At 61.4% G+C, this 55,047-nt stretch carries 59 protein-coding genes and 1 pseudogene (2 of these 60 only partly in view); 38 read left to right on the top strand and 22 right to left on the bottom strand.

The features are described from left to right. Positions 1–705: the 5' portion of a transporter substrate-binding domain-containing protein gene (locus F3Y30_RS24215; RefSeq protein WP_203426833.1), read on the bottom strand. 144 nt of this gene lie to the left of the window's left edge; 705 of the gene's 849 nt are visible here — the first part of the coding sequence; it begins with the start codon at positions 703–705; its stop codon lies off the left edge, out of view. A 186-nt stretch (positions 706–891) separates the two neighbouring features. Between F3Y30_RS24215 and F3Y30_RS24210 the strand changes: the two genes are divergently transcribed. Next, positions 892–1,968: a D-TA family PLP-dependent enzyme gene (locus F3Y30_RS24210; RefSeq protein ID WP_203426832.1), complete on the top strand. Its 1,077-nt coding sequence runs from the start codon at positions 892–894 to the stop codon at positions 1,966–1,968. Positions 1,969–2,060: 92 nt separating this feature from the next. On the opposite strand, the gene F3Y30_RS24205 is transcribed toward F3Y30_RS24210, so the two are convergent. The 6 genes from F3Y30_RS24205 to F3Y30_RS24180 all read right to left on the bottom strand — a co-directional run bounded on the left by F3Y30_RS24205 (position 2,061) and on the right by F3Y30_RS24180 (position 7,084). Continuing rightward, on the bottom strand, positions 2,061–2,684 hold the full coding sequence (locus tag F3Y30_RS24205; protein WP_246753025.1) for a hypothetical protein: 624 nt from the start codon (positions 2,682–2,684) through the stop codon (positions 2,061–2,063). Beyond that, positions 2,681–3,538: an ABC transporter permease gene (locus tag F3Y30_RS24200; protein WP_203427627.1), complete on the bottom strand. Its 858-nt coding sequence runs from the start codon at positions 3,536–3,538 to the stop codon at positions 2,681–2,683. The genes F3Y30_RS24205 and F3Y30_RS24200 overlap by 4 nt, the downstream gene beginning before the upstream one ends. 5 nt (positions 3,539–3,543) lie before the next feature. Then, positions 3,544–4,347 carry an ATP-binding cassette domain-containing protein gene (locus F3Y30_RS24195; RefSeq protein WP_203426831.1) on the bottom strand — a complete coding sequence of 268 codons (804 nt, stop codon included), beginning with the start codon at positions 4,345–4,347 and terminating at the stop codon, positions 3,544–3,546. A 73-nt stretch (positions 4,348–4,420) separates the two neighbouring features. Next, positions 4,421–4,885 carry a hypothetical protein gene (locus F3Y30_RS24190; protein ID WP_203422993.1) on the bottom strand — a complete coding sequence of 155 codons (465 nt, stop codon included), beginning with the start codon at positions 4,883–4,885 and terminating at the stop codon, positions 4,421–4,423. A 31-nt stretch (positions 4,886–4,916) separates the two neighbouring features. Beyond that, positions 4,917–5,891 carry a YVTN family beta-propeller repeat protein gene (locus F3Y30_RS24185; protein WP_203422994.1) on the bottom strand — a complete coding sequence of 325 codons (975 nt, stop codon included), beginning with the start codon at positions 5,889–5,891 and terminating at the stop codon, positions 4,917–4,919. Positions 5,892–5,911: 20 nt separating this feature from the next. Continuing rightward, on the bottom strand, positions 5,912–7,084 hold the full coding sequence (locus tag F3Y30_RS24180) for an ABC transporter substrate-binding protein (protein ID WP_246753087.1): 1,173 nt from the start codon (positions 7,082–7,084) through the stop codon (positions 5,912–5,914). A 212-nt stretch (positions 7,085–7,296) separates the two neighbouring features. Here F3Y30_RS24180 and F3Y30_RS26545 point away from each other — a divergent pair, with 212 nt between their 5' ends. The 6 genes from F3Y30_RS26545 to F3Y30_RS24155 are packed head-to-tail and all read left to right on the top strand — an operon-like array spanning position 7,297 to position 11,610. Continuing rightward, positions 7,297–7,437 carry a (5-formylfuran-3-yl)methyl phosphate synthase gene (locus tag F3Y30_RS26545; protein ID WP_246753024.1) on the top strand — a complete coding sequence of 47 codons (141 nt, stop codon included), beginning with the start codon at positions 7,297–7,299 and terminating at the stop codon, positions 7,435–7,437. After that, positions 7,431–8,468, top strand: a complete 1,038-nt coding sequence (locus F3Y30_RS24175) for a (5-formylfuran-3-yl)methyl phosphate synthase (protein ID WP_246753023.1) — start codon at positions 7,431–7,433, stop codon at positions 8,466–8,468. Before F3Y30_RS26545 ends, F3Y30_RS24175 begins: the two co-directional genes overlap by 7 nt. Positions 8,469–8,518: 50 nt before the next feature. Beyond that, positions 8,519–9,109 carry a dihydroneopterin aldolase gene (locus F3Y30_RS24170; protein WP_203426829.1) on the top strand — a complete coding sequence of 197 codons (591 nt, stop codon included), beginning with the start codon at positions 8,519–8,521 and terminating at the stop codon, positions 9,107–9,109. Beyond that, positions 9,106–9,657 carry a flavoprotein gene (locus tag F3Y30_RS24165; protein ID WP_203426828.1) on the top strand — a complete coding sequence of 184 codons (552 nt, stop codon included), beginning with the start codon at positions 9,106–9,108 and terminating at the stop codon, positions 9,655–9,657. The genes F3Y30_RS24170 and F3Y30_RS24165 overlap by 4 nt, the downstream gene beginning before the upstream one ends. After that, positions 9,650–11,050, top strand: a complete 1,401-nt coding sequence (locus tag F3Y30_RS24160; protein ID WP_203426827.1) for a DUF6513 domain-containing protein — start codon at positions 9,650–9,652, stop codon at positions 11,048–11,050. Before F3Y30_RS24165 ends, F3Y30_RS24160 begins: the two co-directional genes overlap by 8 nt. Then, on the top strand, positions 11,047–11,610 hold the full coding sequence (locus F3Y30_RS24155) for a DUF447 domain-containing protein (RefSeq protein WP_203426826.1): 564 nt from the start codon (positions 11,047–11,049) through the stop codon (positions 11,608–11,610). The genes F3Y30_RS24160 and F3Y30_RS24155 overlap by 4 nt, the downstream gene beginning before the upstream one ends. A gap of 32 nt (positions 11,611–11,642) precedes the next feature. Here the strand turns inward: F3Y30_RS24155 and F3Y30_RS24150 are convergent, their stop codons facing one another. Continuing rightward, complete coding sequence (locus F3Y30_RS24150) at positions 11,643–12,722, bottom strand: hydantoinase/oxoprolinase family protein (protein ID WP_203426825.1); 1,080 nt, start codon at positions 12,720–12,722, stop codon at positions 11,643–11,645. Between the two features lie 32 nt (positions 12,723–12,754). On the opposite strand from F3Y30_RS24150, the gene F3Y30_RS24145 reads away from it, so the two are divergent. Continuing rightward, positions 12,755–13,468, top strand: a complete 714-nt coding sequence (locus F3Y30_RS24145) for a HisA/HisF-related TIM barrel protein (protein WP_246753022.1) — start codon at positions 12,755–12,757, stop codon at positions 13,466–13,468. A 221-nt stretch (positions 13,469–13,689) separates the two neighbouring features. Here F3Y30_RS24145 and fae read toward each other — a convergent pair whose 3' ends face one another. The 5 genes and pseudogenes from fae to F3Y30_RS24120 all read right to left on the bottom strand — a co-directional run bounded on the left by fae (position 13,690) and on the right by F3Y30_RS24120 (position 17,939). Next, positions 13,690–14,196 (bottom strand): formaldehyde-activating enzyme, encoded by a 507-nt coding sequence (gene fae / locus F3Y30_RS24140; RefSeq protein WP_203426824.1) that lies wholly within the window; start codon positions 14,194–14,196, stop codon positions 13,690–13,692. 161 nt (positions 14,197–14,357) lie between these two features. Next, positions 14,358–15,218, bottom strand: coding sequence for a triphosphoribosyl-dephospho-CoA synthase (locus tag F3Y30_RS24135; RefSeq protein ID WP_203426823.1), 861 nt, complete (start codon positions 15,216–15,218; stop codon positions 14,358–14,360). Beyond that, positions 15,218–16,147: a RimK family alpha-L-glutamate ligase gene (locus F3Y30_RS24130; RefSeq protein WP_246753021.1), complete on the bottom strand. Its 930-nt coding sequence runs from the start codon at positions 16,145–16,147 to the stop codon at positions 15,218–15,220. The genes F3Y30_RS24135 and F3Y30_RS24130 overlap by 1 nt, the downstream gene beginning before the upstream one ends. Further along, positions 16,140–17,097, bottom strand: a pseudogene (gene mch, locus F3Y30_RS24125) (methenyltetrahydromethanopterin cyclohydrolase). The gene F3Y30_RS24130 and the pseudogene mch overlap by 8 nt, the downstream one beginning before the upstream one ends. Then, positions 17,094–17,939 carry an ATP-grasp domain-containing protein gene (locus F3Y30_RS24120; protein ID WP_246753020.1) on the bottom strand — a complete coding sequence of 282 codons (846 nt, stop codon included), beginning with the start codon at positions 17,937–17,939 and terminating at the stop codon, positions 17,094–17,096. Before F3Y30_RS24120 ends, mch begins: the two are co-directional and overlap by 4 nt. 57 nt (positions 17,940–17,996) lie before the next feature. Here F3Y30_RS24120 and F3Y30_RS26540 point away from each other — a divergent pair, with 57 nt between their 5' ends. Next, on the top strand, positions 17,997–18,173 hold the full coding sequence (locus F3Y30_RS26540; protein WP_246753019.1) for a hypothetical protein: 177 nt from the start codon (positions 17,997–17,999) through the stop codon (positions 18,171–18,173). A gap of 25 nt (positions 18,174–18,198) precedes the next feature. On the opposite strand, the gene F3Y30_RS24115 is transcribed toward F3Y30_RS26540, so the two are convergent. Continuing rightward, positions 18,199–19,095, bottom strand: a complete 897-nt coding sequence (locus tag F3Y30_RS24115; protein ID WP_203426822.1) for an NAD(P)-dependent methylenetetrahydromethanopterin dehydrogenase — start codon at positions 19,093–19,095, stop codon at positions 18,199–18,201. A gap of 17 nt (positions 19,096–19,112) precedes the next feature. Beyond that, positions 19,113–20,021: a beta-ribofuranosylaminobenzene 5'-phosphate synthase family protein gene (locus tag F3Y30_RS24110; RefSeq protein WP_348649874.1), complete on the bottom strand. Its 909-nt coding sequence runs from the start codon at positions 20,019–20,021 to the stop codon at positions 19,113–19,115. Positions 20,022–20,197: 176 nt separating this feature from the next. On the opposite strand from F3Y30_RS24110, the gene F3Y30_RS24105 reads away from it, so the two are divergent. The 5 genes from F3Y30_RS24105 to F3Y30_RS24090 all read left to right on the top strand — a co-directional run bounded on the left by F3Y30_RS24105 (position 20,198) and on the right by F3Y30_RS24090 (position 25,118). Continuing rightward, positions 20,198–20,593 (top strand): 4a-hydroxytetrahydrobiopterin dehydratase, encoded by a 396-nt coding sequence (locus F3Y30_RS24105; protein ID WP_203426820.1) that lies wholly within the window; start codon positions 20,198–20,200, stop codon positions 20,591–20,593. 251 nt (positions 20,594–20,844) lie between these two features. Beyond that, positions 20,845–21,786: a tungsten formylmethanofuran dehydrogenase gene (locus F3Y30_RS26535; protein WP_246753018.1), complete on the top strand. Its 942-nt coding sequence runs from the start codon at positions 20,845–20,847 to the stop codon at positions 21,784–21,786. Beyond that, positions 21,764–23,410 carry a formylmethanofuran dehydrogenase subunit A gene (locus F3Y30_RS24100; protein WP_246753017.1) on the top strand — a complete coding sequence of 549 codons (1,647 nt, stop codon included), beginning with the start codon at positions 21,764–21,766 and terminating at the stop codon, positions 23,408–23,410. The genes F3Y30_RS26535 and F3Y30_RS24100 overlap by 23 nt, the downstream gene beginning before the upstream one ends. Continuing rightward, a complete protein-coding gene (gene fhcD / locus F3Y30_RS24095) occupies positions 23,398–24,306 on the top strand; it encodes a formylmethanofuran--tetrahydromethanopterin N-formyltransferase (RefSeq protein WP_203426819.1) in 909 nt (302 codons plus the stop codon). Before F3Y30_RS24100 ends, fhcD begins: the two co-directional genes overlap by 13 nt. Continuing rightward, on the top strand, positions 24,303–25,118 hold the full coding sequence (locus F3Y30_RS24090; protein WP_203426818.1) for a formylmethanofuran dehydrogenase subunit C: 816 nt from the start codon (positions 24,303–24,305) through the stop codon (positions 25,116–25,118). Before fhcD ends, F3Y30_RS24090 begins: the two co-directional genes overlap by 4 nt. Before the next feature lie 25 nt (positions 25,119–25,143). Here the strand turns inward: F3Y30_RS24090 and F3Y30_RS24085 are convergent, their stop codons facing one another. Next, positions 25,144–26,088 (bottom strand): LysR family transcriptional regulator, encoded by a 945-nt coding sequence (locus tag F3Y30_RS24085; protein WP_203426817.1) that lies wholly within the window; start codon positions 26,086–26,088, stop codon positions 25,144–25,146. Positions 26,089–26,210: 122 nt separating this feature from the next. On the opposite strand from F3Y30_RS24085, the gene F3Y30_RS24080 reads away from it, so the two are divergent. The 8 genes from F3Y30_RS24080 (at position 26,211) to rpe (ending at position 34,865) form a co-directional block, all read left to right on the top strand. Continuing rightward, positions 26,211–27,260 (top strand): class 1 fructose-bisphosphatase, encoded by a 1,050-nt coding sequence (locus F3Y30_RS24080; protein WP_203426816.1) that lies wholly within the window; start codon positions 26,211–26,213, stop codon positions 27,258–27,260. Positions 27,261–27,276: 16 nt separating this feature from the next. Then, entirely contained in the window at positions 27,277–28,149 is an 873-nt protein-coding gene (locus F3Y30_RS24075) for a phosphoribulokinase (RefSeq protein ID WP_203426815.1), read from the top strand. Between the two features lie 11 nt (positions 28,150–28,160). Beyond that, positions 28,161–30,173 carry a transketolase gene (tkt, locus tag F3Y30_RS24070; protein WP_203426814.1) on the top strand — a complete coding sequence of 671 codons (2,013 nt, stop codon included), beginning with the start codon at positions 28,161–28,163 and terminating at the stop codon, positions 30,171–30,173. Between the two features lie 69 nt (positions 30,174–30,242). Next, positions 30,243–31,322: a class II fructose-bisphosphate aldolase gene (gene fba, locus F3Y30_RS24065; RefSeq protein WP_203426813.1), complete on the top strand. Its 1,080-nt coding sequence runs from the start codon at positions 30,243–30,245 to the stop codon at positions 31,320–31,322. 32 nt (positions 31,323–31,354) lie between these two features. Continuing rightward, on the top strand, positions 31,355–32,815 hold the full coding sequence (locus tag F3Y30_RS24060; protein WP_203426812.1) for a form I ribulose bisphosphate carboxylase large subunit: 1,461 nt from the start codon (positions 31,355–31,357) through the stop codon (positions 32,813–32,815). Between the two features lie 10 nt (positions 32,816–32,825). Beyond that, positions 32,826–33,245: a ribulose bisphosphate carboxylase small subunit gene (locus F3Y30_RS24055; RefSeq protein ID WP_203426811.1), complete on the top strand. Its 420-nt coding sequence runs from the start codon at positions 32,826–32,828 to the stop codon at positions 33,243–33,245. Beyond that, positions 33,238–34,179, top strand: a complete 942-nt coding sequence (gene cbbX / locus F3Y30_RS24050; RefSeq protein ID WP_203426810.1) for a CbbX protein — start codon at positions 33,238–33,240, stop codon at positions 34,177–34,179. The genes F3Y30_RS24055 and cbbX overlap by 8 nt, the downstream gene beginning before the upstream one ends. After that, positions 34,176–34,865 (top strand): ribulose-phosphate 3-epimerase, encoded by a 690-nt coding sequence (gene rpe / locus F3Y30_RS24045; protein WP_203426809.1) that lies wholly within the window; start codon positions 34,176–34,178, stop codon positions 34,863–34,865. The genes cbbX and rpe overlap by 4 nt, the downstream gene beginning before the upstream one ends. A 158-nt stretch (positions 34,866–35,023) precedes the next feature. Here rpe and F3Y30_RS24040 read toward each other — a convergent pair whose 3' ends face one another. Beyond that, entirely contained in the window at positions 35,024–35,416 is a 393-nt protein-coding gene (locus tag F3Y30_RS24040; protein ID WP_203426808.1) for a cytochrome c family protein, read from the bottom strand. A gap of 624 nt (positions 35,417–36,040) precedes the next feature. Between F3Y30_RS24040 and F3Y30_RS24035 the strand changes: the two genes are divergently transcribed. The 5 genes from F3Y30_RS24035 (at position 36,041) to F3Y30_RS24015 (ending at position 40,516) form a co-directional block, all read left to right on the top strand. Further along, the gene (locus F3Y30_RS24035; protein WP_348649873.1) at positions 36,041–37,033 is read left to right on the top strand and encodes an ABC transporter substrate-binding protein; all 993 of its coding nucleotides are present in this window, start codon (positions 36,041–36,043) and stop codon (positions 37,031–37,033) included. Between the two features lie 84 nt (positions 37,034–37,117). Then, the gene (locus F3Y30_RS24030) at positions 37,118–37,852 is read left to right on the top strand and encodes an ABC transporter permease (RefSeq protein WP_203426807.1); all 735 of its coding nucleotides are present in this window, start codon (positions 37,118–37,120) and stop codon (positions 37,850–37,852) included. Beyond that, positions 37,812–38,561 carry an ATP-binding cassette domain-containing protein gene (locus F3Y30_RS24025; protein WP_203426806.1) on the top strand — a complete coding sequence of 250 codons (750 nt, stop codon included), beginning with the start codon at positions 37,812–37,814 and terminating at the stop codon, positions 38,559–38,561. The genes F3Y30_RS24030 and F3Y30_RS24025 overlap by 41 nt, the downstream gene beginning before the upstream one ends. A gap of 12 nt (positions 38,562–38,573) precedes the next feature. Further along, entirely contained in the window at positions 38,574–39,539 is a 966-nt protein-coding gene (locus F3Y30_RS24020; RefSeq protein ID WP_203426805.1) for a quinoprotein relay system zinc metallohydrolase 2, read from the top strand. Between the two features lie 113 nt (positions 39,540–39,652). After that, positions 39,653–40,516 (top strand): quinoprotein dehydrogenase-associated SoxYZ-like carrier, encoded by an 864-nt coding sequence (locus F3Y30_RS24015; RefSeq protein WP_203426804.1) that lies wholly within the window; start codon positions 39,653–39,655, stop codon positions 40,514–40,516. A gap of 106 nt (positions 40,517–40,622) precedes the next feature. On the opposite strand, the gene F3Y30_RS24010 is transcribed toward F3Y30_RS24015, so the two are convergent. Beyond that, on the bottom strand, positions 40,623–40,934 hold the full coding sequence (locus F3Y30_RS24010) for a hypothetical protein (RefSeq protein WP_246753086.1): 312 nt from the start codon (positions 40,932–40,934) through the stop codon (positions 40,623–40,625). 434 nt (positions 40,935–41,368) lie between these two features. Between F3Y30_RS24010 and F3Y30_RS24005 the strand changes: the two genes are divergently transcribed. The 8 genes from F3Y30_RS24005 to pqqE all read left to right on the top strand — a co-directional run bounded on the left by F3Y30_RS24005 (position 41,369) and on the right by pqqE (position 48,734). Beyond that, entirely contained in the window at positions 41,369–43,273 is a 1,905-nt protein-coding gene (locus F3Y30_RS24005) for a methanol/ethanol family PQQ-dependent dehydrogenase (RefSeq protein ID WP_203426802.1), read from the top strand. 155 nt (positions 43,274–43,428) lie between these two features. Then, positions 43,429–43,953, top strand: a complete 525-nt coding sequence (locus F3Y30_RS24000; RefSeq protein WP_203426801.1) for a c-type cytochrome, methanol metabolism-related — start codon at positions 43,429–43,431, stop codon at positions 43,951–43,953. Position 43,954: 1 nt separating this feature from the next. Next, positions 43,955–44,818 (top strand): substrate-binding domain-containing protein, encoded by an 864-nt coding sequence (locus F3Y30_RS23995; protein WP_203426800.1) that lies wholly within the window; start codon positions 43,955–43,957, stop codon positions 44,816–44,818. 39 nt (positions 44,819–44,857) lie between these two features. Continuing rightward, positions 44,858–45,415, top strand: a complete 558-nt coding sequence (locus F3Y30_RS23990; protein WP_203426799.1) for a PQQ-dependent catabolism-associated CXXCW motif protein — start codon at positions 44,858–44,860, stop codon at positions 45,413–45,415. Positions 45,416–45,650: 235 nt separating this feature from the next. Then, the gene (gene pqqB / locus F3Y30_RS23985; protein WP_203426798.1) at positions 45,651–46,589 is read left to right on the top strand and encodes a pyrroloquinoline quinone biosynthesis protein PqqB; all 939 of its coding nucleotides are present in this window, start codon (positions 45,651–45,653) and stop codon (positions 46,587–46,589) included. Next, positions 46,586–47,341: a pyrroloquinoline-quinone synthase PqqC gene (pqqC, locus tag F3Y30_RS23980; RefSeq protein WP_203426797.1), complete on the top strand. Its 756-nt coding sequence runs from the start codon at positions 46,586–46,588 to the stop codon at positions 47,339–47,341. Before pqqB ends, pqqC begins: the two co-directional genes overlap by 4 nt. Continuing rightward, positions 47,341–47,637, top strand: coding sequence for a pyrroloquinoline quinone biosynthesis peptide chaperone PqqD (pqqD, locus tag F3Y30_RS23975; RefSeq protein WP_203426796.1), 297 nt, complete (start codon positions 47,341–47,343; stop codon positions 47,635–47,637). Before pqqC ends, pqqD begins: the two co-directional genes overlap by 1 nt. Next, complete coding sequence (pqqE, locus tag F3Y30_RS23970; RefSeq protein ID WP_203426795.1) at positions 47,634–48,734, top strand: pyrroloquinoline quinone biosynthesis protein PqqE; 1,101 nt, start codon at positions 47,634–47,636, stop codon at positions 48,732–48,734. Before pqqD ends, pqqE begins: the two co-directional genes overlap by 4 nt. A gap of 287 nt (positions 48,735–49,021) precedes the next feature. Here pqqE and F3Y30_RS23965 read toward each other — a convergent pair whose 3' ends face one another. The 3 genes from F3Y30_RS23965 to F3Y30_RS23955 are packed head-to-tail and all read right to left on the bottom strand — an operon-like array spanning position 49,022 to position 50,668. Continuing rightward, positions 49,022–49,435 (bottom strand): DUF2177 family protein, encoded by a 414-nt coding sequence (locus tag F3Y30_RS23965; protein ID WP_203426794.1) that lies wholly within the window; start codon positions 49,433–49,435, stop codon positions 49,022–49,024. A 37-nt stretch (positions 49,436–49,472) separates the two neighbouring features. Continuing rightward, the gene (locus tag F3Y30_RS23960) at positions 49,473–50,138 is read right to left on the bottom strand and encodes a ChrR family anti-sigma-E factor (RefSeq protein WP_203426793.1); all 666 of its coding nucleotides are present in this window, start codon (positions 50,136–50,138) and stop codon (positions 49,473–49,475) included. After that, positions 50,135–50,668, bottom strand: a complete 534-nt coding sequence (locus F3Y30_RS23955; protein ID WP_246753085.1) for a sigma-70 family RNA polymerase sigma factor — start codon at positions 50,666–50,668, stop codon at positions 50,135–50,137. Before F3Y30_RS23955 ends, F3Y30_RS23960 begins: the two co-directional genes overlap by 4 nt. A gap of 264 nt (positions 50,669–50,932) precedes the next feature. Between F3Y30_RS23955 and F3Y30_RS23950 the strand changes: the two genes are divergently transcribed. The 3 genes from F3Y30_RS23950 to F3Y30_RS23940 are packed head-to-tail and all read left to right on the top strand — an operon-like array spanning position 50,933 to position 54,301. Continuing rightward, the gene (locus F3Y30_RS23950) at positions 50,933–52,291 is read left to right on the top strand and encodes an FAD-dependent oxidoreductase (RefSeq protein ID WP_203426791.1); all 1,359 of its coding nucleotides are present in this window, start codon (positions 50,933–50,935) and stop codon (positions 52,289–52,291) included. After that, on the top strand, positions 52,288–53,097 hold the full coding sequence (locus F3Y30_RS23945; RefSeq protein ID WP_203426790.1) for a DUF1365 family protein: 810 nt from the start codon (positions 52,288–52,290) through the stop codon (positions 53,095–53,097). The genes F3Y30_RS23950 and F3Y30_RS23945 overlap by 4 nt, the downstream gene beginning before the upstream one ends. Next, positions 53,084–54,301 carry a cyclopropane-fatty-acyl-phospholipid synthase family protein gene (locus F3Y30_RS23940; RefSeq protein ID WP_203426789.1) on the top strand — a complete coding sequence of 406 codons (1,218 nt, stop codon included), beginning with the start codon at positions 53,084–53,086 and terminating at the stop codon, positions 54,299–54,301. The genes F3Y30_RS23945 and F3Y30_RS23940 overlap by 14 nt, the downstream gene beginning before the upstream one ends. Before the next feature lie 31 nt (positions 54,302–54,332). On the opposite strand, the gene F3Y30_RS23935 is transcribed toward F3Y30_RS23940, so the two are convergent. Further along, a protein-coding gene (locus tag F3Y30_RS23935; protein ID WP_246753015.1) for an SDR family NAD(P)-dependent oxidoreductase crosses the window boundary here: on the bottom strand, positions 54,333–55,047 show its 3' portion. Its footprint extends 74 nt past the window's final position; only the last 715 of its 789 coding nucleotides appear in the window; its start codon lies off the right edge, out of view — the gene reads right to left on this strand; the stop codon is at positions 54,333–54,335.

The raw sequence follows: 55,047 nt of genomic DNA, 5'->3' as shown, positions 1-55,047 counted from the left end.
GTCGCCGCGCTTGACACCGCAGGCATAGGTCTGCGGGTTCCAGCCGTATCCGGCATCCTTGTAGCGGCCGGGGTTCTGGGTCATGTACCAGGCGAGCGACGACTGGTCGGTCGCGGCCGCATCGGCGCGGCCGGATTCGAGCGCCTGATAGATCAGGTCCACGGATTCATACTGATCCACCGTCGCCTCGGGCAGGGCGGCGTGCACCATATCCTCGGCATAGACGTTCTGGAGCACCGATACGGTCACCGAAGAGCCTGCCGCCTTCAACGCTTCGTAGTCGGCATACTTGCCGTCCCCCTTCAGCATAAGGCCGACGCCTTCTCGGTAATAGGGAATGGTGAAGGCGATCTGTTGCGCCCGCTCGCCGGTCACCGTCATGAACTGGCAGGTGAGGTCCACCTTGTCGGTGGTGATGTTCGGAATGCGGGCATCGGACGACTGGTTGACGTACTCGATTTTGTCGGGGTCGCCGAAGAGCGCCTTGGCGACGATGCGGCCCATGTCGACGTCAAAACCCTGGAGCTTGTCTTCAGCGCTCTTGAAGTGCCACGGCGCATTGGTGCTGCCGGTGCCGAGGACGAGGTGGCCACGGGCGAGGACCTCGTCGAGCTTGCTCGTAGCCTGCTGTGCTGCTGCGGGAATTGCGGAAAGAAGGAAGGCGGTTGCCAGCGAAAGAGCGCCGGCGCGGAGCGAAGTGATCATGGTGTTCCCCTGTGAACGGTCATCTTCAATGTCCAGTATTGCGGACATGTGTCTGTTTTACTGGATTGACGTATTGAGCTCCACCATGCATAGATTGTCAAGGGCAAGAGGCGAGGGATTCTGCGCACCCGCATGCGGAGCTGTTTCACTTGCCCGAAATCGCGCCAGCAGCACTCCGGAGATTCCATGAGCAAGATCGCCCCGACACTTGAGAGCCTTAGTACCCCGGTAGTGCTGGTCGATCTCGAGGTCGCCCGCCGGAACATCGACCGCTTTCAGGCCTATGCGGATACACACGGACTGAAGCTCCGGCCCCACATCAAGACCCACAAGCTGCCGGCCATCGCCGAGATGCAACTGAGGGCAGGGGCCGTGGGCGTGACTTGCCAGAAGGTGTCCGAGGCGGAGGCGATGGTTGCCGGCAGCCCTGACATCCGCGATGTTCTCATCACCTACAACATCCTCGGCGCGGAAAAGCTGAAGCGTTTGACCGGGCTTGCGCGCAAGGTGGCGCTCAGCGTCGTTGCCGACAGCCAAACGGTGGTTCAAGGGCTGTCGGCCGCCTTTGCCTCCGAACCGACGCCGCTCCGGGTTCTGGTCGAGTGCAACACAGGGGCAGACCGTTGCGGCGTCCCGACGCCCGAAAGTGCAGCGGCGCTCGCGAAATCGATCGCCGGAGCCCCCGGCCTCGTCTTCGGCGGCCTGATGACCTACCCGCCGGCAAACGGCGAGCGGGCGGTGGAAGCGTATATGTCCAAAGCGAAGAGCCTTATCGAGGCGGCTGACATTGCTGTTCCCGTCATCACTTCCGGCGGAACGCCTTCGATGATGCACGCCGCCGAAGCGCCGACAACGACGGAATACAGGCCCGGGACCTATGTCTACAACGATCGCTCCCTTGTCGCGCGCGGGGTGTGCGGCTGGGAGGATTGTGCGCTCACGGTACTGGCGACGGTCGTCTCGGTGCCGGCACCCAATCGCGCCATCATTGATGCCGGGAGCAAGACGCTGACGTCGGATCTCCTCGGATTGTCCGGCTTCGGGCACATCCTCGGCAGGCCCGACATTGCCATCGATCAGCTATCGGAAGAGCATGGCCGGCTGGTCTGCGACGGCCCGATCGGGTTGTCTGTCGGCGACAGGCTGCGCATCGTTCCGAACCATGCCTGCGTGGTCACCAACATGGTCGACACGATCCAGATCCTGGAAGGTGGATGCCCCTCCGAAGTCTGGCCCGTGGCGGCACGCGGCCGCATCGTCTGATCCCAAACGTGGCAGAGTCCAGCTGATCCGCAGTTCGGGGGGATGAGATACAATGGGGCGATCGAAGCCGCGCCGCGCCCGCCCGGCGAGGTCTATTCCTTGACCATCAGGTCGCCGATGATCTTAGAGAGACCGTAGAGGCGTTGCTCGATGATCGTCGGCACCTCGCAGACATAGGTCAGGGACTGCACGCGCTCCTCGAAGATGCGGGTTTCCCAGGACAGCTGCTGGGTACCCTTATCGATCTCAGCCGGATTGGAATCGGGTGCCGCTCGCATCTTGTCTAACCCTGCCGCCTTGGCGCGCAGATCGCTGGCAAGGTCCCTTTGCTTCTGGGCGTAGCGCGAAATGCCGGAGATAACATGCTCGCGCTCCGCGTTGAGCTTGTTGAAAACATCCATGAACAGCTGCGCGAGTTTCGCGTTGACCTGATCGCGCGGAAGGCTGGCGACATAGTCGGAAACCTGTCGCTTTGCTTCCTCCATCGGGTTGCGACGCTGAACCAGCAGGGTTGTGAGGTCCGAGATCTGCGCGTCCCGTGGCCAACCTCCCGCGGGCTCGACAATCTCGGGGCCGGTCCACACCTGCCCTATCGAAAGCTCGGGGACTTTTCGCTGGATGCAAGGCCATTCGGGGTCATGCGATACCGCGCCGTATCCCGCTTGCGGCATGGAGAGGGCACCCACCAGGGCGGTCACTAGAAGATATCGATTCAATTACCGGCTCCCGTTTCCTGTTTGCGGATGATGAGACCACGCGACGGATCATAGGCGACGATGGCGGCCCCCAGGAAAAGCAGAGTGACGGACACCACCACGGCAAGTGAAAGCCATTCGATCTCCCCGTAGAAAGCGAAGCGGACGAGCTCCACGGCATAGGTGAACGGGTTCAGACGACAGATGTCGTAAAGCAGGGGGCTCGATTGCTGGATGCGCCAGAGCGGATAGAGCGCCGACGAGGCGAAGTACATCGGGAAAATGACGAAGTTCATGATCCCGGCAAAATTCTCCAATTGCCGGATCAGCGACGACAGCAGCATTCCCAGAGCCCCGAGCATCATCCCGGACAGGAACAATGCGGGCAGGATCAGGAAATAGCCGGCAAACGGCGCCTTGACGCTCCAGAACCAGGCGACGAACAGGAAGGCGTAGACCTGGACGATCGACACGGAGACGCCGGCAAGCAGCTTGCAGACGAGCAGGTACCAGCGCGGGAAGGGACTGACGAGAAGGGTGCGCATGCTGCCCATCTCCCGGTCGTACACCATCGAAAGCGACGACTGCATCCCGCTGAAGAGAAGGATCATCCCGCATAGGCCGGGCGTGATGTAGACCTCGTAGAGGACGTAGGTCTTGTAGGGCGGGATGATCGAGACGCCGAGCACCTGCCGGAAGCCAGCGGCAAAGACGAAGAGCCACAACAAGGGGCGTACCAACGAGGAGATGAAACGCTCCTTCTGGCTGAAATAGCGAAGCCCCTCGCGGACCAGAATTCCCTTCAGGCAGACGAGATATTGGAAGAGGCTGAACCCCGTCCATCGCTCCCGCGCAAGCCCGATGTCGCCGGTCATGTCGCTCATGCTTTTCCTCCCGCCGAACGGATGTCGGCGATCCCGGTCAGTTTCGAGAATGCCTGGTTGATGTTCTCGCTGCCAGTGCGCAACAGGATTTCGCCGACCTGACCATTCGCCACGAGCCGGCCCTTGTCCAGGACGACGACCTGGTCGGCATGGCTCACTTCGTCGATGAGGTGCGTTGCCCAGAGAACGCTTACGCCGGCCTCTTGCACGAGCTTCCGAATGTCTTCGAGGATGGTCGCACGCGAGCGGATGTCGAGCCCTACGGTCGCCTCGTCGAGAAGCAGCAGCGAAGGGCGATGCAGCAGGGCGCGGATGATTTCGACGCGCCGCACCTGCCCTCCCGAAAGACCGCGAACCTTGTCGTTGAGGCGGTCGGCAAGATCAATGGAGCGCAGTAGCGCGTCCATCCTTACACGGGCCTCCTTCGCGCCAATGCCGTGTAGGGCCGCGTGATAGACGAGGTTCTGCCGCACGGTCAGGTCGAGATCCAGCGTGCGTGCCTGGAAGACGATACCGAGATGCCGCAGCGCATGACCGGACTGGCGGATGATGTCCTGGCCAAAGATCCGGATGCTCCCGGTTCTGGCGGAAAACAGGTGACTGATGAGGGAAAACAGCGTGGACTTGCCCGCGCCGTTCAATCCAAGAAGCACGGCGAAGCATCCCGGCGCGATGGAAAAAGACACGTCGTCGAGCGCCCTGCGGTCACCGTAGCTGTAGCTTACCTTCTCGATCTCGAGCGCAGGAACGACTGCAGCTTCCTGGCTCTGGGGAATGGTGGGACGGATAGGCTCAAGCATTATCGGATGCCTTTCGCTGACGAGGGCATCGCCCACGCCAGCATACCAGTTGCAAAACGGCGAAGGTCGATGGCTACTTGATGATGATCTTCCCCGTCATGCCCTTGTCCGCGAGATCGGGAACCGACCATGTATACTCGCCGGGCCGCACAGCTGTGAACTGGACGCTGATCGTCCCTTCCGAATCGAACTCGAGCCACGCGGGCGCGCCGTTCATGTGCACCTCTAGATCGTTGATGACGATCTGGTTCATCCAGACATTGCGGAACAGATCGGTCTGGAACTTGTATTCGAGCCCCGCCGCCGAGGTTATCTTCCAGCGATACCCCTGACCGGAGACAAGTTCGAAATCCTTCTGGTTCACCGCGTAGCTGTCGTCCTTCGATCCGAGGATCAGCTCGGGAACGTTCTTGCTGGCTCGGGTGACGGCCGCCGGCTGTTCGTCGCCATCGTCGTCATCCTCCTGGGCAAAGGCGTAGGGTTGGATGCACAGAACACCAATCAGCGCGGCGAAAGCGAGTATTTTGGACTTCATCATTCTTCTCCTCCTCTAAGAACTTTGATGCAATTCAGTTCGGTGCCACGACCACTCCCCAGGGCATGGCGCCGACGGTGACGGATTTTATCGGCTCGTCCGTTGCCGTATCGATAAACGTGATGTCGTTCGAGAGCCCGTTGGTGCTGATGATATATTTGCCGTCCGGCGTGAACGCGAGCTGCCAGACCCTCTGGCCAACGAGGATGTATTTCTCGACTTCGTAGGTTTCGGTGTTGACCACTGCGACCCGGTTTGCCGGGCCAAGGGCGACATAGGCCTTCTTCCCGTCCGCCGAAATGCGCAGGCCCACCGGCTGGATCGCTTCCGACCGAATTCCCTGGATTTCGAAGGTGATCTTCTTCTTGACCTCGCGAGTGGCGTTATCGACAACGGAGACCGTCCCGCCGATTTCGGACGTTATCCACGCCTCGGATCCATCGGGCTTGAATTCGGCGAAGCGCGGGCGCGCATCGACCAGCACGTTGTTGACGATCTCATGGGTCGACGTGTCGATGAAATGGGCCATGTTGGTCGTTTCGGACGTGTTGACCATCGTCTTGCCGTCCGGGCTGATGCCCATGCCCTCCGGCTCCACGCCAACCGGTATCTCTGTGATAAGGCTGCCTTTCTCGACGTCGATCACCGTGACGAGATTGTCGTCCTCATTGGCGACGTAGAGTGTCTTGCCGTCCGGCGAAAGCACGAACAGCTCCGGATCCGGCCCGGAGGGCAGGGAGCCGATGATTTCATGTGTCGCGGTGTCGATAACCTCGACCGTGTCGTCATCGCTGGCGCAAACATACAGATGCTTCCCATCGTGAGAGATGGTGATGCCGCGCGGCCTCTGACCCACATTGATCGTCTTGACCACCTCCATGGTGGCTGAATCGACCACCGTAACCGTATTGTCCTTTTCGTTGGAAACATAGATCGCATTGGCCCAGGACGGCTGGGCATAGGCTAAGGCCGCCGCCGTGCCGAGGCATAATATCGGATACCTGCGCATTCTTCTCCTCCCTGCAATTTCTAGTTTAGCTTACAGGCCGTTTCCGGTTGGTCCACTCCCAAAGTGTCGAGTTCGGAAAATTCGTGAAGAAATCCCTCCTGCGGTGAGGTCGAGACCACTCCCCTGCCATCGCCAAGCAGGATCGGCTGGCGCAACTGCCAGTTCCACCGGCGGAATGTCACCTTCTGCCCCTTGAAGGCTGCAACGGAGAAGTTCTCGGCCTTGATGAACCCCTCGATTTGCTCCGGGGCATTGCTGTTCGTGCGCGTCACGGCTTCGCCGAGTATGCGTGCCGCGGTCCACGCCTGCATGTCCTTGGAGAGCATTCGCCGCCCGGTCGCTTTCTGGAAGCGATTCTGGATCTGCGATCCACCCCATTGTTCGCTTGCCGGATGCCAGGAGCCGGGAATCAGCCCGGCCGTTCCCGCGACTGGTCGCGGGGTCCATGTGCGAAAGGGGACATAACTCCCGAAGACTTCGCTCTCGTCAGCCACGATGACGACGTCGTGCTCGGGAAGACCCTGCGTGAAGACCGGCATCTGCTGCTGCACCTGGATAACGCCCGTATCGGTTCTGCGAGCCGAGCCGGTATCCTTGTAGAGGCGCTCCTCCACGATCGTTGCGCCAAAGCGGCTGGCGGAGCGGCGGATTGCATCGGCGAAAAGCTGGTCTCCCTCGTGCGAGCCATAGAGCAGGACCCATTTCGGCCACTGCTTCCAGACGAGATACTGGGCGAGACCGTCGGCAAGCATCGTGCGGGTCGGAGCGGTGTGGAACACGTTCGAGCGGCATTCCTCCTCGCGCAATATGTCGTCCGTTGCGCCGACATTGAACAACAGCACGCCGTTTTCCTTCGCCACGTCGGCGATTGAAAGCAGCTGTTTCGCTGCGATGTCCGTGAGAACAAACTTGTCGCCCCGTGCGAGCATTTCCTTGAAAACGGGCACGATGTCGGTCCCGGGTTTCACTTCCGTCACGTCGAGCTTGAAGGACTGCCCTAGGAACTTGCCGGTCGTGTTGTTGTCGTTGATCGCGACCGTCGCGCCGGCCACTCCCTCGTCGCGCGGCGGCACGTCCAGAACTGAAAGCGCAAGTTGCGGCTCGTAGGCGCGCAGATATCCGATCCGGATCTCTATTCCCGCCGGCTCGGCCGGCTTGTCTTGCGCAACCACTGGCGGCGCATTGACGATCATCGAAAAAAAGGCGAGAAAAAACGCTAGAGTATTCGGCACCGTACTCTTCATGACCATACCAAATCCCGCTCGCCGACCGTATTGGCTCGACGAGCTGTTCATGCATGAAAGGTGCCCGCAATGTTTGTACCCAATTCCGCCGCAATCTCAACCCTGCCTCTCAACTTTCGGTTTACGCTCACGGAAATTTGTGCCGCGAGGGGAGACGTCTGATGACGATGATGCTGGCGAGCGTTCGAGATTGCCGGGAAGCCGACATCGTGCTGCGGGCTGGAGTCGACGTCATCGATCTGAAAGAGCCCTCTCGGGAGCGCTGGGGGCCGTCGACACGCAAACGATCGTCGACGTGGTGAAGTTCGTATCCGGCAGAAGGTCGGTGAGCGCCGCCTGCGGTGATTTTCCCATGGAGAAGAGGGCAGTCGCGGAGAAGGTCCTGGAGATAGCGGCCACCGGGGTCGATTTCATCAAGATCGGATTTTTCCCGTCGGAGCAGGCGATTGCCTGCGCGGACGCGCTTTCCGACATTGCGCGCAGCAAGAAGCTGATCGCCGTACTCTTTGCCGATCACCGGTATGAAGGCGGAATGCTGGCCGCTTTGGGTGAGATCGGCTTTCACGGTGTCATGGTCGACACCGATGACAAGGCGAAGGGGCGGTTGCTTCACCACCTCCCTCCGGACCGCATCGCGGCATTTGTCGAGGACGCTCACCGGCACGGCATGATGGTTGGGCTTGCCGGCTCGCTCGAGGCGCCTGACATCCCGCGCTTGCTGCCCTACGGGCCCGATTTCATCGGCTTTCGCGGGGCCTTGTGCGGTGGGCAGTCCCGAAGCAGCGAGATCGACGCGGAGTCAGTAGCGAAGATTCGCGCGCTCATCCCCCAGGAGCAGCCGCCGGAGGCCGTGTCGCGGGTCGACTATCAACTTCTAGCGGCGCGCGGATACTTCCCTGATCCGGCCGATGCCGGACTGGGCACGGATCAGATCTTCGTCAGGGATTTCGTTCTTCCGGTCGAGATCGGCGCCTACAGCTTCGAGCATGGGAAGACGCAGAAGGTACGGTTCGACGTAACCGCCGACGTGCTGCGCGTCACCCGCAATCCCGAGGACATGCGTCATGTCGTGTCCTATGACCTCATCATGGACGGCATTCGCTCGATCGTGGGCCGTGGCCATGTCGAACTGGTCGAAACCCTGGTCGAGCAAATTGCAGCACTCGTTCTCGAAAGTCCGCGCGTCACCCGGGTTGTCGTACGGGCCGAGAAGCTGGAGCTTGGTCCGGGAGGTGTCGGCGTCCAGATCGAGCGAACGCAGGAAAGCATTCGGGCCTCGAAACCCTCGCCTGCCCATACCGAGGGATCGAGAGGAGGGCGGGGCGCGGCATGATGAGCCCTCTCGTCGTGAAGCTCGGGGGGAGCACGGCGGGACGGCCGGAAATGGATGCCTGGATAGAGGCCCTGGCTTCCGCGACATTTCCATTGGTCGTTGTGCCGGGAGGTGGTCCTTTCGCCGATCTCGTCCGTTTCACACAGAAGAGCATGCGATTTTCGGACGCGGCCGCGCACGAGATGGCGATCCTGGCCATGGAGCAGTTTGGAATCGCGATTGCCGAGCGGCATGAGCGCTTGTGTACCGCTCGTTCCCAAGCGGAGATTGAAAGCGCGCTCTCCAGAGGAAGGGTGCCGGTGTGGCTGCCGTCCGCAATGACCCGCGCAGCGCCGGAGATCGCACAATCCTGGGATGTCACGTCCGACTCGCTTGCCGCCTGGCTTGCTCGCCGGCTTGGCGCCGGAAATCTCCTCCTGATCAAACAGGTTGATGTCGATGGCGTCATGCCGAACCTTGAACAGCTGGTTGACAAAGGCATTGTCGATGCCATGCTGCCGCAACTTCTTGGGGAGGAGGTTGCATTGACTATAGCCGGGCCGGCAGCGCTGAAGGCGCTGCGCTCACAAGTGCCGATGACGGAGGTGCCGGGACGCCATATACTCCATCGCCAGATGGCCGAAGGAGAAATCGGTCGATGACAGTGCTTCGAACGCCCCGTTGGGCATGGGTCCTCACCGGATCCGGCCATTTCTTCGTGGAGAGTTTCGAGCTCATTCGCGAGCTCGATCATTGCGACATCTTCGTTTCAAAGGCAGCAGACGAAGTTCTGAGGATGTATCGTCTCAAGCTGGAGTTTCCCGAGACGATGCGCGTCCTGCGTGACAAGACGGCGAGCGCGGTCCCGGTCGGCGGCCTCTATCACGGTGACTATCATACGGTGGTGGTGGCGCCGGCGACGTCGAACACAGTGGCGAAGTGCGTTTGGGGAATCTCCGATACGCTTGCGACCAATGTCTTCGCACAGGCAGGAAAGTGTCGCGTCCCTTCAATCGTCTTTGCCTGCGATACGGCGCCTGAACTGGAGACCATGGCACCCGAAGGGATGGTCAAGGTCTATCCAAGGCCGATTGACCTCGAAAATACCGCACGGCTCAAGACGTTCGACTACACGACTGTCGTGGAATCCCTCGCCGAGCTGAAGGCGGCCATTGCCCTGCGGCGGGAGGCGATCGCCGAGGATGACTGAACATCTCGTCTTCCTCACCGGACATCTCGCAAAGGCCAGGCTTGAAGGGATCCTGGCCGGGCTGGGAAAGACGCCGTTCACCTGGGAGATCGTCGATATCGGCGTGAAGGTCGCCGCGCTGATGACCGAGGAGATCATCCTGCGACGTCTGCCGCGCACAGTGACGGCCGACCGCTTCGTTCTGCCCGGCCGCTACCGAGGCGATCTCCAGCGGCTGAGCGATACCTTCGCGGCACCCTTCGTGCGCGGGCCTGACGAGGTTGCCGACCTGCCCGCCTATCTGGGACGCGCCGGCAAACCCGTCGATCTCAGCCGGCACGACATGCGCATCTTCGCAGAGATCGTGGATGCTTCCGCGCTGCCGATCGAAAGTCTTCTGGTGCGCGCCCGCAGCCTTGCCGCCGCGGGTGCCGACGTGATCGACCTCGGCTGTCTTCCGGATACGCCCTTCGACCACCTGGCCGAAGCAGTACGGACGCTCAAGGCCGAGGGGCTTGCGGTGAGCGTCGATTCTGCCGACACCGGAGAACTGGAACGCGCGGCGGAGGCCGGGGCTGACTACTTGCTGAGCCTGAACGAGGACACGATCGGAATCGCTGCAGCCTACCGTGGCACTACGCCCATTCTCGTTCCGGCAATCCCCGGGGATCTCGAGTCTCTTGGTCGTGCGATCGATGCCGCCCGGGCCGCCGGAATAGCCTTCATCGCCGATCCGGTGCTCGATCCCATCCATTTCGGCTTTGCCGCGTCGCTGGGGCGCTTCATCGAGGCTCGCCGCCGATGGCCTGACGTAGAGATGATGATGGGTACCGGCAATCTCACCGAGCTGACTGACGCTGATTCAGCCGGCGTCACTGCGATCCTCTCGGGGCTCTGTTCGGAGCTGTCGATTGCCAACGTCCTGGTGGTCAACGTCTCCCCGCATACGGTGAGGACGGTTGAGGAGCATGACCGGGCGCGCAGGATCATGTTTGCCGCGAAACAGGACCGCTCCTTGCCCCGAGGCTACGATCCGGGCCTTCTGCAGATTCACGACCGCAAGCCGTTCGCCAGCAGCCTCGAGGATATCGGCGCACTGGCCGGCACAGTGCGCGATGCCAATTTCAGGATCATGACGGCCGAAGACGGGGTGCATGTCTTCAACGTCAAGGGTCATTGGACGCACTCGGATGCGTTCGAGCTGTTTCCGTTTCTCGGTGTCGAGGAGGATGGAGCGCATGCCTTCTATCTGGGCGCGGAACTGACGAAGGCTGAGATCGCCTGGAAACTCGGCAAGCGCTACGCTCAGGACGAGCCGCTCGCGTGGGGGGTGGCCGTGCCCGAGCCGGAAAAGGATCGCACGCGCCTTGCGGAAGCCGGGCACACGTTGCGGGCACGGAAGGACTCGGCATGAGCTACATCCGGGAAACGATCGTGACGACCATCGGCGCCGACGGGACCGTCCACATCGCGCCGCTCGGGATCATCTCCAAGGATGATGGCTGGATCATCGCCCCGTTCCGGCCGTCAAGGACCCTCGACAATCTCGCCGCCGTGCCCGTTGCCGTCGTCAACTACACCGACGACATGCGGATATTCGCCGGATGTCTGACGGGCCGCAAGGCGTGGCCCCTGGTGAAGGTGGACGGCTGTCCGGTGCCGCGGCTCGAGGCGGCTCTCAGCCATTCCGTCCTCGAGGTCGTGTCGGTCGAGGATGACGGCGTTCGTCCACGCCATTTCTGCAGGGTCGCCTCCGAAGGCTGTCACGCCCCGTTCCTCGGGCTCAACCGTGCCAAGGCTGCAGTACTCGAATTGGCAATTCTCGTCAGCCGGCTGCACATGCTGCCCAAGGAAAAAATCGACTCCGAGATCGCCTACCTGACCATCGCAATCGACAAGACCGCCGGCCCGAATGAACGTCAGGCGTGGGATTGGCTGATGGAACGTGTCCGTCAACATGCGGGGGAGACCTGACGGAGCTGGCGTCGCTCTCCTCCGGTCCGTCGTCAACGCTTGTTCGCAGTCTGCGCGATGTGCGACAGGCCGAGCAGCGCTACCGCCGCTGCCGGTCCGGCCTTGCTTGCATCGTCGCGCGCCTCCTGCGTTGCGGGAATGAGCGAGCCGAAATCGATGAAGGGCCGATTGAGGCGCTCTGCCAGGCGGCGGATCTGGGGCCGCCCGATTCCCGCACCGACGACCGGTGCCGACCGTTCCGTCCGCGCGCTCGCAAGCACCCGGAACGCCGCATCATGGATCATCCGCAACTGGTGTTCGCTGAACCAGCTGGCGATGTCCGTCCACTCCTCGTCCTCCAGGTCACTGCTGTCGCGCCCTATCATGCGGGCGAGCCGACCGATCGATCCGGAGACCGTCTTTTCCCTCCGGTCCGCCGTCGGGTAATGGTCGTCGTGCTCGTCGAGTATGCCCATGATCCGCGAAATGTCGGCGGTGTTGGCGAAGTACTCGTTCATCAGCGGCGTCATCGCGCCGCGGACAGGCACCCTTTCGGCAATCCCGATCAGCGCCGAGCGCGTGAAGCCGGTGTAGACAAGCTCCCCGGTGAGAAGCCGTTCAGCGTCCGAGTACCCGCTACTCGCCAGCTTCCCGCCGGCCAAGGCGAGAATGTCGGTGGTCGTGGAACCCATATCCACAAAGAGACCTTCGCCAACGCGTTCGGCCGTCAGGGCGGCCGTCGCATGCCAGTTGGCGGAGGCAATGTCAGGCCCAAGCGGGCGGGCGCCAGCAATATCGGAGAACCCCGCGCGGCCCGCGTAGATCAGGCTTCCGTCCACGCCGAATTCTGTCTCGATGAAGTCGAGCAACTGGCGGATCCCCTCGTCGCGCGACGGAAACCCGTCGGAGAGCTCGCCGGTCATGGTGAACACGTTGATTGCACTGCGATCGACCAATGGTCCAAGCTCTTGCAGGGCGGCCCTTACCTGATCCAGACCAAGCCACATCGAGGCTCTGATCGTTCTCGCGAGCGTGATCCTGCCGCCATCGGCCCGCGCCACCTTCAGATGCGCGCCTCCGATGTCCCAGCCGATCACAGTCCTCTTTTCAACGGCTGCAATTGACGCTTTCATACCCGTCGTCGTTTCCCATTGAGATTGAGCATGTGATTATCGTTCCAGTACTCGACATGAAAGATGGCCTCGTAGTGCGCGCGCATATGGGGGTGCGCAACGCCTACAGGCCCATAGAAACACCATTGAGCGCCACTGCCGACATAGCGGATGTGGCGGCTGCCTTGCGGCAGGTCTTTCCGTTCCCCGCCTTCTACGTTGCTGATCTCGATGCCATCGAAAACGGAGCCCGGCCGTTGCAGGCTGCTGAACTGTTGGCAGGGTTGCGGCCGGCGCCGGAAGTTTGGCTCGATGCCGGGTTTTCCAGCAGCGACGATATCGCCGCCACTCTCGACAACGCGCGCACGCTCGCCGTGCTCGGCTCCGAAAGCCAGGTGGACACCGGTCTCCTGCGCAGGTTCGGCAACAATCCCAGGCTCCTGCTTTCCCTCGATTTCCGGGCGAACGCCTTTCTCGGACCACCGGAAATCCTCGAACAAAGCGAACTCTGGCCGGGCACCGTGATCGTGATGACGCTTGGCAAGGTTGGGGCAGGGGATGGACCGGACTACGACGTGTTGCGTAAGGTCAAGACCCGCGCAGGCAACCGCGCCGTCATTGCCGCAGGTGGCGTCCGCGACGCGGCTGATCTTCGGCGACTGGAAGTTATGGGCATTGCGGGTGCCCTGGTCGCCAGTTCGCTCCACAACGGGGCGTTGAGCGAGGCCGACATCTCCTCCTTCATGGGACCGTCCCAAGCGCGATGACAATAAAAAAAGGACTCCGCCACCACGCCATCCTTCCGTTCCTTCACTTTGCCCGTAGGAGCACGTGAGGGAGACGGAAGGACGTCGCGATGGCGGAAGCCCTATTCCGCTTTCCGATGCTAGATGCATTTCAGTCTTCAAAAGCCGAGCAGCTTTGCCAACCGGCGCATCAGGCCACCTGTTTCAACCGGGGGCTTGTTCTGAGCGGGGTTGTCCCGTTCCTAAGCACCGAAGGGATGCTTGACGGAGTCGCGCTGGGCAGTGGCTTCCGCGGCAGTTGGCTTGCCTGTGACGGCGCGCTGAATCGCTTCCTTGGTTGCCTCATAGTTGTATTTCTGGATCTTCGCGTCGTCTTCGGCCTGCCAGTGGATGAACACACCGACGCAGATGAACACGTCATCGGCTTCGTCGGCCGGGATCGTGCCGTCCGCGACACTGTCCTGCACGGCCTTTGCGACTGCATGCTGAGCGGGACCGAACATCTGCACGGCCTGCTTGGCACCCTTGATCGTGACCTTGTTGAACATCACGGTGTTCGGCTTGCATGCCAGGTTCGGGGCGATCACTGCGAGCAGCGACGTGAACCCATCCTTGTTGTTCGTCAATGCGTGGCAAAATGCCGACTCGACGGCGCTGCCGCGCGGCCCGATCAGAAGATCGATATGCGCAACTTCATTCCCCTCCCCAACGAGGGATTCACCAACCAATACCTTGTTGATCTTTGCCATGGCCCAATACCTCCCTGTACCTTTTGACCAAATGGTTTTGTCCAAAGATTGCCGTACCTCGAGACACGACTCTCGATGGACAGCTATCCTTGTTCACAGCACCCTTTTGGCTGGGTCGGTTGGCCAGATAGCAGCGGATGGAATGTTCCCGCCGCTGAAATTCAAGCATTTACGTTTGCACATTGCAAGGCGAAGTTGACGCCTGCCGCAAAAAGCGTTGCCACGGTCAGATCGGCTGAGGTTCCGGGGTTCAAACCGCTGGCTTTCAAGCGGGAATCGAATGCCAGGAGGGTACGCTCCCGGGCCTTCGTGTCGCTGGTCCGAGCGATTTCCCTGAAGATGTCTTCGGCCTGCCCGCGCACCTCCTCGGCGATGACGAGGCCATGCTTTCGCGCGATATGGCTGTCGGGAAACGTGGACAGCATTTGGAGGTAGACGAACACGGTCGGCCACATTCCGGTTTCGCCATCGGCGAGCGCCTTGGCGTGTGCCGACAGTCCGCCGGCGAATATGTCGGCAAAGCCCGTCGCATACTGCCTGGCGACGGAATCGCGATGCTCCGCTTGCCGCATCGCCTCGACGAGAGAGCCGACCGGCTCGTCGTTGACATCGTTGGTCTCGGATTTGCCGAGCCCGCCCGGGTTTGCGAGCCGGATGGCGGCAAACACGTCGCGTGTGTCGCGATCGTCCATCGCACCGATGACATCCTGCAGGCTCTGCCGAAGATCCAGGGACGCGATCTCGGCCGCCTTGGCCAAAGGGGCACAGAGCAGCAGTATGCCGAGATTGGTGTTGGTGCCGACCTTCTCTCTCGTTATGGAGGCGGAGGCGAGAACACGTTCGCCGACGGAAGCATCGGGAAAGGTGATGGGCGCCGCCGTGATCTCGGCGCTCTCCAAGAACTGTTGCGCCGTCATGTGGTGGCCGTCCGCGAAGCGATGAACGTTTCCCGGCTTCAGCGCATCGATTTCGGCCCTGCATGAATCGACATAGATAGAGGCGATCTGTTCGCGCGACAGCATCAGGCCGCCGATCTTTCCCGGTTGGCCGAGTCGATCCGGGCGCACATTGCCGCGGCGATTCGTTCGGCGATCCGTACGGGCACCACCGATTGCAAGCCGGTCCAGGCGGGCATGCTGTTGACCTCCAGAAGCTGGAGGCCGCCGTCGTCAGCCTGCACGATGTCGATGCCCGCGAAATCGGTGCCGATCGCCCTGGCCGCGGCGAGCGACAGCTCCTCGAGCTTGTGATGGAGCAGGGCCGCGACCGGCCTCGCCTTCGCGCCTCGTGCGATGTTGGTGATCCAACTGTCCGCGCAGCGCTCGATCATTCCGAGGATTTCTCCGTCGCACACGAAGACCCGGTAGTCGCGATAGGGCGGGGCGGTGCGCTCAACGAAGCGTTGCAGGTAGTATGTATCGTCGATATCGGCCGGGTCGGGCAGATCCTCGACGGAGTGGATGAGCTTCAGGCCGCGCCCCTGCGATCCGAAAAGCGGCTTGAGGACCAGTGGACCTTGCGACGCCTCGCGATCGACAACGACCTTCGCATTGTCGAGTCCCTCTACAGCGAAGGTTTGGGGAGTCGGCAGGCCCGCCTGGGCCAGCAGGAATGTCGTCATCGATTTGTCGACGCAGCGCTCGATTGCTTTGGCTGAATTCCAGACCGGCACGCCCATATGGGTAAGCGCGTGTAGAATGCCGAGACGTCGTGTGATGGCCTCGAAGCTCCCGGAAGAGATCGAGCGCACGACAACGCCGGCCGGAAGTGCTCCGTCGAAGGATGGTATCGCTATCCCGGAGGGGTAGCGCGTGTCGAAGGCAATATCGGCGAGTGGGCAGAAGAAGGGATCCGCTCCGAACCCCTTGAAGGATGCGCAGAGTTGCTTGACCTGCTTGTCAGGCTTGTCGGACACGATGAGTATGCGGCCCGCGGATAAGTTTTCAGCCAAGGGACTGCTCCAACATTTCCAGATTTCTGCGGCCGGTTCTGAACGTATCGCCGGTTTCGATCGCCGTCACGATGACCTCGGCAGGACTGAACAGATGCGGATCAATCGCATAGAAGTCCCCTTGAATTTCTCAAAGATGTTCGAGAACGGCGCGCCGTAGTCGCGCGACGAGGTGCTCGGCAGTTGCTCCGCAAGGTCGCGCGCGGCGGCGGCGCTTCCGCGAACGAACAACTGTACGAGCCCGCCATAGATGATCGCGTCGTTCGTGCGTCCCATCGCCGTCAGGAAATCCGGGTGGGGCGCGGGAACCGGAGCAGTCCCCATTCCGTCGACGATTGAATCAAGGGGAAATGCAGGTCATGCGCCTTGTGCAAGGCCACTTCCAGCACGCGCCCGACGATCTGCGTGCAGCCGGTGAGGCTCTGGGTGGGGGCATAGATGAAGGTCAGGTCTTCCGGCTTTAACCCCGTTGCAGCCGCGACCTTTTCCACGATGGCCTGCGGTGGCGGCTTGTCGGTCTCCAGCACGATGACGGAGGATGCGGCTTCATCCTCCCTGTAGGCGATCTCGTCGAAGAGCGGTTCGACCCTGGCAAGCGCCCGGACAGGCCCCGATCCCATCGCGAAATACTTCTCATGCGACAGCCGCCAGCCGGCATACTGGCTGCCGAGGCAGGCGAGCACCGGTCGAGACGATTGAACGTCGATGCTGAGAGGCCAGCGTTCGCTGTACCGGTCGAGCGTCACGGCTGCTTTTCCGAGGCCGCCCATGCAGATTTCGACGACCCGCAACCCTACTTCCAGCCCCCCGGGGCTGCGTGAACCGGCGTCGATCCGATGCTCCCCGAGATTGCCGCGGCTGTGCTCGACGCCGTACCGCTCTGCGTCGGCGATGATCTCATCGACGATCTTCTGGGCATTTCTGTTGAGGTGGGCTCTGTTGTCTTTCATTGGAACTCCCCTTTCCAATGCTTCGCCAAGTCCTTGATGCGATGCTTGACGGCGCGCTCGGCGCCTGCCGCGGAGCGGGCTCGCGCCAGTACGGTACAGATGGGGTCGTCGAGCTGAAGCGTGGTGCCGGGGCTCTGGTGATCCGCCGTCATCTCCGGCCAGTCGATCTCCGGGAAGCGGTCGATGGGATGCGCGGCATAGGCGATCGCCGATGCGACGGCACCCCTGTAGGTCGGTTGCGGTACGCTTTGTCCGCGCACCGCCCGCAGATGCTGGGTGAGCAGCGGCGCCTCGTCGGTATCAAAGATGTCGATGGTCGCCCCTGGCCGCGGATTGATTTCGATGAGGTGCAGGCCGTCTTCGGCATCAATGAAATCGGCACTGCAAAGGCCAAGGAGACCCGTCCGGCGGGTCAGCTTATCGAGCCAGGCGGCGATACGTGTCCTCTTGCCTTTGGGGAATCTTGCGAGCCGCACGGCGCCGCCATAGCGAAACGGCGAGGTGCTGGACGGCGAGGTCCATTGCCGGCTGAAACCGACGATCTTGGCGCGCCGTCCGTCCGCGACGAACAGCGCCGAAACGCTCTGCCCGGCGACGAACCGCTGGAGGTACTGACCTTGCGCCAGTTGGTGCTGCCCGGCATGCCGCACATGGGAGCCGCCGGCACCGCCGCCAAGCTTGTTCAACCAGCCGTCCATGCTCTCCGGGGCACTGAAGCGGATTTCGGGATGCTGTATGCCGATCTCCGCACAAAGCTCGGACAAGGACTGTGGATCCTTTACAAACCGGAGCGTGGCCGCGCTGTTGCCGGCCAGCGGAAATGCCTTTTCGAGCACCTCCACGATTTCAGGTTTTCGCTCGAAACCCGAGCCATAGACCAGCGCCGCAGGCATTTCGCCTTGCGCCAACGCATGCAGGGTCGTCGCTATCTGCTCTCCATCGATCCCTTCTGCGAGAGACCCGGAGAGTCGCGCCGTCCGTTCGGCAAGATTTACGGTGTCGGCGTCGCAGAAGAGGTCCGCCACAAGCGGGCGATAGCCGGCACGGCGTGCCGCCGCCGCCAGGGAACGCCCTGAAATGGCTGCGATGAGGACAGAGGGGCTATTTGGCGATGCTGCGTGCAAGGGTGAATGCATCCCGAAAATCGTAAATGACCGGCTTGTCGGCGGCGATCATCTGCTTGAACAGGCCGGCTTGCGTCTTGTATTTGACGTTGCCGATGGAGAGCGGACCGATGCCGACGGCGCTTGTCGCATCCAGCGGTTCCGCATTGGCATTGACTGCCAGTCCTTCGATGCCGGCGGGCGGCACGGCGTTCACGTCCGCCGCAACAATCAGGTTGGATGCCTGCCGGATCTGTGCAGCCGAGATCACCTGGACGCCGGCTCTGGCGGCGGAAAGCACGACTTCCGCACGCTGGAGCAAAGCGGTCTTCTTTTCGTCGGTCGATCCGTCCTCCGGCCGGACGGTGACGCCGAAGCGTCCATTGATCGATTGCGCCACGTCGGATGCTCGGGTCAGGCCGTCATGACCCGCCACCGTCACGTCCGCTCCCTCTTTCGCGCAGATCACTGCGGTGCAGTAACCGACCACTCCAGTCGCGCCGAAAATCGTAACCTTCGTGCCTGAGAGCGTGCGGCCGTCATGCTTTGCGAGCGCCTTCTCGACCTTCGCGACCATGGCGGCAGCGGTGGTGAATGAGCCTGCCGGATCGGCGAACACCGAGACTTCGAAGGGCGGCACCATCGCCTTCTTTGCCGCATCCAGCATGTCGAGTGCGACCGTCACGTCCTTCCCGGCGAGAAAGATGCCCGTGGCGACGCCCGCGTCCGGCGGACGGGAGAAGATCGCGTCCTGTACGAGATTGCCGACATCGGCCAAGGTCACCCCCGTGTAGGGGATGACGCTGTCATATCCTGCATCGAGCGCCATGTTGACGTCGAAGGGGCTCATCTGCTTGAGAGGCGTGAGCATATGTAGAATGGTTTTGCGGCTCATGTCGCCTGGCCCTCCCGCTAGTTGTGGCGCTCGTGTTCCATCGCGAAGCGGGGCGGTGTCACCGAGCGTATAATCTTCGCGCCGCCATTCCTGCCGCCCAGGATCCGGATGGTCGTGCCCGCTTCCGGCCGCGCGGCGGCAATGATCCGCTCGGCCGCGGCCTGGGACGCAGCGAAGGCAAAACCGGTCGGGCCCCAGGAGCTTTGGCCAATCCCGACGGCGCCGGCGGCCGCCAACTGCGTCAGGGTCGCCTCCACTGCAGGGCTCGTGAAGAGCCCGCCTTGCGCCGGGGCGAAATAGTTGCCGACTTCGCGCTGGATCGCCGTCACTGCGTCGCCGAAGGCAAGAATGTCTTTCTCGATCAGTGCGGGCATGATCCCCATCAGGACATGGCGGCATATCGCCGCCGAACTCGTGGCGGGGAAGGAGGGCAATTCACGGAACGCGCTGATCTCGGCCTCGCCGTGGATGCCCTGGGCGCATCCGTCGAAAACAAGTATGGCCCGCCACTCCTCAGGAAAGTGCTGGCGGGAAATCACCGTCGGCGTCTGGTCGCGGCTGCCCTTGCCTGCATCGAGGATGAGGCCGCCTTCCTCGAATGCCGCGACGCCTATGCCCGAGCGCGTGCCGCGCCCGAGGAAAACGGCGTCCGCGCTGACGTCGAAGGGCAGACCGTGCAGGGTACGCAGTGCGGCGGATACGGCGAGCGCGAGCTGCGTGCCGGATCCAAGGCCGGCATGGTCGGGGATCGCTTCATGAACGACGATGCGATGGTGGCCGGAGAGCCCGAGGTGAGGCCCGAGCTTGGCCAGGTGATCGAGAATGCGGGCCGTTTCCTTCCCTTCAACCGTCGTCTCGGCGGCGCGAGCAATGGTCAAGCGGGTGGAAATGCCTTCCAACGGCAGTCCGATGCTGCCGAACCTCAAGCCGGTCTTTCCCGGAATATCAAGGAAACCGAGATGCAGGCGAGCGGGAACTTGTATGGAGACGGAATCCGACATCAGCTCTGGTTCTGAACTTTTCGATAATCGGGCCCGAAATCATGTTATCTTTTTTTAAACGGGGCGCAAGCCGCACGGCGAAAGATTTGGGAGCGACGAAGATGAGCGCAGACGAGGCGAGCGGACGCAGGAAGGAACGCGTCTATACCGAAGACGAGATCGTGGCCAAGTTGAAGGCGGACCTTCCACACTGGCGCTACGAGAACGGCTGGATCCGCCGCAAGTACAAGACGCATGGCTGGAAATCGACGCTGATGGTCATCAATACGATCGGCCACCTGGCGGAGACGGCATGGCACCATCCCGACCTGAAGGCATCCTATGCCTGGGTCGAGGTTCTGCTGATGAACCACGCGGCGAAGGGCGTGACGGACAAGGATTTCGAGCTTGCGCGCAAGATCGAGGACGTCGTGCAATGGCAGCCTGGAACCGAAGGCGGCTCGCTCGAAGGCACGCCGGCGACCGACCAGCGATTTGCCTACATCAAGTATGACTGATCGCTGAAGGCTGACGCCGGTGCTGAATTTTCCCCGGCTGGCAGACTTCACATTTGCGGAAAATGGGCTAACTTCACCGTGGCACCAGAAAGTCGCGGAGTGGGATGGTTGCATGGATTGGCGGCCGGAAGGTTGCTCTTGAGGACGCGATTCAGCAAGCCTCGAAGCTTCTGGCATCAAGCCGTTGCCCGGTGTTTTCAGTCGATTCGGATGTTCACGGATGTCGCAGCGTCATTGCGCTGGCAGAGCGCGTGGGCGCAAGCTACGACCATGCGAACGGCCGTGACCTAGTCGACGAGATCGCGCTTCATACCAATACTGGCGGCTTCTTTACGACGGCAACCGAGGCCCGGCGGCGTGCCGACCTGATAATCATCGTCGGTGACATACCGCAGCTTCACCACGACCTCCTTCTGGGTATTGCGTCCTCCAAGCCCGACCTTTCGCAGGGGCACAAGCGCCGTTGGTTCCACATGGCGGGGGCCGGTTTCGAAGCGACTGACAAGCTGGCACGCAAACTCAAGGCAGTTTTGCTCGAGGCCGAGGGCCTCCCTCTTGGTGTGGCGCTGGGTGTGTTGAGAGCAGAACTTGCCGGCCGGCAGTCATCCACGACGGTGTCGAACTCCGAGGCGTTGCGGGATGCGCTGGCCAAGGCGCACTTCCCCGTCTTCATCTTTTCGCGAACCGGCGATCCGGGTGGATTGGCGATGCTGCAGGGGCTCCTTACGGATCTGAACAAGAGTCGGCGTGCGACGGCGCTTTTCCTCCCGTTCGACGACGATGCTTGGGGCATGGTGCTTGCATCCGTGTGGATGACGGGGCTGCCGCCGCGCACGGGGTTTTCAACCGGGCTACCTGTCTACGATCCATGGCTCTGCGATGTGGAGCGAATGATAGCTAGTGGCGAGGCGGACCTGCACCTGTGGGTCAGCGAGCGCGACGGCGAAAAGCCTGCGAGGGCAAGCAAGTTGCCGACCATCGTCATGGGGCGAACCGAGCGACCGATTGCCGGATCTGCAGTGACATTCGGCATAGGGCGGGCAGGGGTCGACCATGATGGCGTGGTTTACTCGAGCCGGACCTCGGCGTTCAGGGCCGTCACGGCCAGTACTTCCTCCAATCTGCCGCGCGTTGCCGATCTTGTGGCGCAGCTTGCGTCCGGATTGCCCGGTGGGGAGGTCTTGCCATGCTGATCCGTCTTTCGGGGGAGAAGTCGTCGATCCGCTGAACGCCGCTACGGGCAAGCGGGACGTCTGGATCGAGGACGGCCACATCGTGGACAAACCTCAATCGCGACGGGCAGACAAGACCTACGACGTGTCCGGCTGCATTGTGATGGCGGGTGCGATAGACATCCATTCACATATCGGCGGCGGCAACGTGAACACGGCTCGCCTGCTGCTGCCCGAGCAGCACCCTGCCCATATGAAACGACCGCTGAACACTCCACTGTCGAATGCCGGATGGTCCACGTTCAGCACCGGTTGCCTCTATGCCCGCATGGGTTTCACCACCGTTGTCGAGCCGGCGATGTCGCCCACGAGCGCTCTGCACACTCATCTCGAGCTTGCCGATATACCGATCATCGACAAGGCGACGCTGGTGATCCTTGGCAATGACGATTTCCTGCTGTCGATGATCCGCGACAAGGCGTCGACGGACATGATCGATGACTACGTGGCGTGGACGGTCGGGGCGTCGAGGTCGCTGGGTGTGAAGGTGATCAATGCCGGTGCCGCGGCCGCGTTCAAGGAAAACGTACGAGCATTCTCCTTCGACGACATCGTGCCCGCCTATGGCGTCAGTTCGCGCAGGATCGTGAAGACCCTGCAGGAATCCGTCGGACGCCTCGGCATTCCCCATCCGCTTCATGTCCATGCGAACAATCTCGGTATCGCCGGCAGCGCGGCCACGGCCGCGGAGACGATCCGCTCGACCGAAGGACAGCCGCTCCATCTCGCCCATTTACAGTTTTACGGTTACGGCACCGAGGGTCGTCGCCAATTCTCGTCGGAAGCTGCCCGTCTCGCCGAACAGGTCAACGGCAATCCCGACGTCACGATCGACATTGGCCAGGTGATGTTCGGCCAAACAGTTACCATCTCGTCGGACGTGACGCGGCAGTATTCCGGCATGAAGAATGCCAGCCCAAGAAAATCGGTCATCATCGACGGGGACGGCAATGGCGGCGGCATCGTGCCTTACCGCTATCGGAAAGACTATTACGGCTCGCTGCAGTGGGCGGTGGGGCTGGAGCTTTTCCTGCTGATCAATGATCCGTGGCGCGTCTTCTTCACCACCGACCATCCGAACGGGGCGCCGTTCACGGCCTATCCCGACCTCTTCGAACTGTTGATGTCGCGTGACGTGCGGAATGCGAAAGCCGCCGAGCTCGACCAGTCGGCTCTTGAGTTGACGACGCTTGCCTCGATCTACCGCGAATACACGCTGGACGAGGTCGCGATCATGACGCGCTGCGCGCCCGCCCGGCTGCTCGGCCTTTCCGACCGCGGGCACCTCGGGGCCGGCGCCATCGCCGACGTCGCCGTCTACAGGAAAAGCCCGGATATCGCGAAGATGTTCCGCGATGCGGCCCTCGTGTTCAAGAATGGCGATCTCGTCGTGGAAGACGGGGTCGTCACGCATTATCGCTGGGGAAGGGCACTTCGCCTCAATCCGCCACCGGACAGGGGCATCGTCAAACGCATGCAGGCATATCACGAGGACCGCTATGGGCTGTCGCTCGACTGGTTCACCTTTGCGGATTCGGCGATTGCCCGCGAGAACCCGTTTGCGGAGGTCGCATGCAGAAGCTGAGCCGCAACGGAATCGAGATCGACGACACATTTGCGGAAGCGTTCGGCATGCGGGCGACGGCGATTATCATCACTGCTCCTTCGCTGAAATGGGCGCGGCAGGCGGCTATCACCATGACGGGATATGCGACCTCGGTCATCGGCTGCGGTTGCGAAGCGGCCATCGACATGGACATTCCCGCCACGAAGACACCCGACGGGCGGCCGGGCTGCCGCGTGATGATCTTTGCTATGGGGACCGATGAACTGCAGAAGCAGCTGAAGAGCAGACTCGGACAGTGCGTCCTGACCTCCCCCGGCAGCGCGTGCTTTGCCGATCTTGAGGGAAGCGCAATGCTCGACCTCGGCTCATCCCTTCGATATTTCGGCGACGGCTGGCAGATCTCCAAGAAATTCGGCGGACGACACTATTGGCGCGTGCCCGTGATGGACGGCGAATTCCTGTGTGAAGCGAAAACCGGAATGACGAAGCTGGCCGTCGGCGGAGGCAACCTCCTGATGCTGGCCGCAGACGCAGAGAAAGCGCTCCGGGCCGCCGAACGCGCGGTCGAGGCGATCGAGAAAGTACCGGGCGCCATCATGCCGTTCCCCGGCGGGGTGGTGCGTTCAGGCTCCAAGGTGGGCGGCAAATACAAGGGCATGATGGCTTCGACCAACGATGCCTACGCTCCGACGCTCAGAGGCGTCGTCAAGAGCGCGCTCGGGCCCGAGATCAATTCGGTGCTGGAAATCGTCATCGACGGCGAGACCAGCGACGCGGTGGCCTCCGCGATGCGCGCCGGCCTGAAGGCCGTGATCGATCTCGGTCCGAAACGTGGTGCCCTGCGTATCAGCGCCGGAAACTATGGGGGAAAGCTCGGTAAGTACCATTATCACCTCAGGGACCTCCTGCCATGAAGCCGATCACCTTCACCCTGCGGTCCGAACCCGAAGAGAGGCTGGATCTGTCGGCGCTGATCCCGGAGCGGCTTGCTGGCATGTCCGCCGCCGAAATTGCGAACCTCACGGTCGGCACGAGCCGCACACCGGCCAAGGTGGGAGATCTTTTCAAGGTCACCGGTGCCGATCCATCGGGCATCGTCTTTCACGGCGGGAGCAAGAGGTTCGATCGCATCGGCTCGGAGATGACGTCCGGCAGCATCCGGATCGCCGGCGACGTCGGCGCTTACGTGGGGCGAAAGATGGCCGGGGGAACGCTTGTCGTCGAAGGCGAGGCCGGCCCGCAGGCGGGCTCAGGAATGCGCGGTGGCCGCATCAACATAACGGGGAACGTCGGCGACGGAGTGGGCGCGCCCATGGCAGGTGAAGTCCAGGGCATGACCGGCGGTCTGATCGTCGTCGGCGGCAGGGCCGGTGACCGTGCCGGCGAACGAATGCGACGCGGCATCATCGTCTTGCGCAAGGGGTGCGGAGACTACGCCGGATTAGGCATGATCGCGGGCACGATCGTGGCGACCGGTCGTGTCGGTCTCTATCCCGGCCACCTGATGAAACGGGGCTCGCTGCTGTTCGACCGGCGGCCCGCCAATCTCTCGCCGACCTTCATCGATTGCGGGGTGGTCGATATCGGCTTTCCGGCGCTTTTCGACCGCTACCTCCTCAAGGAAAAAATCCTCGACCGGCCGCTGCTGGGTACCAGACCTTCGCGCTATGGCGGCGACAACGCGGTCCTCGGCAAGGGTGAGATCATGTTCCGTCGCAGCGGTTGATGCTGTCGGCGTGTGAGGGGTGCAACTAGAGCTGTTCGTTGGTTGCGGGGTAGAGCTTGTGGAAGAACGGCAGGCATCGCGCACCCTTCGTGCGCAGAAATTCCTGGAAGGCGGCCATGGCGGGGGAGATTGCCCTGTCCGTGCGCGCGACCGAAAACCATTGGCGGCGGATGGGCAGGCCGACCACGTCCAGCACGACCAATTTGCCGAACTCCAGTTCCATCGCGATGGTATGGGCCGAGATGAAGGCGATGCCGAGATCGGCCATGACCGCCTGCTTGATCGTTTCGTTCGAGGACATTTCCGTGCCGAGATCATCGAGCCTGCCGGGGATCTCGCTGAAGAAGATCTCGAGCGAGATCCGGGTGCCGGATCCGGGCTCGCGGACGAGAAAATGTTCCTTGGCGATCTCCTCCTTGCTGATGTCGCGCCGCTTGGCGAGCGGATGGTCGGGTGCTGCGATCATCACCAGTGGATGATCGCCGAACACGGCGGAACGCAGGGGGAGGTCGCGCGGCGGGCGTCCCATGAGCGCAATGTCGACTTCGTGGTTCCTCAGCTTGGTAATCACCTCCGCCCGATTGCCGATCGCCAGGCTGATCGCAATGTCGGGGTGCAAACTTCGAAAGGTCGCCATCATGTGAGGAGCGAAGTACTTTGCCGTCGACACGACGCCGAGAGCAAGCGTACCCGCCCGCAGACCCTTGATGGCGTCGATCTCGTCGTCGAGCTGGCGCAGACGCTCTCCCACCATCTGCGCGGCATCGACGAAGACAAGCCCGGCGGCGGTCGCACGCAATCCTTCATTGGTCCGGTCGAAAAGGATGATGCCCGCGTCGTCCTCAATCTGCTTGAGCTGGATGGTGACCGCAGACGGCGTCAGGCGAAGCGCATGCGCCGCACCGGCGATCGTTCCGTGCTTCATGATTTCCTGCGCCGCGCGCAGATGCCTGAGCGTCAGATTTTTCATCCGAATAACTTAATTTTTTTTACGTAGTAAGTAAATACAATAAATTTTACTTATGAGGCGGTTTTTGGTTCGATACAACCCTGCCCGGGGAGAAGAGATCAGAGGGCGGGGAGGAACTGGCCATGATTGCTTCGACGCTGGATGCGTATCTGAACTCCTATATCGCGCGCCGGGAACCGTTCGGCGAAGCTGTTGCTTCCACCATCCGCCACCTGGCCACGGCCGCGCTCAAATTGCGCAACACCATCCATCAGGGTGTTCTTGGTGCAGGCTTCGCCGACAGCCATGGGCATGTCGGCGGCGGCGGAGATGCCCAGAAGGACCTCGACATTTTCGCGGACCGCCTGTTCGTCGACGCCATGCGTCAGGCGCCGGTGCGTACCTACGCCTCGGAGGAGCTCGAGCACGCCGTCCTTCTCAATCCGGCGGCTCCGCTCGCGGTCGCTCTAGACCCTCTCGACGGCTCGTCGAACATCGACACGAACGTGTCCATTGGGACAATCTTCTCCATCCTCCCAGCGACTGGAGATCCGGTCGGCGAGCGGGATGCCTCCTTTCTCCAACGGGGGGTCGTTCAGCTCGCTGCCGGCTTTTTCATCTACGGGCCGCAACTGGCTCTCGTCCTGACGATCGGGAGCGGAACGCATATCTTCATCTTCTCGTGGCAGCTCGGAACATTCGTCCAAGCCTATGAAAGCGTGAACATTCCCTCGCGCACCCAGGAGTTCGCGGTCAATGCGAGCAACTACCGCCACTGGGACGAAGCGGTGCGTCTCTATGTCGATGATTGCCTGAAGGGAGCGGAGGGTCCCCGCGGGAAGGACTTCAACATGCGCTGGATCGCGGCCGTGGTTGCTGACGTCTACCGCATCCTGGTCCGGGGCGGGGTCTATCTCTATCCGGGCGACCGTCGCAAGGGATACGGCGAGGGCCGTCTGCGCCTCATCTACGAGGCCAATCCGATCGCCTTCCTCGTCGAACAGGCGGGTGGCTCGGCCACGGATACCGTCGACCGAATTCTGGATCTCGTGCCGACGAGCCTGCACCAGCGCGTCCCGCTCGTTTTCGGCTCGACCCGGGAGGTGGAGCGCATCGGCCGCTATCACACCGAACCCAGCAACATCGGGGAACGGGCGCCGCTGTTCAGCAATCGCGGCCTCTTCAGAGCTTGAACGGGAGGTTGCCCGCATGTCGGCTAAGCACCCCATAATCACCATCACAGGATCTTCAGGGGCGGGAACAACGTCCGTGAAGAAGATCTTCGAACAGATTTTCCGTCGCGAACAGGTCGAGGCGGCCTTCATCGAGGGCGATGCGTTTCATCGCTATGACCGCCAGGCGATGAAGGAGAAGGTCGCGGAGGAGGAAAGGAACGGCAATCCCAACTTCACCCATTTCAACGTCGAGGCCAACGACCTGGAAATGCTCGACTCGGTGTTCGAGGAGTATGGCCGGCGCGGCACGGGTCGTACCAGGACCTATGTGCATGACGAGGAAGAGGCTGCGCAGTTCGAGATGCCGACCGGTTCCTTCACCAAATGGCGTGAGTTTCCACCCAGCACCTTGCTGTTCTACGAGGGGCTGCACGGATGCGCGGTCACGGACAAGGTCAATCTCGCCCGGCATGGCGACCTGAAGATCGGCGTGGTTCCCGTCATTAACCTGGAGTGGATCCAGAAAATTCACCGGGACCGGGCAACGCGCGGCTACTCGACCGAAGCCGTCATGGACGTGATCCTGCGGCGGATGCCGGACTATGTCCGTTACATCACGCCCCAGTTCACGCTGACGGACATAAATTTCCAGCGCGTGCCGATCGTGGACACGTCCAATCCCTTCGTGGCGCGCTGGATACCGACGCCGGACGAATCGATGCTTGTCATCCGCTTCGCGCGACCGCGCGGCATCGATTTTCCCTATCTGCTGTCGATGATCCACGACTCGTTCATGTCGCGGGCGAACTCCATCGTCGTCCCCGGCAACAAGCTCGATCTCGCCATGCAGCTGATCCTGACACCCCTGATCATGCAACTGCTCGAACGCAAGAGCCGTGTCTCCTGAGGATGAAGCCGATGAACGTCAACACGCAGATACGGGAAGAATCCGTCGCCGCCATCGTCACCGAAAGGGATATGGCCAATGCGATCCGTGCATTGGCAATGGATGGAGTTCAGAAGGCAAACTCCGGCCACCCGGGCATGCCTATGGGGATGGCGGACGTCGCGACGGTTCTGTTCAACAGGTTCATCCGCATCGACCCGTCCCATCCTGATTGGCCGGACCGCGATCGTTTCATCCTGTCGGCCGGGCATGGTTCGATGCTGCAGTATGCGCTCCACCACCTGATCGGCTACCAAGACATGCCGATGGAGGAATTGCAGCGTTTTCGCCAGCTCGGAGCGAAGACGGCCGGGCACCCCGAATACGGCCACGCCCTGGGCATCGAGACGACGACAGGTCCCCTGGGGCAGGGAATTGCGACCGCGGTGGGCATGGCTCTTGCCGAACGGATCGCCAATTCCCGCTTCGGAAATGATCTCGTCGATCACTTCACCTATGTCATCGCCGGAGACGGATGCCTGCAGGAGGGCATCAGCCACGAGGCGATCGACCTCGCCGGACATCTGAGGCTTTCCCGGCTGATCGTACTCTGGGACAACAATTCCATCTCTATCGACGGGGCGACCAGCCTTTCCACCTCGATGAATCAACTGGACCGCTTCGAGGCGGCCGGGTTCGATGTACAGGACGTGGATGGGCACGATCACGATGCGATCGGCCGCGCGATCTCCAGAGCGAGAAACTCGAACAAGCCGTCGCTTATCTCCTGCCGGACGATCATCGGCAAGGGCGCGCCCAATCTGCAGGGATCGGAGAAGACTCATGGCGCGCCGCTCGGCACGGCCGAGGTCGAGGCAGCAAGGCAGGCATTGCCGTGGCCGCATCAACCGTTCGAGGTTCCCGAACCCATCCGGGATCGGTGGAGAGAAATCGCCGCGCGGGGTGCTGAAGCGCAACGCAACTGGTCGCACCGGATCGCGGCGTCTCCCCATGCGCCCGCCTTCGCTCGCTCCATGGCCCGGGAGGTGCCGTCTGCGCTCTATGGGGCACTAAGGGACTTTCGCAGGGAGCATCAGGAAAAGGCAACCAAGGTTGCGACCCGCAAGGCGTCTGAGATGGTTCTCGGCATCATCAATGCTGCAACCGACCTGACGATCGGCGGCTCGGCCGATCTCACGCATTCGAACCTGACGCTGACTGCGGGGATGGATTCGATCGGACCGGAGAATTTTGCCGGGCGATACATCCACTACGGCATCCGCGAGCATGGCATGGCGGCCGCGATGAACGGTCTCGCTCTCCATGGCGGTTTCATCCCGTACGGCGGGACCTTCCTTGTCTTCGCCGACTATGCGCGCGGCGCCATGCGTCTTTCCGCCCTCATGGGCCAGCAGGTGATCTACGTGCTGACACACGACTCGATCGGGCTTGGAGAAGACGGGCCTACCCACCAGCCGATCGAGCATCTGGCAATGCTGCGGGCGACGCCGGGCATCTTGGTGATGCGTCCGTGCGACATCGTAGAGACGGCCGAATGCTGGGAGGTGGCGCTAAAGAACAGCGGCCGCCCGAGCGTGCTCGTCCTGTCGCGGCAGAACCTGCCGATGTGCCGCGCGGCGCACAGCGAGGAGAACCTCGCCGAACGGGGAGGCTACGTGCTGCGCGAAACGGAACTGCCACGTGCCGTCACGCTTATTGCCTCCGGCTCGGAAGTAGAGATCGCCTGTGCAGCGGCGGACATGCTTGCCGCCGACCACGGGATTGCCGCTGCCGTGGTCTCGATGCCGTGCTTCGAGCTCTTCGAGGAGCAATCGCCGGAGTACCGACGGAGCGTCCTGGGGACGGCACCGCGCATCGCCATCGAAGCCGCGGCACGGCTGGGTTGGGACCGGTACATCGGTGAGAACGGCGTCTTCATCGGGATGAACGGCTTCGGTGCGAGCGCTCCGGCTCCAGACCTCTATCGCCATTTCGGCATCACGCCCGCTGCTGCCGTAGAAGCTGCGCTGAATCTTGTCCGCTGAAATTTACCAGGCGCGGAACGGGACCGTCCCGCACGAGCGCTCAACTGACGAATACGAAAGGAAAGGCCTATGGCCCGCATAACGCTCCGACAGTTGCTCGATCACGCTGCTGAATTTGGATACGGCGTTCCAGCCTTCAATATCAACAACATGGAGCAGGGGCTCGCCGTGTTGGAGGCTGCTGCCGCATGCGATGCGCCGGTGATCCTGCAGGCTTCGAAAGGCGCCAGGTCCTATGCCCGCGACATAATGCTGGCACGGATGATCGATGCGCTGGCAGAAATCTATCCCGCCATCCCGGTGTGCATGCATCAGGATCACGGCAGCGACGAGTCCACATGTGTTAGTGCGATCCGCCATGGCTTCACCTCCGTCATGATGGATGGCTCGCTGGAGGCAGACGCCAAAACGCCTGCCTCCTTCGAATACAACGTCGCCATCACCGAGCGGGTGACGCGGATCGCCCATTGGGTCGGCGTCTCCGTCGAGGGCGAACTCGGCGTGCTCGGATCGCTCGAAAGCGGGGCCGGGGAGGCTGAAGACGGCCACGGCGCCACCGGTACGCTGACCCACGATCAACTGCTGACCGATCCGGATCAGGCCGTCGAATTCGTGGCGAGAACGGGCGTCGACGCGTTGGCGATTGCCTGTGGCACCTCGCACGGCGCCTACAAGTTCACCCGCGCGCCGGACGGCGACATTCTGGCCATGGGCGTGATCGAGGAAATCCACCGCAAGCTGCCGAACACCCATCTCGTCATGCACGGGTCGTCGTCGGTTCCGCAGGAACTGCAGGACGTCATCAACCGCTTCGGAGGGCGCATGCCCCAGACCTATGGTGTTCCGGTAGAGGAGATCGAACGTGGCATCCGCCACGGGGTGCGAAAGGTCAACATCGACACCGATTGTCGCATGGCAATGGCCGGACAGTTGCGCCGGATCGCCACCGAGCACCCGGACGAGTTCGACCCGCGGAAGTTCCTCAAACCGGCGATGGAAGCCATGCGAGACCTATGCCGGGACCGCTTCGAGCGTTTCGGCACGGCCGGCAACGCCTCCAGGATCAGGGTGATCGGCCTTGACGACATGGCGAAGCGATACGCCGCCGGCAAGCTGGATCCACGCATCTCGATTGCAAAAGCCGCCTGATCCATCCCGTAGCACTACGAAAGGACGATATCATGTTGAACCAGTCGGAAACCGTCACAGGCAAGGCGCGCTACAGATCCGGCGTGATGGAATACAGGAAAATGGGTTATTGGGAGCCCGACTACGAGCCCAAGGACACCGACATCATCGCGCTTTTCCGGATCTCGCCGCAGGATGGCGTCGATCCGATCGAGGCGGCAGCTGCGGTCGCCGGCGAATCCTCCACCGCGACCTGGACCGTGGTATGGACCGATCGCCTGACTGCGACCGAAAAGTACCGGGCCAAGGCTTTCCGCGTCGACCCCGTGCCGAATGCGGAAGGGCAATACTTCGCCTATATCGCCTATGACCTCGATCTGTTCGAGCCCGGTTCGATCGCGAACCTCAGTGCGTCGATCATCGGCAACGTCTTCGGCTTCAAGCCTCTCAAGGCTTTGCGGCTGGAGGACATGCGCTTCCCGGTCGCCTATGTGAAGACCTTCCAGGGGCCGGCCACCGGCATAGTCGTCGAGCGCGAGCGCCTCGACAAGTTCGGTCGTCCGTTGCTCGGCGCCACGGTGAAGCCGAAGCTCGGGCTATCCGGCCGAAACTATGGGCGCGTCGTCTATGAGGCGTTGAAGGGCGGGCTCGACTTCACCAAGGATGACGAGAACATCAACTCGCAACCGTTCATGCATTGGCGGGAGCGCTATCTCTACTGCATGGAGGCCGTCAACAAGGCGCAGGCGCAGACCGGGGAGATCAAGGGAACCTATCTGAACGTCACCGCGGCCGACATGGAAGAGATGTACGAACGCGCGAACTTCGCCAAGGAGCTTGGTTCGAACATCGTCATGATCGACCTCGTCATCGGCTACACGGCCATACAGTCGATGGCGAAGTGGGCACGCCGCAACGACATGATCCTGCATCTCCATCGTGCCGGCCATTCCACCTACACCCGGCAGAAGACGCACGGCGTTTCATTCCGCGTGATTGCGAAATGGATGAGGCTCGCGGGTGTGGATCACATCCATGCCGGGACGGTCGTTGGCAAGCTCGAGGGCGATCCGGCGACGACACGCGGCTACTACGACGTCTGCCGCGAGGACTTCAACCCGATGCGGCTGGAGAACGGGATCTTCTTCGACCAGCACTGGGCATCCCTGAACAAGATGATGCCGGTCGCCTCCGGCGGCATCCATGCGGGACAGATGCATCAGCTGCTCGACCTTCTCGGGGAGGATGTGGTGCTCCAGTTCGGAGGGGGGACGATCGGCCATCCCATGGGTGTCGCGGCCGGTGCGACCGCCAATCGCGTGGCGCTCGAATGCATGGTTCTGGCCCGCAACGAGGGAAGGGACATCGTGCGCGAAGGTCCGCAGATCCTGAAGGACGCGGCGCGCCATTGCCAGCCGCTGCAGCAGGCCCTCGAAACCTGGAAGGATGTGACCTTCAACTACACATCGACAGACGCACCAGACTTCGTGCCAACCGCAACCGCAGCGGAATAGGAGAACAGACATGCATATCACCCAGGGAGCCTTCTCTTTCCTGCCGCCATTGACCGACAAGCAGATCGCGGCTCAAGCGCAGTATTGCATCGACAACGGTTGGGCGATCAGCCTCGAATTCACGGACGACCCCCATCCGCGCAACACCTACTGGGACATGTGGGGTCATCCCATGTTCGACAATCCCGATGCGGCCGCGTTGATCATGGAACTGAACGAGTGCCGCAAGGTCTATGGCGATCGCTACATCCGTTTCGTCGCCTTCGACAATCGCCATGGCTGGGAGTCCGTCCGGCTTTCCTTCCTGGTGAACCGGCCGGAGACGGAACCAGGTTTCCGGCTCGAGCGCCAAGAGGCCACGGGACGGAGTATCCGCTACACCACCCGCTCTTACGCTGCCGACAAGCCAGCGGGTCAACGCTATGGGTGAGGCGGTCACAACCATCCCCCGACCGCTTGAAACGGCGGCCAGCACCTTGGTCGACCTCCGGGCGGAATATGTCCAGTCCGGGGTGAAGGACGTGCTGGACGAGCTCGATCGCAATCTGATCGGGCTCGCACCCGTCAAGCAACGCATCCGCGAGACGGCTGCGTTGCTCCTCGTCGAACGGGCGCGCAAAGGCCTTGGGCTCGCCCACGAAACGCCGACACTGCACATGAGCTTCAGCGGCAATCCGGGCACAGGAAAAACCACCGTGGCGCTGAAGATGGCCGATCTTCTTCATCGCCTCGGTTACATTCGCAAGGGACATCTCGTTTCCGTCACCCGCGACGATCTCGTCGGGCAGTACATCGGGCACACCGCGCCGAAAACAAAGGAGATCCTGAAGAGGGCAATGGGCGGCGTGCTCTTCATAGACGAGGCCTACTACCTCTACCGACAGGAGAATGAACGCGACTACGGTCAGGAGGCCATCGAAATTCTCCTGCAAGTCATGGAGAACCAGCGGGACGATCTCGTGGTGATCATGGCCGGCTACGCAGAGAAGATGGACCGCTTCTTCGAGAGCAATCCGGGTTTCCGTTCCCGCATCGCCCACCATATCGACTTTCCGGACTACAGCGACGAGGAGCTTCTGAACATTGCGGTAGCAATGCTCGAGAAGCAGAACTATGCCTTTGAGCCGAACGGACGGCAGGTGATGGCGGAATACATATCACGCCGCCGACGGCAACCGCATTTCGCCAACGCCCGATCCATCCGGAATGCCCTCGACAGGGCTCGCCTGCGCCAGGCGAACCGCCTGTTCGAGGCCTCTGACGGGCCGGTCGATGCTAAGGCGCTGTCGACGATCACTGCCGCGGATATCACGGCGAGCCGTGTCTTCGCCGTGGCAGCGCAAAACAGGGACAAGTCGGTATGAGGGACAGGACACTCATCGCCCCATCCATCCTCTCCGCTGATTTTTCCCGTCTCGGGGACGAAGTGGAAAACGTCGTCAAGGCGGGTGCGGACTGGATTCATCTCGACGTGATGGACGGACACTTCGTGCCGAACATCACCTTCGGCCCGCAGATCGTCAAATCGATCCGAAGCCGGACGGACGCCGTCTTCGATTGCCATCTGATGATTGCCCCCGCCGATCCCTACCTTGCGGCCTTCGCCGAGGCGGGATGCGATTACATCACCGTTCACGCGGAGGCAGGGCCGCACCTCGACAGGACCCTGCAGGCGATCCGAGGACTTGGCAAGCGGGCGGGCGTGTCGCTCAATCCTTCGACCCCGGAAAGCGTGGTCGAATACGTGCTGGATCGTCTGGATCTGGTGCTTTTGATGACCGTCAATCCGGGTTTCGGCGGTCAGGCCTTCATACCGTCGGTGGTCGAGAAGGTGCGCCGCGTAGCGTCCATGATCGGGGACCGGCCCATACACATCGAAGTGGACGGCGGAGTTACACAGGAGACCGCTCCCCTGGTGGCTGCTGCGGGAGCAAATGTTCTCGTCGCCGGTTCAGCCATATTCCGCGACAACGACTGTTCCCGCTACGCTTCCAACATCCAGGCCATCCGCGATGCCGCGGACAACGCCACTGCGCGCCGTGCGGCGTGATAGCCGGTCAGCGCGATTTCCAGCGAATGTGCGCCGTAATCACGTGAATGTAATTGAATTAAAACAATATTTTGCCGGAGTTTTTGTGAGTAAAGCAAGAACGTGAATATCATCGGCAGGAATTGACCGCCCGCTGTTGTTGCAGGCGGTCATTCTGTTCATTGCTTCTTGGGAAATTGCTCAAGATAGGCGAGCAGATTTGTGATGTCGTCCTCGTTCTTCAGACCGGCAAATGCCATCTTCGTGCCCTTCACTTTCGCTTTCGGGTTGTGAAGATAGTCGCGCAAAGATGCTTCGTCCCAGACGAGTCCTGCCTTCCCGGCATCCACCATCGCCGAGGAGTATTTGAACCCCTCGTGTGTGCCGGCCGTCCTGCCGATCACGCCGAAGAGCGAAGGGCCAACCTTGTTCTTGTCGTCCTCCGCGGTGTGACAGGCCTTGCACTTGTTGAAGACCGTGGCACCCGCCGTGGCATCTCCTCCTTCGGCATGAGCCGCATAGCCAGAGAACATCGCGACTGATGCGCCGATCAGAAGTATTCGATATCGCATTGCATTTCCTCGTTTCGCCAAGGGTGCCCTTTGACGAAAGCAGGCGCCGATTTTCCTCCTCGGGCGCTTGCCATCCAGGATCGCTTGCGCCCCCGGCCTAACGCCAAGGGCAGTCTGCTTCCCGCAAAAAAAGTTACCCGCGAGACGCCATAAGTCAATCGTCTTCCTGCAAGGGAAACTGGCGCGGGGCGGGAAGATGCAATTGACGCAAGCTCTTCATGCCCCTAGGTTATCGGAGGTTTCTCTCCGGCACCGAGAGATGCGTGATATGCTGATGGCGTCGTTATCGAGCCATCACGGCGTGGAGCGGCGGGTGGCAAGGCTCGCCGGCCTGGAGGTGCTACATGGATTTAATCGATCTCGTTCTGACGATCTGTCTCTTGGCCACTCCCACGAGTTGCCGGGAAGAGCGCCTTCATTTCGAAAACAAGGGTAACATTCTGAACTGCATGTTCCAGGCCCCCGCCCAGATCGCGCGATGGTCGGAGGGGCATCCCAACGTACGCGTTATCAAATGGCGCTGCGCCTATCCAACGAAAGAGATCAATATTTAGAATGCTTTGAATTGGGCGCGGCTTTTTTTAGGGCAAGCGCTGGAATGACTTGAATGTCTGGGAGGACACGATGGGAGGTAGGATCGGCCGAATAGGCCGGGCAGTATGTTGGTTGCTGGCCTTGCTCTTTCTCATGCAGGTGCCGGCGGGACCTGCCAGCGCGTCAGAGACCGTTCGCGTCGGCGTCCTAAAGTTCGGCACCGTCAACTGGGAACTGGATACGATCAAGCACAACGGCTTGGACCAGAAACACGGGATCACCCTGGACGTCAAATTTTTCGCGGGCGAGGATGCGACGAACGTCGCGATGATGGCAGGCGACGTCGATATCATCGTCTCCGATTGGCTTTGGGTGTCGCGGCAGCGCGCTTCAGGCGTGGACCTCACGATGGTGCCATACTCGTCTGCGGTCGGCGCGATCATGGTTCCTCAACAGTCGCCGATCCAGGGGCTGGGTGACCTAACGGGCAAGACGATCGGCGTCGCTGGCGGCCCGCTCGACAAGAGCTGGCTGCTTCTCCAGGGGCTGGCGAAGAAGGAGCTTGGCACCGACCTTTCGGACGTCAACGAGATCGCCTACGGCGCGCCGCCGCTGCTGGCTGAGAAGGTCCAGCAGGGCGAACTCGATGCGGTACTGAATTTCTGGCATTTCTGCGCGCGACTTGAGGCAAAGGGCTTTCGCAGGCTGATCGGGACGAACGAGGCGGCAATCGCCCTTGGCGCTTCCGGTCCCGTCTCTGCGCTCGGATACATCTTCCACGACAAGTGGGCTCAGGAGAACCCGGAAGCGATAAAGGGTTTCGTTGCCGCCAGCACCGATGCAAAGGCCTTGCTCGAGAGCTCCGATACGGAATGGGAGCGGCTCGCTCCGCTCATCAAGGCCGACGGGCGGGAGCTGGAAGTTCTGCGCGACCGGTATCGGGAAGGCATTCCCAACCGTCCGCTCGCCGACGAGGAACGGGATGCGGGCAAGCTCTACGCCGTCCTTGCGACTATCGGCGGCGAAAAGCTCGTGGGGTCCTCGAAGACGCTGATGCCGGGCACGTTCTGGAGGGCGAAGTAGGTGAAGCTCGCGTCAATCGGAACGAACAAATTGAACGACGCATCGGCCACAGAGTCACGTCGCCGCGATTTTACTCCGGCGCTCATGACCGTTGCTTCCTTCCTGGCACTTGCCATCATCTGGCATCTTGCAGCTACGATATGGCCGAGCCGCTCTTTCCCGCCGCCGCTCACGGTTCTCGATGCATTCATCCGCGACGTGCGCACCGGCGAACTTCCGTTTCATCTTGGCGTGACGCTGTGCCGGGTGGCGGCGGCATTCGTTCTGGCGATGGTGATCGGATCTGCGATCGGCATCTTCCTAGGCAGCTATCGGCGCGCCGACCAGTTCCTAAATCCCTGGGTCATCCTGTTTCTCAACATACCGGCCCTGGTCGTCATCGTGCTTGCCTACATCTGGTTCGGGTTGACGGAGGCTGCGGCAGTCGGGGCCGTTGCGCTGAACAAGATCCCGAACGTCGTGGTGACGATGCGGGAAGGTACGAGGGCGCTCGACCATCGCTATTCCGACATGGCCAGGGTCTACAGATTCAGCGCGCTCGCGCAGTTTCGCCATGTCTTGCTGCCGCAATTGCAGCCCTATCTCGCCGCCGCCTCGCGCTCCGGCATCTCGCTTATCTGGAAGATCGTTCTCGTCGTGGAACTGCTCGGGCGTTCCAACGGCGTCGGCTTCCAGATCAACCTCTATTTTCAGCTATTCGATGTCGCATCAATCCTTGCATATACGCTGGCTTTTGTCTGCGTGATGCTTGTCATCGAAGTACTCGCGGTGCAGCCTCTTGAACACGCATCAACACGCTGGCGTAAGCGCGCGGCTTAAGGTCGATATCCGGCGGAGGGCCTTCGAACTCTCGAATGGCGGCCGCATAGAAGTCGTGCGCGACCTCACGTTCGAACTCGCGCAGAGTGAGTTCGTCTGCGTTGTGGGGCCGTCAGGCTGCGGCAAGACGACGACCCTGCGGATCGTGCTTGGCCTGGATCATTCGTTCGAGGGAACGGTCGAGTTTCCCGAAACGCACGAACCTCGCATCGGCGCGGTCTTCCAGGAGCCACTCCTTCTGCCGTGGCGGACGGTCGAGCAAAACGTGCGGCTGGCACAGCCGCACTCCATGCGCGGCGATAACCTCGACGATCTCTACGCTACGCTTGGGCTCTCCAAGATGCGTGATTTCTATCCTTCGGAGCTCTCGCTCGGGCTGGCGCGGCGTGCGGCCATAGCCCGCGCGCTTGCGATTGCGCCCGACCTCCTCGTGCTCGACGAGCCTTTCGTTTCCCTCGATGAGGCGACGGCCCAGCAGTTGCGCAATCTTCTGCTTGCCCTGGTGGAGGAAAGGCCGATGACGGTTCTGATGGTCACGCACAATCTGCAGGAAGCGGTGATGCTGGCCGACAGGATCATCGTCCTTTCGCCACGCCCATGTCATGTGCTTGGCAATTTTCTCATCCGGGTCCCGCGGCAGTCGCGAAATCCCCAGATCCGCAGCGACATCCTGCGCTCCTTCCATCAGCGATTTCCGGGCGAGGGGTAGCGAGGAACCGGCATGAAAAACCGCAGCACCCGGCGCTCCATCCTGAAATCGGCTTTCGCCCTAGCAGCGGCGAGCCTGTCCGGGCCTGCGACGTTCGCCCGCCGCGCGGTTTCGGCCGTCGAGGCCCTGCCCGTAAGGAAGGTGGCGGACGGGGTCTACGCTTTCACGGGTGCTGTAGACCTGATGACCGAAGCCAACGGGGGAGAAATCTGCAATCTCGGTTTCGTCGTCGGGGGCGAGAGCGTGGCCGTCATCGACAGTGGTGGCAGCCTCGTCGAGGCTCGGGCGCTGATCGAGGCCATCAGCAGCACGACTCCTTTGCCGATACGCTACCTCATAAACACCCATATGCACCCGGATCACACCTTCGGCAATGCCGCATTCGCAGACGCGGGTGCAGTCATCGTTGGCCACCACAATCTGCCGCGGGCGCTGGCGAGCCGGGGGGAATTCTACCTGCGGAACTATCGCGCCATGATGGGTGACGCACTGATGGCGGGTGTCCGCATTGTGCCGCCGACACGGCTGATTGCCGAACCCGGGGAAATCGATCTCGGTGGACGCACGCTTCTCCTGACGCCATGGAAGGCGGCGCACACCGACAACGACCTGACCGTGCTGGACAGGGAAACCGGAACACTCTTCACAGGCGATCTCTGTTTCGTTGATCATCTCCCGACGCTCGATGGCTCGATCAAGGGGTGGATGGCGCAGCTCGATGCGCTGGCCGCAATACCGGCCAAGCGCGCAATCCCTGGTCACGGTCCGGTTCCCTCCGATTGGCCGACAGCTCTCGAACCGGAGAGACGTTACTTTCAGGCGCTTGTTGCCGATATTCGCAAGGCTATCTCGGGCGGGGTGCCGCTTTCGAAGGCCGTTCAGTCGGCCGGTGAAAGCGAGCGCGGGCGCTGGAGCCTTTTCGACGAACACAACGAGCGGAATGCGACGGCAGTTTTTGCGGAGCTCGAGTGGGAGTAAACTGTTGCGCGGCGGTGCATGCTCCGTGGAGCGGCACTGCCGTCAGTCCGGGGGAATGCCGAAAACAAGGGCAGGAACCTGCTCGGCTGCTTTCTTCAGTGGAGGACGTGGAAATGATGAGAACAGTGGTTCAGTGGAGTGGTCTTTCCCGTCTTGCCGCGGTGGTTTTCCTTGTCGCCGCAGGAGCTGTCGTGCCCACATCCGCCCTCGCACAATCCAAGGAACCCTCAGAAGCACGGTGGGAGAGCATGAAGACAGACGTCTTCGGTGATCGCTCAATCGGAGACGCCGCAGGCGTCGTCAGCCTGGAGGCCCCCAAGCGTGCGCAGGACGCTGCGCTCGTGCCGGTCGACCTTCGCCTGGACCTCGCTGGCGATCCGGGTCGGATCCGCGCGGTCACGCTCATCGTTGATGCAAACCCGGCGCCCGTCGCTGCGGTCTTCACCTTCGGCAAGGACGCCGCGGTAACACATCTCTCAACGCGACTGCGCGTCAACGACTATTCCTATATACGGGCCATTGCCGAAACGTCGGATGGTGCGCTGCATATGACGAAGACCTACGTCAAGGCATCCGGCGGGTGCTCGGCGCCTGCGCTCAAGAACCAGGATGAGGCGAAGGCATCGCTCGGGAAGATGAAATTGCGGGTCTTTGCCTTCGACCCAAATGGTGCAAGCCCCCGCGGTCATTCGACGGACATGCAACTGCTGATAAGGCATCCGAACAATTCGGGCCTGCAGATGGACCAGATCACCCGCTATTACATTCCGCCGCATTTCATCAACGCGCTGTCGATCAAGCAGGGGGATCGCCTCATCTTCCGCATGGAAAGCGGGATCTCGATATCGGAAGACCCTAACTTCCGCTTCGAGTTCGCTGCCAGCAAGGGGCAGCCGATCGACGTCGAGGCGGGCGACACCGAAGAAAATACCTTCAGGCACGAGTGGCCGTTCGACGACCCGATGGCATTGCAGTGAGCGGTGGACTCATGCCGCTACGACTGGTTCCCGGGACCATTGCGCCGGGCATGCCTGTCCTGACGCGGGAGCGGGTTTTGGGGAAAGCGACCTTGATTGCCGGGCTTTAGAAGCAGCGCACGTCGGCTTCCGCCTGTGCCCTTTTCAGCTCGGTAAGGGCAGCCTTGGCCGGGGCGCTCTCGCGAAACAGAACGCCTTTTTCGCCACTGACGAGACCCATTTCCTTGAACGTGGCGGCGGTGACGTAGTGGTCGTAAGTCACGATGGAAGCGATGACATCGATTGAGCACGAGCAGCGATCGAGCATGTTTCGATTCTCACCGTTGGCTTTCATGCAAGCATACACGTATTCCGCGACGACCGACGTCGGGTAATCCGCAGCGGCCTTGACTGAGGAAGTGGAAAAAAATGCTGCAATTGCGAAGGCCGAGAAGCCTGCGACCTGAAAATATCGTGTAAAAACGGGCATTTCAAAAGTCTCTCAAGTGTTGATCAGTGGTCTTCAAGTCTATAATAGATGCGGGACAGCCAATCTCAATCGATAAATACATTGCAGTGCAATATTCTGTGTTTGCGTTGCAATGCACATAAAGCATTGAAGAGTCTTGCGCAAAGCAAAACCATCTCTTATGGTCCTTGTGTTTCCGGCTTCAAGGACGTCGCCGTCAAGGGAGTGGTGACAGTCTTCGTAGGCCACAGCGGGGTGGGCAGTAACGGTGCCCTCTGCGTGCCTGGCTTAGGTCGTGACACGCTGCCGGAAATACTTCCCACATGCTGAGCTGATGGCGCGGGCCCCTGGTTACCTGGAGGGCATCACATCGGGCCATCCGTGTGACCAAAGGGAGGACTAAAATGCGTGTACATAGAAATTTCTTGAAATGGGGATTGGCGGCCACCGCCACGTCCCTGTTGTTGGCGGGGGGAGCCTTAGCCAACGACGATCTTCAGAAACTGATTTCAGACAACAAGAACTGGGCAATACAGACGGGTGACTATGCCAACACCCGCTATTCCACGCTGAACAAGATCAACAAGGACAACGTGAAGGATCTCCAGGTTGCCTGGACCTTCTCCACCGGCGTCCTGCGCGGCCATGAGGGAGGCCCGCTCATTGTCGGCGACGTGATGTATGTTCATGCTCCTTATCCAAACACCGTTTATGCACTCGACCTGAACAACGACGGCAAGATCCTCTGGAAATACGAACCCCGGCAGGATTCCAACGTCATTCCAATCATGTGCTGCGACACGGTCAACCGTGGCGTTGCATATGGCGACGGCAAGATCTTCCTCTATCAGGCCGACACGACTCTCGTCGCGCTTGATGCGAAAACCGGCAAGGTTGCCTGGTCCGTCAAGAACGGCGACGTTGCAGACGGCAGCAAGGGTGAATCCGGTACGTCTGCACCCATGGTGGTGAAGGACAAGGTTGTCGTCGGTATCTCCGGCGGCGAATTCGGCGTTCGTGGATCGCTCACCGCCTACAACATCAGTGACGGCAAGGTCGCATGGCGCGCCTATTCCATGGGATCCGACAAGGAAACGCTGATCGATCCGGAAAAGACGACCCACCTCGGAAAGCCGGTTGGCGCCGATTCCGGGACGAACACCTGGGAAGGAGATCAGTGGAAGATCGGCGGCGGCACCACATGGGGTTGGTACAGCTACGATCCTAAGCTCAATCTCATCTTCTACGGTACCGGCAACCCGTCGACCTGGAACCCGGTCCAGCGGCCGGGCGACAATCGCTGGTCGATGACCATCATGGCGCGTGATGCCGACACTGGTGTGGCCAAGTGGCTCTACCAGATGACACCACACGACGAATGGGACTATGACGGCGTCAACGAGATGATCCTCGCGGACGGCATCGAAATCGACGGCAAGCCTCGGGACATTCTCTTCCATCCAGACAGAAACGGCTTCGCCTACACGCTCGATAGAGCCACCGGCGAGCTTCTGGTTGCGAAGAAGTATGATCCTGCCGTCAACTGGGCGACGGAAGTCGTCATGGACAAGAGCAGCAAGGACTATGGCCGTCCGATCGTCGTCGACAAGTACTCGACGGACAAGAACGGCGAAGACGTCAACACCACGGGCGTCTGCCCCGCCGCTCTCGGCACGAAGGACCAGCAGCCAGCGGCCTACTCGCCGAAGACTAAGCTGTTCTACATTCCGACCAACCACGTCTGCATGGACTACGAACCCTACAAGGTGAGCTACACCGCTGGCCAACCTTATGTCGGGGCCACCGTTTCCATGTTCCCGGCACCGAACAGCCACGGCGGGATGGGCAATTTTATTGCCTGGGATGCTGCAAAGGGGGAGATCGTCTGGTCCAAGCCCGAGCAGTTCTCCGTCTGGTCCGGTGCTCTTGCAACGGATGGAGACGTTGTCTTCTACGGTACTCTTGAGGGCTACCTCAAGGCTGTCGATAAGGACGGCAACGAACTCTACAAGTTCAAGACGCCATCCGGCATCATCGGCAACGTCACCACATATGAGCACAAGGGCAAGCAGTACATCGCTGTGCTGTCCGGTGTGGGTGGCTGGGCCGGTATCGGTCTGGCAGCCGGGCTACTGGAGGCTGACAACGCTGCCGCGTGGCACGGTGCGGTCGACCAGGGCAGAGAACAGGGCGACGAAGCCACTGTTGTGGGTACTGCCGGTCTCGGCGCAGTTGGCGGATACGCCAGCCTTGCCGACTACACGACCCTGGGCGGCCAGTTGACCGTCTTCACGGTTCCGGATCGGTAAGCCACCGGGACGCGCCTTCTGGCGCACAACAACACAAACCCGGTCACATGTGACCAGCGACCGGGTTTGTCGTTTCCGCAACCTTGCACCTGTCGTCCGCCACCTGTGCAGTGGTGCGGTCAGTGCTGTTCATGTGAATGGAACACGAGGTCCTGATGCCTGTTACTCTGAAATCTTTTACCGCTGCCATTGTGATTACGCTCCTGGGGAGCACGGCAATTGCCAACGCCGACGACAAGGCAGCGGCAGCCGTGGCCTCCAACGAGAATGGAAAATATTTTGACGCCGAAGGCTCGCCGACATTCCACATCAAGGATGACGGGACGGTCGACTGGTATACTTTCAGCGGCTTCCGCCGTTTCAATTCGGAATGTCACGTCTGTCACGGGGCCGATGGTTCCGGATCGTCTTTCGCGCCGAACCTGACGAAATCGTTGGAGACGTTGAGCTACGGCGACTTCCTCTCGATCGTTGCCGAAGGCCGCAAGAATTTCAGCGCAGGCAAGGAAAACGTGATGCCCGCCTTTGGCGAGAACAAGAACGTCTACTGTTATCTGGATGACATCTACGTCTACCTGCGCGCTCGCTCGGTCGGGGATCTTGGCCGCGGACGTCCGGCCAAGAAGGAAGACAAGCCGGCGGCGGCGAAGGAGCAGGAAGCATCCTGCATGGGAGGCTGACATGCAGGCAGGTCGTCTCCGTGGCCGCAGATGGGCCGCGGCGTGCCTGGTCGCCGTAATAGCGGCATTGCCGTCGTGGTGCTTCGCACAAGGGGCCGGACTCGGCGCAGCAGGGGAACTGGTTGACCCCGACGTGCTGCGCGTCTGTGCCGACCCGTCCAACATGCCGTTCAGCGACGAGAACGGGAAGGGCTTCGAGAACAAGCTGGCCGATTTGGTGGCGGCCAAGACTGGACGGAAGTCGGTTGCCTATACCTGGTATCCGATGGCGACGGGCTTCGTGCGCAATACACTGCGTGCCAATCGTTGCGATGTCATCATTGGGTACGCGGCAGGCGACGAGTTGGTGCAGAACACCAATGCCTACTACACCTCGACCTATGTCATCGCCTACAAGAAGGACGCGGGACTGGACGGGCTGGACACTCTGGAGGACAAGCGCCTCAAGGGCAGGAGGATCGGGCTGGTGGCCGGAACTCCCCCAGCTGTCAACATCGCCAACGCCGGACTGATGCGGAACGTTCACCCCTATCCGCTGATGGTTGACACCCGGCTCGCGCCGTCAATGGCCGAGGTGATGCTCAAGGACCTCAAGAGTGGTAACATAGACGTTGCTGTCCTTTGGGGCCCGATGGCCGGGTTCTACGCACAGGAGGTCGATCCCGATCTGGTTGTGGTGCCTCTCGTGAAGGAGAAGGCGGGGCACATGTCCTATCGCATCACCATGGGTGTTCGTCCTTCCGACCAGGAATGGAAGCGGACGCTGAACAAGGTGATCAAGGAGAACCAGTCCGAGATCAACAAGATACTCCTTGGGTATCATGTGCCGCTGCTCGATGGAGCCGGGAAGCAGATAACGGAATAGGCAGACTTTCAAAGGTCTTAGTGGAGACTAGTCGTTGCTATGAAGGGAAGGAATTTCGTTTCGGGTCTTCTGAGCATACTCGTCCTGACCTGGGATGGAATGGTCTTTGCCGCCGATGTGGTTCCCGAGCCCGATGGATTCCGAACAGAGAACTATCGGGCGAGTATTCCTGCAACGTTGAAGGGTGCCACCGTCATATCGACGGAGGAGGCGAGCGCGCTGTGGCGCGAGAAGGGCGCCTTGTTCGTTGACGTGCTTCCCCACGATCCGAAGCCCGCCAAGCTTCCGGCGGGCACGATCTGGAAGGAGAAGATCAGGGAGGACATCCCGGGCAGTGTCTGGCTTGCCAATGTGGGCTACGGCATCCTCAACAAGGAAACGGAATCCTATTTCGAAGAGGGGCTGAGAAGTCACGCAGGGGATGACAAGAACACGAAAATTGTGTTCTACTGCATGAACAACTGCTGGATGTCGTGGAATGCCGCCAAGAGGGCTGTCGCCTGGGGGTACACGTCCGTTCTTTGGTATCCCTTGGGGACGGACGGCTGGACGGAGGCAGGGCTACCCACCACACGCAACGTGCCATTCGAGTTCTAAGTCTTGCGCCGCATTGGCGCTCGTAGCCGGAAGAAGGTCAAAGAGGTGACCTTCGGCAGGAAGGAGGAGTAGATGAAGAAAACCTGGACAAAACCGACCATGTGCACGGTTTCGGTTGGGATGGAAATGTCCCGTTACCGTTCCGCTGAACTGGAAGTGAAGAAGTAGCCGAATGGCATCGCCCTGTGCGCCGGTCGCACGGGGCGGTGTTCTGCCGTTGATGGGGCGAGATTTCATGCATTTGAAAATAGTCGGCTCTGCAGCGGGCGGCGGCTTCCCCCAGTGGAACTGCAACTACCGGCTCAGCAGGGCCGCGCGTAATGGCGAAAGCGGTTTCAGGGCGCGGACCCAGTCGAGCTTGGCTGCGTCCGCAAACGGCAGGGATTGGATTCTCTTCAACGCATCGCCGGATATCAGGGAGCAGATTGCCGCAACGCCTGAATTGCAGCCTTTCCCGGACGGTCCCTTGCGCGGGTCGCCAATCCAGGCGGTAGTCCTGACCAATGCCGACGTGGACCACATCGCCGGCCTGCTCAGCCTGCGCGAGCGGCAGCCTTTCGTCATCTATGGCACGCAGCGCGTGCTGGATGTCATCGACAGCAACACCATCTTCAATGTGCTGGACCGGAGCGTCGTTTCCCGTCGTGTGCTCCCGCTCAATGTGCCCACCGAGATTTGCGACTGGCGGGGCGAGCCTACTTCGGTCGTTGTCGAGGCCTTTCCCGTACCCGGAAAGATCGCGCTGTTCCTTGAAGATCAGGAACGGGCGCAAGACGGATTTGGGACGGAGATCGGCGACACTATCGGGCTTCGCGTTTCATCCCGGGATGATCGCCGCAGTGCGTTTTATATTCCAGGCTGTGCCGGCATCGATAAAGCCCTGCGGGAACGTCTTGCCGATGCGGCGTGCCTGCTCTTCGACGGAACCGTCTACACCGATGAGGAGATGCTGACAGCGGGTGTCGGGCAGAAGACCGGCAAGCGGATGGGGCACCTCCATATCTCGGGTGCCGACGGATCCATGGCAGCGCTCGCCCAAGTGGCGATCGCGCGCCGCATCTATGTCCACATCAACAACACGAATCCGATCCTTGACGAGGAGGCGGCGGAAGCTGCGGTCGTGAGGGCCAATGGTTGGGAGATCGGCTATGACGGGATGGAGATAAGTCTTTGAGTGAATTTGCAGACGCGGCCAGAAACGGATTGACGCCAGCGGCGCTGGAGGCCGTGCTGCGGGAAGTGGGGGCCGCACGTTATCACAACCGACACCCGCTCCATCACAAGATGACGGCGGGAGCGCTCACCAAGGGGCAATTGCAGGCCTGGGCCCTGAACAGATACTGTTACCAGGCGGTGATCCCGCGCAAGGACGCGATGATCATCGCACGCTCCGAGGATCCGGAGTTTCGTGCAGAGTGGCGCAAGCGCATCGAGGACCACGACGGATCGACCGGATGGGATGGAGGCATCGCGCGCTGGCTGAAGCTCGCAGTCGGGCTGGGCCTGGATGCCGATCTGGTGAAGGGCGAACGTCTGGCGCTCCCCTCAACGCGGTTTGCCGTCGGCGCCTACCTGTCCTTCTGCACCAACCGGAGCCTGCTGGAGAGCGTTGCCTCGTCGCTGACAGAACTGTTCTCGCCCGTCATCATCGGCGAACGCGTTCCTGCGATGCTGGCCAAATACAGCTACGTGACCTCTGACATTCTCGAATACTTCGCGCCGCGGCCCAAGCAGGCCTCTCGCGATTCAGAATTTGCCCTCGCCTATGTGCTGCAGCACGCGACGGATCCGCAGAAACAGCAAGCCGTCATCGATGCGCTCGTCTTCAAATGCGATGTGCTGTGGGCTATGCTGGATGCTCTCGAGCGGGCCTACGGAGAGGGCGGCGGCATACCGCCCGGAGCTTTCGTCCCGGAGGCGACGTGATGGAAACAAGTCGCCAGCGTGCCATTTTGTCGGCGCAGTCGAAGCCAGCCCTGAAACGTCATGCGCGGCTGCATTTCGACACCGTGCGCGGAGCATGGGCTCTGCTCTCTCCGGAACTCGTCTTCTGGCCGAACGAGGTCAGCCTCGATATCCTGCGACTGTGCGACGGACAGCGTACGACGACCCAGATCGTGGATGAACTCGCCGGACAATATGAAGCGCCGGCGGAGGAGATCGCCCCCGATGTCGAGCAGTTCCTGCAGGAATGGTCCGACCGATTTCTGGTGACGCTATGAGTGAGGAGCTTCTTCCCCCAATAGGCATGCTGGCGGAGTTGACGCATCGCTGTCCGCTGCAGTGTGCCTACTGTTCCAACCCGCTCGAACTGATGAAGGCCAACCGCGAGCTTTCGACGGAAGCATGGCTCTCTTTGTTCAACGAGGCGGCCGACCTTGGCGTCCTGCAGATCCATCTATCGGGCGGCGAGCCCACATTGCGGCCGGATCTCGAACAGCTGATCGCCGGGCTTGCGCACCGGGGTGTTTACACAAACCTGATTACGGCAGGTGTCAGCCTGTCGGCCGAACGGATCAGGGCCTTCCGCGATGCCGGGCTCGACCACGTCCAGTTGAGCATCCAGGGTGCCAACCCAAGGACGACCGAGAAGATCGGCAACTATCGAGGAGCTCATGAAAAGAAGCTCGAAACGGCGCGGCATGTCCGGGAAGCCGGCCTTCCCCTGACGATCAACGCGCCGATCCATCGCCACAACATCGCCGAGGTGCCCGCCTTCATCGAGCTTGCGCTGGAGGTCGGCGCGGAACGCCTCGAGATCGCCAACGTGCAGTATGCCGGCTGGGCGCTTCTCAATCGCAATGCTCTCCTGCCTGATCGCGAGGCAGTCGACAGTCAGGTCAGGATCGTGGAGGAGGCACGGGAGAGGCTGCGCGGCATTCTCACGATCGATTTCGTGGCGCCTGACTATTTCGCGATCTATCCAAAGCCGTGCATGGGTGGCTGGGCGCGGGACGCGTTCATGGTGGCTCCGGACGGAACGGCGCTGCCGTGCCACGCCGCGGGCACCATCCCATCCCTGCATTTCGAGCGTTACGGGGATTGGAGCCTGCACGACATCTGGCACGATTCTCCCTCCTTCAAGGCTTTCCGTGGCACCGACTGGATGTTGGAACCCTGCAAGAGCTGCGACCGTCAGGAGATCGACTGGGGCGGATGTCGGTGTCAGGCCATGGCGATTGCGGGCAATGCCGCAGCGACGGACCCCGCCTGTATCAAGTCTCCGCTGCATGCCCGCATGGCGCTTCTGATCGGGGAGGCGGCAGCCACAAGACCTGCCGATGCTGACGACTTCCGGTACAGGCGCATCGGGCGCTGATGGCTCGTCTCGCAGCTGCGCCAGAGCTACTGTCTTGATAGTAAGCCGGGGTTGAGCGGTCTCCATCTCTTGGGCGAGCTGGAGGCGCAAGACTGCAACAATCCGGTCGCCGTGGCTTCGGTCAGCGGGTTATTCACCAACGTTGCCTTGCGGTCGCAGCGGTGGGCAACCTGCTCAAGCCGCCGAAATAGGAAGACCTGTCATGGGCGATCGCTGACGGCATCGGGGCGCCTTAGGGTCAGTAGAGCGATCACGTGCACATACCTGCCTATGCTCGCACCCGCCGGTCAGAGGGTTGACCTGCCCACATACCAGATGCCGGCCGAATAACCGACGGTCGCCGCAAGCGAGGTCAGCATCGCACCCCACAGCATGTCCACCAGGCTCACCGTCAGGGACCAGTTCTTCAGCGTGGCAAGGTTGGTCATGTCGTAGGTGCCATAGGCAATGAGCCCCAGCAGGGCGCCGCCAACCATGGCGTTCATCCAGTTTCCGCCATGAAGCGCAGGCGCGACCACGAAATAGACGATCCCGGCGACATAGAAGAGATAGAACAAACCGGCGGCGGCGAAGTTCGGCTCGTCAAGGAGCAGGTCGCCTATGCGACTCTTGTAGAATTCAGGTGCGACCTTGGAGAGCCAGACGAAATCGATCCCGAAAAAGACAATGGCTGTCGCGACATAGGAGACGGCGTAGATCATTCTCGATTGCGCCCCCGATCGCAGTCTCGCGGCGCGCTCATATGCCGAGCGCCGGCTGAACGAGGCGCAGCAGCCAGCTGCGGAACTTCAGCGGAGCGTCGGTCACGGCAAGGCAGATGCAGTCTTCATCCGGTGTCGCGACCGGCTGGTGGGTGACGCTGGCATCCGCTTCCTCGAGATCTCCGCGGGCAAACAGGTTGTTCCCGTCATAGAAGCTGCCGCTCAGCACGAGCGTCAGTTCCCGGCCTCCATGACTGTGCTCGGGTACGGGCTTGCCTGCCGGTATGCGCAGCAGCCGTACCTTCGTCTCCCCATCAGCCGTGGGGATCGCAATGTGATAAGCGCCGCGACCGAGCGGTCTCCACTTCAGGGAGGACGCATCGCCACCGAGGTAGGAGCGCAACGGCTCCGGGAGTATCGCAGTGGCATCGGCCGGGGTTGTGGCAGGGCCCGGTTCGCCCGACCGACCTTGTTGGCCGGTTGTGATCCTGTCCTTCATCTGCTCCCAGGACAGTTCCGTCGCGGGCTCGGGTACGATGCCTTCCAGCAACTGGCCTGCAGCCTTCTCCATCAGGTTCAGCCGGCCACGGCACTCCGGGCAAAGCGCCAGGTGGGAGGCGACGGCGAGACTCCAGCCTTCGGCAAGATCGCCGGCGGCGTAGCTGAGCAGCAGTTCATCGCTCACGTGATGGCGGATATTCATGATCTCTCCTCCAGTGCGGCGCGCAGCCTGGAGAAGGCGAGGCGAATACGTGATTTGACGGTTCCCAGGGGAATGTTCAGCGCTTCGGCGATGGCGCTGTGGGAGCATTCCTGAAAGAAAGAGAGTTTCAGCAGTTCGAGCTGTTCCTGCGGCAATCCTTCCATGGCGTGCCGCAGCCGTTCGGCCTCCTGCATTCCCTCGAACACGGCGTCAGCCTGAGGAACTTCGCCTGGGACGAAAGCGGGGTCGTTGGGGTCGAATTCCGGACGCCTGTCCCTGCGGTATGTGTCGATGCGCAGATTGCGGGCAATGGTGAATATCCAGGTGGAGACGTTCCCGCGGCTGGGTTCGAATTGTGCGGCTTTGTTCCAGACCACCATCATGGTTTCCTGCATAAGCTCCTCGGCGGCATGACTATCGCCCGCCAGGCGCGCCATGTAGGCCTTCACCCTCGGTCCATAGTACTTGAACAGGGCTTCGAATGCCTCGATGTCCCTGTCGCGCCCGACGGCAGCAAGGAGCGCATACATCTCGTCTTTCTGCAGGTCCTGCACCGTTTCGCCCACGCCAGTATGCTTCGTTTCGCCATTGCGCCGTACCCGAGCCATCGGTCGCGGAGCGGGGACCGGACAGTTGTGGCACACGGGCGCCGACATTGGAACAACGGTGGACATGTTCGCAACTACGGCACGATTCCAATGCCGGATCACCATTGTCTAGAATTTTGCATCGCGATCAATCCGCAGGCGTCCTGCTGCCGTATTGCATGCAAAGACTGGACAGGATTTCGATTAATGCGTGTTGAGATGAATTTCGATAAGGCTGCGGGGCAGCGCCAGGTTGCGGTGATCGGCAGCGGTATTTCCGGCCTCGCGGCGGCGTGGCTCCTCGCCAAGAACATGAGCGTCACGATCTACGAGGCAGATGCCCGCCTGGGCGGCCACGCCAATACCTTTCTCGTGCCGACGGCCACCGGGAACCAGCCGGTGGACACCGGATTCATCGTCTACAACGACAGAAACTACCCGAACCTCGTCGCTCTTTTCGATCACCTCGATGTGCCCACACGCGCCTCCGACATGTCGTTCGCGGCCTCGCTCGACGGCGGAGCATTCGAATATTCCGGCTCCGGCATCAGGGGATTGCTCGGGCAGCGGACCAACGTCATGCGGCCCCGCTTCTGGCGGATGCTCTCCGACATCAGGCGCTTCTATCGCGAGGCGTCCGCCTTGCTCGAGCGACAGGATCTCGCCTCTGTAGGCCTCGGGATATATCTCTATCGCAACGGCTATGGAGCGACATTCGTGGAGGACCATCTTCTGCCGATGGGGGCAGCGATCTGGTCGACCACTGCACGGGAGATACAGGCCTACCCGCTGCACGCTTTCATACGGTTCTTCGAGAGCCATGGACTGCTGACTCTCTCCGATCGTCCGAAATGGCGCACGGTTAAGGGTGGCAGCCGGGAATATGTGAACCGGCTGATACGGGATTTTTCCGGATCGGTTCGTCTCAGAAGTGCGGTCCGTTCAGTGCGTCGCGCGGCCGGAACAGTGGAGGTGACTGACTGCCACGGCCACACCGACACGTTTACCGATGTCGTCATCGCGACCCATGCAGATCAGGCTTTGGCGATACTGGCCGATGCCGACGGGCAGGAGCGTCACCTGCTTGGCGCCTTCCGCTACACGAACAACACCGCCGTGCTGCATTCAGACGAGAACCTCATGCCCCGGCGCCGAAAAACATGGGCAAGTTGGAACTACATCGGCGAACCGGCGCGGGCCGAGGAGCATCAACTGTGCGTCACCTACTGGATGAACCGGCTGCAGGGGATCGATCCCGCCAATCCCCTGTTCGTCACACTCAATCCCGTCAGGCAGATTGCGCCGGAACGGACCATTGCCTCGTTCGACTACACACACCCGCTCTTCGACCTCAAGGCCTTGTCCGCGCAAAAAGAGCTGTGGCGGCTACAGGGGCGAAACGGAACCTGGTTCTGCGGAGCGCACTTCGGAAGCGGCTTCCATGAAGATGGCGTTCAGGCGGGGCTCGCGGTTGCCGAAAGCCTCGGCGGAGTGCGGCGTCCTTGGACGGTTGCTGACGAATCGGGTCGGATCCATGTGGGGCCAGCACTGGTGGCGGCAGAATGAGCGGCGTTTCAGCGATCTATGTCGGCAGAGTCATGCACGCACGGCACCGGCCGCGACGGCATGCGCTGAACTATCGTGTCTTCTCGCTTCTCCTGGACCTGGACGAACTGCCGGAACTCGACAACGGCATGCGTTTTTTCGGATACAACCGATGGGCCGTGTTCAGCTTCTGGGACAAGGATCATGGCAATGGCAGGCCCAGGGAACTGAGGAACTGGATCCACCAGCAGCTGCTGGCGGCCGAGATCGCGATCGAGGACATCACGGTCCGGATCGTCTGCTACCCGCGTATCCTCGGCTATGTTTTCAATCCGTTGACCGTCTACTTCTGCCATGGGCCGGATGGCGCGCTGCGGGCGATCCTCTACGAGGTCTGCAACACGTTTCGCGAGCGCCATACCTATGTCATTCCCGTTAAGGGGCATGAAGGTGAAACGATCCGGCAGTCCTGCGTAAAGGAGCTCTATGTCTCGCCTTTCGTCCCTATGGGCTGCCGCTACAATTTTCGGATCGAGCCGCCGGGCGACCGGGTGCTGATCGGGATACAGGAAACGGACGCGGAGGGGTTGCTGCTCGTCGCGACCTTCAGCGGCAGCCGTCGCGAGCTTTCGGATCGGCGACTGCTCAGGACCTTCATCCAGTATCCCCTGATGACGCTCAAGGTCATGGCCGGAATTCACTGGGAGGCGTTTCGCCTCTGGGCCAAGGGAAATCCCGTTTACAGGCATCGGCCTGCCCGCGATCCGGTGTCGACCACCATCGTTGCAACCCAGACTTCGGAAGTGCCGCAGCATGAGCCAAGCTGAGCAAGACGCTCCCTTCTTTGTCACCCCCCGCAAGAACCTCTGGCAGCACATCATGTGCCGCTGGGCCGACAGCATGGAAAGCGGACAGATCCTGCTGCAATTCCCGGACGGGCGGGAACACGTGGCGCGCGGAACGGCCCGGGGACCGTCTGCGCAGCTTCGACTTCACAACTCCCGCCCCTTCTTCCGTCTATTGACCGGCGGCAGCCTCGGCTTCTCGAAGTCATATGTCGATGGCGACTGGGACACGCCGGATATCGGGGCGGTCCTCGAACTTGCGCTCTCCAACGAAACGTCCTGGCGCTCGCTTCTCGCGGCTTCCCGTGCCGTGGGCAGGCTCGCCTATCTGCGTCACTGCCTTCGCCGTAATTCGCCATCGGGAAGCCGGCGCAATATCGCGTTCCACTACGACCTTGGAAACGACTTCTACCGCGAGTGGCTCGACGACACGATGACCTACTCCTCGGCGCTCTACGCCCATCCCGACCAGCCGCTCGCCGAGGCTCAGGCGGCCAAATACGAGCGGATTATCCGGGAGCTGAAGATAGGTCCTGACGACCATGTCCTCGAAATCGGCTGCGGCTGGGGCGGTTTCATGGAGCACGCCATCCGCCAGACAGGTTGCCGCGCGACCGGGCTGACATTGTCCCTGGAGCAGGCAAACTACGCTCGCGAACGCCTCAGGAGATCCGGGCTCTCGGCCAAGGCGGAAGTCCGCCTGCAGGACTACCGGGATTGCGGGGGGCAGTTCACGAAAATCGTCTCGATCGAGATGTTCGAGGCCGTCGGTGAAGAGAACTGGCCGATCTATTTCAATCGCCTGCGCGAGCTCCTGGCCCCCGAGGGACGGGCGATGATCCAGGTGATCACAATCGCCGAGGACCGCTTCGACCACTACCGGCGGAATGCCGACTTCATCCAGACCTACATCTTCCCGGGCGGCATGCTGCCGTCGCCGACGGTCTTCCGGGAGAAGGCGGATGCATCGGGTCTTCGGGTCAGGGACCTGCTGCGCTTCGGCACGCACTATGACAGGACGCTCATGGCCTGGGAGCAGGCGTTCGTGGCGAAATGGCAGCGGATCAGGGCGCTCGGATTCGATGAGCGGTTTCACCGCATGTGGCGTTACTATCTCCACTATTGCGCTATCGGGTTCCGTCTGGGCAGGATAGACGTCGTCCAGTTCCATCTCTCACGTGACTGAACGACCGGGCGCCGATCGCGCCACCTCTCGCTCATTCGCCCTCGCGCATCATGCGGGCGGTAATGGCGAAGCGCACGCGGTCGGGAAGCGCTCGCAGGAGCTTCATCGCGACCTTCATTCGCCAGGGAAACACGATCTCGAACCTGCCGCCGCGCAGCCTCCTGGCGATATGGTCGGCGGCCTGGGTTGCCGAAATGAGGAACGGCATGGGGAAGTCGTTTTTCCGCGTCAGCGGCGTATCGACAAAGCCCGGGTTGATCACGCTGAGCCGGACACCGCGGGCCTTCAGTTGCGGATAAAGCGCCTGGCACATGTTGATGAGCGCAGCCTTTGTCGCACCATAGCCGGCAGCGCCCGGAAGCCCCGTGTAGCCAGAGACGGAAGCCATCACCGCGATGTGGCCGCATCGGCGCGAGGTCATGCGTCGAACGATCGCCTCCAGGCAATTCACGGTGCCCATGATGTTCAGTTCGACCATCTCGCGGATGACTTGGGCTTCGAAAGTCATCGCGGTCTCACGCTTGTATGTGCCGGCTGCGAAGACGGCGAGCGTGACTTCTCCGAGTTCGCCCTCTATCGCGGAGAGCGTTGCGTGCACCGCTCCGCGGTCCCCAACGTCCAGCGGAAAGGCTCTGATGTTGCCTGGCATTTCCGCGACGAGCATCTCCAGCGCCGACCCGGTGCGGGCGCTGGCCGCGATTGTCCATCCGTCGCGCGCCAGACGGATTGCCAGCGCGCGGCCGATG

Source organism: Sinorhizobium sp. BG8 (genome assembly GCF_016864555.1).
Classification (GTDB): Bacteria; Pseudomonadota; Alphaproteobacteria; order Rhizobiales; family Rhizobiaceae; genus BG8.
This window is presented reverse-complemented; position numbering and strand designations above follow the sequence as displayed.

Excerpts from the sequence above, each read along its gene's own strand:
- pqqD (WP_203426796.1), top strand. The coding sequence starts at position 47,341 with ATGGAAACAAGTCGCCAGCGTGCCATTTTGTCGGCGCAGTCGAAGCCA.
- F3Y30_RS24185 (WP_203422994.1), bottom strand. The coding sequence starts at position 5,891 with ATGCGCAGGTATCCGATATTATGCCTCGGCACGGCGGCGGCCTTAGCC.
- fae (WP_203426824.1), bottom strand. The coding sequence starts at position 14,196 with ATGGCAAAGATCAACAAGGTATTGGTTGGTGAATCCCTCGTTGGGGAG.
- F3Y30_RS24085 (WP_203426817.1), bottom strand. The coding sequence starts at position 26,088 with ATGAAAAATCTGACGCTCAGGCATCTGCGCGCGGCGCAGGAAATCATG.
- F3Y30_RS24150 (WP_203426825.1), bottom strand. The coding sequence starts at position 12,722 with ATGAAAGCGTCAATTGCAGCCGTTGAAAAGAGGACTGTGATCGGCTGG.
- F3Y30_RS24195 (WP_203426831.1), bottom strand. The coding sequence starts at position 4,347 with ATGCTTGAGCCTATCCGTCCCACCATTCCCCAGAGCCAGGAAGCTGCA.
- F3Y30_RS24000 (WP_203426801.1), top strand. The coding sequence starts at position 43,429 with ATGCCTGTTACTCTGAAATCTTTTACCGCTGCCATTGTGATTACGCTC.
- F3Y30_RS24035 (WP_348649873.1), top strand. The coding sequence starts at position 36,041 with ATGGGAGGTAGGATCGGCCGAATAGGCCGGGCAGTATGTTGGTTGCTG.
- F3Y30_RS24160 (WP_203426827.1), top strand. The coding sequence starts at position 9,650 with ATGACTGAACATCTCGTCTTCCTCACCGGACATCTCGCAAAGGCCAGG.
- F3Y30_RS23965 (WP_203426794.1), bottom strand. The coding sequence starts at position 49,435 with ATGATCTACGCCGTCTCCTATGTCGCGACAGCCATTGTCTTTTTCGGG.
- F3Y30_RS24170 (WP_203426829.1), top strand. The coding sequence starts at position 8,519 with ATGGATGCCTGGATAGAGGCCCTGGCTTCCGCGACATTTCCATTGGTC.
- pqqE (WP_203426795.1), top strand. The coding sequence starts at position 47,634 with ATGAGTGAGGAGCTTCTTCCCCCAATAGGCATGCTGGCGGAGTTGACG.
- F3Y30_RS24105 (WP_203426820.1), top strand. The coding sequence starts at position 20,198 with ATGAGCGCAGACGAGGCGAGCGGACGCAGGAAGGAACGCGTCTATACC.
- F3Y30_RS24080 (WP_203426816.1), top strand. The coding sequence starts at position 26,211 with ATGATTGCTTCGACGCTGGATGCGTATCTGAACTCCTATATCGCGCGC.
- F3Y30_RS24190 (WP_203422993.1), bottom strand. The coding sequence starts at position 4,885 with ATGATGAAGTCCAAAATACTCGCTTTCGCCGCGCTGATTGGTGTTCTG.
- F3Y30_RS24005 (WP_203426802.1), top strand. The coding sequence starts at position 41,369 with ATGCGTGTACATAGAAATTTCTTGAAATGGGGATTGGCGGCCACCGCC.
- F3Y30_RS23950 (WP_203426791.1), top strand. The coding sequence starts at position 50,933 with ATGCGTGTTGAGATGAATTTCGATAAGGCTGCGGGGCAGCGCCAGGTT.
- F3Y30_RS24165 (WP_203426828.1), top strand. The coding sequence starts at position 9,106 with ATGACAGTGCTTCGAACGCCCCGTTGGGCATGGGTCCTCACCGGATCC.
- tkt (WP_203426814.1), top strand. The coding sequence starts at position 28,161 with ATGAACGTCAACACGCAGATACGGGAAGAATCCGTCGCCGCCATCGTC.
- F3Y30_RS24210 (WP_203426832.1), top strand. The coding sequence starts at position 892 with ATGAGCAAGATCGCCCCGACACTTGAGAGCCTTAGTACCCCGGTAGTG.
- F3Y30_RS24020 (WP_203426805.1), top strand. The coding sequence starts at position 38,574 with ATGAAAAACCGCAGCACCCGGCGCTCCATCCTGAAATCGGCTTTCGCC.
- F3Y30_RS23995 (WP_203426800.1), top strand. The coding sequence starts at position 43,955 with ATGCAGGCAGGTCGTCTCCGTGGCCGCAGATGGGCCGCGGCGTGCCTG.
- F3Y30_RS24015 (WP_203426804.1), top strand. The coding sequence starts at position 39,653 with ATGATGAGAACAGTGGTTCAGTGGAGTGGTCTTTCCCGTCTTGCCGCG.
- F3Y30_RS24060 (WP_203426812.1), top strand. The coding sequence starts at position 31,355 with ATGTTGAACCAGTCGGAAACCGTCACAGGCAAGGCGCGCTACAGATCC.
- F3Y30_RS24135 (WP_203426823.1), bottom strand. The coding sequence starts at position 15,218 with ATGCTGTCGCGCGAACAGATCGCCTCTATCTATGTCGATTCATGCAGG.
- F3Y30_RS24180 (WP_246753087.1), bottom strand. The coding sequence starts at position 7,084 with ATGATCGTCAATGCGCCGCCAGTGGTTGCGCAAGACAAGCCGGCCGAG.
- F3Y30_RS23955 (WP_246753085.1), bottom strand. The coding sequence starts at position 50,668 with ATGTATGCGCTCCTTGCTGCCGTCGGGCGCGACAGGGACATCGAGGCA.
- rpe (WP_203426809.1), top strand. The coding sequence starts at position 34,176 with ATGAGGGACAGGACACTCATCGCCCCATCCATCCTCTCCGCTGATTTT.
- fba (WP_203426813.1), top strand. The coding sequence starts at position 30,243 with ATGGCCCGCATAACGCTCCGACAGTTGCTCGATCACGCTGCTGAATTT.
- F3Y30_RS24040 (WP_203426808.1), bottom strand. The coding sequence starts at position 35,416 with ATGCGATATCGAATACTTCTGATCGGCGCATCAGTCGCGATGTTCTCT.
- F3Y30_RS24030 (WP_203426807.1), top strand. The coding sequence starts at position 37,118 with ATGACCGTTGCTTCCTTCCTGGCACTTGCCATCATCTGGCATCTTGCA.
- F3Y30_RS24155 (WP_203426826.1), top strand. The coding sequence starts at position 11,047 with ATGAGCTACATCCGGGAAACGATCGTGACGACCATCGGCGCCGACGGG.
- F3Y30_RS24055 (WP_203426811.1), top strand. The coding sequence starts at position 32,826 with ATGCATATCACCCAGGGAGCCTTCTCTTTCCTGCCGCCATTGACCGAC.
- fhcD (WP_203426819.1), top strand. The coding sequence starts at position 23,398 with ATGCAGAAGCTGAGCCGCAACGGAATCGAGATCGACGACACATTTGCG.
- F3Y30_RS23945 (WP_203426790.1), top strand. The coding sequence starts at position 52,288 with ATGAGCGGCGTTTCAGCGATCTATGTCGGCAGAGTCATGCACGCACGG.
- F3Y30_RS23960 (WP_203426793.1), bottom strand. The coding sequence starts at position 50,138 with ATGAATATCCGCCATCACGTGAGCGATGAACTGCTGCTCAGCTACGCC.
- F3Y30_RS23940 (WP_203426789.1), top strand. The coding sequence starts at position 53,084 with ATGAGCCAAGCTGAGCAAGACGCTCCCTTCTTTGTCACCCCCCGCAAG.
- F3Y30_RS24115 (WP_203426822.1), bottom strand. The coding sequence starts at position 19,095 with ATGAGCCGCAAAACCATTCTACATATGCTCACGCCTCTCAAGCAGATG.
- pqqB (WP_203426798.1), top strand. The coding sequence starts at position 45,651 with ATGCATTTGAAAATAGTCGGCTCTGCAGCGGGCGGCGGCTTCCCCCAG.
- F3Y30_RS24200 (WP_203427627.1), bottom strand. The coding sequence starts at position 3,538 with ATGACCGGCGACATCGGGCTTGCGCGGGAGCGATGGACGGGGTTCAGC.
- F3Y30_RS24090 (WP_203426818.1), top strand. The coding sequence starts at position 24,303 with ATGAAGCCGATCACCTTCACCCTGCGGTCCGAACCCGAAGAGAGGCTG.
- cbbX (WP_203426810.1), top strand. The coding sequence starts at position 33,238 with ATGGGTGAGGCGGTCACAACCATCCCCCGACCGCTTGAAACGGCGGCC.
- F3Y30_RS26545 (WP_246753024.1), top strand. The coding sequence starts at position 7,297 with ATGACGATGATGCTGGCGAGCGTTCGAGATTGCCGGGAAGCCGACATC.
- F3Y30_RS23990 (WP_203426799.1), top strand. The coding sequence starts at position 44,858 with ATGAAGGGAAGGAATTTCGTTTCGGGTCTTCTGAGCATACTCGTCCTG.
- F3Y30_RS24075 (WP_203426815.1), top strand. The coding sequence starts at position 27,277 with ATGTCGGCTAAGCACCCCATAATCACCATCACAGGATCTTCAGGGGCG.